Source organism: Streptomyces sp. ActVer, assembly GCF_027270795.1.
Taxonomy (GTDB): domain Bacteria; phylum Actinomycetota; class Actinomycetes; order Streptomycetales; family Streptomycetaceae; genus Streptomyces; species Streptomyces umbrinus_A.
This window is the reverse complement of sequence record NZ_JAPWHT010000005.1, coordinates 1-53,154: the sequence shown is the minus strand read 5'-3', so window position 1 is coordinate 53,154 and position 53,154 is coordinate 1. Positions and strand designations below refer to the sequence as shown.

Sequence of the window (53,154 nt, the reverse complement as noted above, 5' to 3'; positions counted from 1 at the left end):
CAGCGCGCTGCGCGGCTCGCCGTCCGGGCGGGCCATGCTCGCGGTGCGCTCGGCACCCGCGGCCGCGATGGCCTCCGGCGTGTCTGTCGTCCGTACCAAGCTGGTGCTGTTCACCCTGTCGGCCGGGCTCGCGGGCTTCGGCGGCGTGATGTACGCGTCCTACAACACCCGTGTCACCGCTACCGACTTCACCGCGATGACGGGGCTGATCTGGCTCGCGGTGGTCGTCGCGGCGGGTCTGCGTCGCCCGCAGTTCGCCGTCGTCGCCGGGCTCGTCTACGCCCTCGTACCGCACCTCGTCTCCGACTACGTCACCGAGTCCGTCCACCTCCCCGTGATCCTCTTCGGCCTGGCGGGCCTGGCACTGGCGAACGACCCGGACGGGTACTGCGCGGCGGTGTCCGTGCGGGTGCATCGGAGGCGGTTGGTGCGTGGGGGGCCGGCTGGGGCCGGGGCGGGGTCAAAGGCAGATGCGATGGCCGGGGCTGGGGCGGAGTCGCGGTCGGCGAGTGGTGTGACGGGCGCCGAGCCTGCATCGGGAACTGGCGTGGCGGGAGGTCCGGTCGAGGCGCGGAGCGGCGACGGGGCGGGGGTTTCCGGGGCGCCGAGTGGGAGCCCGGCCGACGCCTCCGAGGCGTCCCGCGGGAATCTGGCCGACGCGTCCCAAGCCCCGAGCGAGGGTCCGGTCGGCGTCGCCCAAGCCGGTGCCTCGCCGACCGCATCCTCCTCCCCCGCCGAACCGCCCGCCCTCGAACTCCGCGCCGTCCGTGCCGGATACGACGGCGCGCCCGTCCTGCACGGGGTGGACCTCGCCGTACACCCCGGCGAGATCGTCGCGCTCCTCGGCCCGAACGGGGCGGGGAAATCGACGACCTGCCGTGTCGCGGCGGGCCTGTTCGGTCCGCTCGGCGGCCAGGTGTACGTGGCCGGGCGCGACGCCACCCGCGAGGGAGCCGTACGCCGGTCGCGCGCCGGGGTGGTCCTGGCACCGGAGGGGCGGGGCATCTTCCCGGCGCTCACCATCGAGGAGAACCTCGCCCTGTACCTGAGGGAGAAGGACCAGCGCGAAGCCGTGTACGAGCGGTTCCCCGGCCTCGCCGGACGACGTGGCGTGCCCGCAGGATCCCTCTCCGGAGGCGAACAGCAGATGCTCGCCCTCGCCCCGCTCCTCCAACGCCCCCCGAAGGTCCTGATCGCGGACGAACCGTCCCTCGGCCTCGCCCCGCGCATCGTCGAGGAGGTGTTCCGCCTCCTCACCGAACTCCGCGACACAGGAACGGCGTTGCTCCTGGTCGAGGAGAAGGCGACCGAGGCGCTGGGAGTCGCGGACACGGTCGCGTACCTCGCGCAGGGGCGGGTGACGTGGTGCGGTCCTCGGGCATCCGTGGAGACGGCCCGGCTGACGGAGGCGTATCTGGGCCTGGCGGCCACGCCCGAACCCGATACCGGTCCCGACCCCACCCCCGATACCGATCCAGGCCCCACGTCCCCCATGAACCCGACCATCCCGTCCCAGACCCGGGGAGGGGTCCGGCCATGAGCAGCACCCCCGCGCTCTCCGTACCGTCCGAACCCACCACACCCCCCGCCCTCCAGGCCACCGGCATCGGCGTCCGCTTCGGCGGCATCCGGGCGCTCGCCGATGTGAGCCTCACTCTCCGTCCCGGGGAGATCTGCGGGCTCATCGGCCCCAACGGTGCCGGAAAGACGACCCTCTTCGACGTGCTCTCCGGCATCCGGCGCCCCGACGAGGGCCGCGTCCACCTCGACGGAACGGACGTCACCCGCCGCTCCCCCGTGTGGCGCGCCCGCCACGGAATGCGCCGTACCTTCCAGCGCCAGCAGCTGTTCGGCCAGCTCACCGTGGCCGCCAACCTGGTGGTGGCCCAGGAGTGGCGCGGCGGCGGAGGCGGACTCGCGGCCGATCTGCTGGCGTCCCCGACACGACGTACGTACGAGCGGGACCGCCGGGCCCGGGCGGCCGCCGTCCTGCGCACCTGCGGGCTCGACGGCCTCGGGGAGAGCTACGCCGGCGCCCTGCCGGTGGGCCGGGCCCGCATGGTCGAACTGGCGCGGGCGGTCGCGGACCCGCCCAGGGTGCTGCTGCTGGACGAGCCCGCGTCCGGGATGACGGCCGACGAACGTCGTCATCTGTCGTCCGTCATCCGCCGGCTCTCCGAGGAGGAGGGCTGTGCCGTCCTCCTCGTCGAGCACAACGTCGCCTTCGTCATGGAACTGTCCGCCCGCATCGTCGTACTCGACCTGGGCCGCCTCCTCGCCGAGGGCACCCCCGCGGAGGTCCACGCCGACCGGCGGGTGCGGGACGCGTACCTGGGCACGACCGCGGACTGACGACTCACACCAACTGGTACCCCCGCATGTTCGAGAGGAGCAGATAGCAGTCCTGGAGGGACCCTGACGTGTCGCCGAGGGAGCGGTAGATGCCCCACTTGGGGCGCACGCGGTCGGCCAGAAACGTGTCCACGCCCGTGCGCGACGCGTCTACGACCGTCGTCGAGCCGTTCTTCAGGATCCAGCGGACCGAACCGGCCGGGCCGTTGCCGACCTTGATCTGGAAGTCGACGTCGATCCATTTGTTGTGCAGCGGTTCGAGGTTCGTACGCCCGACGAGGATGTCGCTTTCGAAGAGCTTGAGCTCGATGGTCTGCACGCCGTTCACCCGCCGGAGCGACTGCACGACGATCGGCGAGCTGCCGGTGCCGGGCTGCTTCATCTGCATGATGTGGGTGAAGGTGGTGGTCGCCTTCAGGGAGCTGGGGATGTACATCGAGTACGTCACCCGCCAGGTCTGGCCCTCGGTCCACTTGAGGTAGTTGCTGCCGGAGCCGTTGCGCAGGCCGGTGACCTCGTGCCGTTGGCGGTCCGTCGACGTGTCGCGGTCGACGGTGTGCATGTTGAAGCGCCAGTTGTCGCCCGTGGCGTAGATGTGCGGGGAGGCCGCGGGGTGCGAGTCCGCGCGGTCGTCCTCCAGGGTCTCGAAAGCGCCGAGCCCGTCGGTGCGCGCCGACGGGGACCACTTCAGCTGCCAGGACGCGGCGGGTGCCGCGAGAGCGGGTGAACCGACGGCCGCGGCGGCCACGCCGCCCAGTGCCGCGCCGAACAGGTTCCTACGTGTGGGGGTCATGGGTCCCTCATCCTCGTCGTCGGGTTCATATACGTGCACCCCGTTCACCAACATGCAAAGAGTCCTCGGCATGACAGGACGCGGTCAATGGTTCGGACCTGTGAACCCGGGTAGGTTTCCGGCCAATCTCCCATTCGCTCGGCGCAGGCACGGGACCGAAAAGACCGAAAAACAGCACAGGAATGCGCGACGGCCCGTGATCGTTGACGATGGGAGTACCACCCGACGACTGAAGGATCGAGAGCTCGTGAGCAAGGTCCCCCCGATCATCCTGAACAACGGCGTCGAGATGCCCCAGCTGGGCTTCGGGGTCTGGCAGGTGCCGGACGACGAGGCGGAGCGGGCCGTCGCCACCGCGCTGGAGGCCGGGTACCGCAGCATCGACACCGCGGCGATCTACGGCAACGAAAAGGGCACCGGCAGGGGTCTCGCCGCCTCCGGCGTCGCCCGCAAGGATCTCTTCGTCACCACCAAGCTCTGGAACGCCGACCAGGGATACGACTCGACACTGCGCGCCTTCGACGCGTCCTTGGAGAAGCTCGGCCTCGACTACGTCGACCTGTACCTCATCCACTGGCCGATGCCGGCCAAGGAGAAGTACATCGACACGTACAAGGCCTTCGAGAAGCTCTACGCGGACGGCCGCGCCAAGTCGATCGGTGTCTCCAACTTCCTTCCGGAGTACCTGGAGAAGCTGATCGACGCGACGTCCGTCATTCCGGCCGTCAACCAGATCGAGCTGCACCCGCACCTCCAGCAACACGCGTCCCGCGAGTACCACGCGCAGCAGGGCATCGCCACCGAGGCCTGGTCCCCGCTCGGTTCGGGCAAGGGCCTGCTGGAGGTCCCGGCGATCGTGGCCATCGCCCAGAAGCACAACCGCACGCCGGCCCAGATCGTCCTGCGCTGGCACGTCCAGCTCGGGAACGTGGTGATCCCCAAGTCCGTGACCCCGTCCCGGATCAAGGAGAACATCGACGTCTTCGACTTCTCCCTCGACACCGAGGACATCGCCGCGATCAGCGCGCTCAACGAGGACCGCCGGGTCGGCTCGAACCCGGCGAACGTCAACGACTGACCGTACGGTCGCACGAAACGGTCGCACGACCCGCGGCACCGGAAGCCGTCGCCCGACTCGCTCGGGCGGCGGCTTCGTCATGTGTTCGGTGTGTTCGGGGCCGACACGGTGTCGTGGATGCGGCGGGCGGGTGAGACAAGGCGCGGCATCCTCGCCGATGCGAGGGGGATCGGTCAGGCTCGCCCGAGTACCCGTTCAGCGAGCACACATATGTCCCCGTCGATGTCCCCCTACACGTCGGATGCACGTCGCCCCGCCGCGTGACGTCCCCAAGGCCCAGAAGGGTCCTCCCACAGTGCGCACTCGAACACTGACCCTCGCCGCCGCAGCCGCCGGCACCGCGCTGATCGCCGCCGCGACCCTCCCGGCAGGCGCCGCCCCCGTACAGGCTCCGGAGGGTAGGGTCACCGCCGCCGGCCTCCTCGCCGAGATGACCTCCTGCTCGCAGATCTCGAACGGCAAGTACAGTCTCGACGTGGGCGCGCCGGCCACCGTCCCCGTGTGCGGCATGAACGGCGCGGTCTTCTGGAAGGCCGACATGGACATCGACTGCGACGGCCAGGTCACCACCGAGTGCAACAAGCGCACCGATCCGTGGTTCCAGGACCAGACGGCCTTCCACCAGTCCAACGGCAGACCGCTGAACTCCGAGGAACTCCCGTACGTCGTGGTGCCCGGCCCCAGCGGCATCTGGAACTACACGAGCTCCGGCATCAGGGGCGGCAGCGTGGCTGCGGTGATCCACGGCGACAAGGTCCAGTACGCGGTCGTCGGTGACACCGGCCCCACGAAGATCATCGGCGAAGCCTCGTACGCCACGGCTCGCGCCCTCGGCATCAATCCCGACCCGGCGACCGGCGGCGCGGCCTCCGGAGTGACGTACATCGTCTTCACCGACTCCCGGGTCTCCCCCATCGAGGACCAGGAGGCAACGGCGGCTCTCGGCGAGGCGCTGGCGGAGCAGTTCCTGAAGAACACCCAGGAATCAAACAACTGAGAACCGACGAACCGGCGGACTGACGAATCGCCAAGCGTACGAACCGGCGAGCTGACGGAGGCCGGTCCGGCCCGCGGATCCTGCCGCGGGCCGGACCGGCCTCTCATGTCCCCCGACTCGGACCGGCTCAGCGCGGCTGCTCAGACCGGCTGGCCGATCGGCCGTACGACGACGGTGTTCACGTCCACCCCGGTCGGCTGCCGGATCGCCCAGACGACCGACTCCGCGAGCTGGTCCGAGGTGAGCAGATGCCCGGGCGGCAGGCTGCCGTAGTTGTCCCAGAACGGTGTCTCCACCCGGCCGGGCGAGATCAGGGTCACGCCCACGCCGTACTCGGTGACCTGCCGCCGGGTGTTCTCGGCGAGGCCGGTCACGGCCCACTTCGTCGCTCCGTAGATGTTGCCGGGCCCGTGGATGTGGCCCGCGACGCTGCCGACGAGCACGATCCGCCCCCGCGTCTCCTTCAACTGGTCGATCGACGCCCGGATGAGCAGCGCGGGACCGAGCACATTGGTCAGCACCATGCCCCGCCACTCGGCCGGATCGCCCTCGGCGACGGTGTCGTGCGTGGCGTACCCGGCGTTGGCGACGACGGTGTCGAGCCGTCCGAACTGCTTCACCGTCGCCTCGACGGCAGCCTGGACGTGGTCGTAGTCCGCCGCCGTCACCCCTGATCGTCAACAGCCCCTCGGGGTCGCCGAGTTGTTCGGCGAACCCGCGCAGCCGCTCCTCCCCGCGCCCCGTCACCGTCACCCGGTGCCCGGCGTCGAGCAGTTGCCGCGCCACCGCCGCGCCGATCCCGCTGCCGCCGCCCGTGATCAGCGCCACTGGTGAGTCAGTCATGAGTTCCCCCAAGCCGTGTCCGTGTCGTGTCCGTCACGAAGTGCCCGGAGTCCATCACTTGGAGAGCACTCGATGTCAACTAGGCCTTCACCCCGACATACACGGTCATCGCGGCAAGCACGAACACATCGGGCCGGTGATACACGCTCGCCTTGTCGTCCGCGTCGAGAAGCCGGTCGAGCAGAGCGAGATCATCGGGCTCAAGGCCCTCCGCGAGCCCGGTCCTGCGGTGGCCGAGGCCGGTCGCGACGAAGGCGCGCCCCTCCTCCGACAGAGGCGCGGGCAGATCGAGCAGGAACGTACGGGTCGCCGCATGCCGCAGGCCGACGGCCGTCAGCAGGCCGGCCCAGTCCTCGGTCTCCTCGGCGGCCCCCGGCAGCTCACGCCGCATCCGCGTGAACCACTCCTGCTCGACCGCGTCCAGCCGGGACTGCAGACCGGGCCGGCCGATGCCGATGTCGCGCGGAAGGTAGCGCGAGGGCAGGCCGCCCTCCAGCAGGGCGAGGACCCCGCCGGGCGCGAGCCGCTCGGCGAATCCGGCGAGGGTGGCCCGCTGGTCGCCGACGTGGTGCAGGGACCGGCTGGCCCAGAGAAGATCGGCCGGGTACTCCAAGTCGCCGAGCCCGTCGCCGAGTTCGGCCTCCAGTGTGCTGAAGCGGTCGGCGATCCCGAGGCGGGCGGCACGGGCGCGGGCCGCATCCAGGAGGGGCCCGGCACCGTCCACGGCGACGACCCGTGCCTTGGGGAACGTGTCGGCGAGCAGACAGGAGATGACACCGGGACCGCTGCCCGCGTCCACGATCATCTCGGGGTCCGGCTGCCGCTCCCGCAGCCAGCCGGCCGCCTCCGCGTAGAGCGGCGTGAACAGCTCGGCCTCCTGCTCCAGCATCGGAAGCATCTCGGCGAAGTCGATGTGGGTGTGCGTGTGAGCGTGACCGTGGCCGTGTTCGTGACCGTGTTCATCGTGCTGTCCGTGCTGTCCGTGGTCGTGTGCCATGGTTCCAAGCCTCTCGTCCGGGATACGGACAGCGTGCTACCACCTCCCCAGAACAGCTACTCGCCTTGCGGAAACAGCAAAGAGTCCCCCGCGCCCCAAAAGGGGGCGCGGGGAACTGCGCGACCAGCCGAACTCAGCCCGCAGGCGAACAACCAGCCGAGCCGACCAGCCGCACCGAGCGGAGCGTCACAGTGCCGGATACGCGTTCTTCATGAGCTCCTGGAACTGCGCCGAGAACCAGCGACCGGACAGCGGCGCGTTCGGCAGCGCGCCCGACATGTTGTTGTTGTTCCGCGGATTCCCGGTGTACGTCGGGTCGCACATCCGGTCGAAACCCTTGCCCTCGTCATTGGGTATGGCGGTGCTCGACCCGTCCGACTCACCCGGCGGCTTCATCCACACGTACGCGTCGATGCCGGTTGCCGGTGAGGCCTGCGGCCGTTCGCCGAGACCGGCGCCCGACTGGTTGCACCAGTTGCCGAGGTGGATGCGCCGGTCGTAACGGCCCCCGTCGACGTAGGTGTCGACGTTGGTCGTCGCCCCGGGACCGGTGGGCCTGGCCGTGCCGCCCCAGCCGTTGCGGGAGGTGTCGATCAGCATGCCGATCCCGGACGGGAAGCCGATCGAGACCAGTTGGTTGCGCATGGCCTGCGCGTACGACTGCTCGTCGGTGTACCGGTTCCAGTCGATCCACTTCGACGTACGGACCGACGCGCCGTTGACGGAGTCGTTGATCGTGAAGTGGTTCTCCTTGAGGGCGCTGTAGTTGGCGGTGTTCACGATGAAGCCTTGCACATCGGCGACGGTCGCTCCCTCGGCGGTGGCGGCCTCCTTGAACAGGGCGGCGGAGGGTGCGAAGTTGTCGTCCCAGCCGAGCCAGCCGTGGTGTCCGGCGTCCACGTAGTTGTAGACGTTGGGCGCGTCGCCGAGCTTGTTCAGCGCGTAGCCGACGCCCTTCACGTAGTTGCCGTTCGCCTTCATCGTGTCGCAGTTGGCGGTGGCGGTGACGCGCGGCGAGACGTTCGTGACGAGGTTCGGCAGCGAGTCGATCTCGACGGTCGTGACAATCCGCAGACCGGCGTACTTGCTGTCGGCGAGGATCGCCGCGATCGGGTCGATGTACTGGGTCTTGTACTTGTCGATCTCCGTCGGGCCGAGTTCGCCGTTGGAGGCCAGGGCCGCGCAGTCACGGCCCGGCAGGTTGTAGATGACCAGTTGGACGACCAGTTCGTCGGAGCCCTTCTGCGCCAGCGCCGCGTCCAGGTGGGCGCGCAGGCCCATGCCGCCGTTCACGCCGTTGATGGCGGCGATCCGGTCGAGCCATACGCCGGTCGGCTGGTTGGCGATCCGGCTGCCCCCGGTTTCCGCGGTGGCCTTCGCCTTCCACTCCGGGTTCACGTACACCTTGGCGCCCGCGTACGGGTTGTCGACCTTGGCGCCAGGGCCCGGCGGGTCCGTGGGTCCGGGACCGCTGCCACCGTCGTCGACGTTGCAGGTCACGCCGTCCAGGGTGAACGTGGTGGGCAGCGCGTTGGTGCCGCTGTAGGTGCCGTTGAAGCCGAAGCTGACCGAACTCCCGGTCCCCAGGGTGCCGTTGTAGCTCTCGTTGGCCGCGGTGACGGCGGTGCCGCTCTGGCTGAGATTCGCGTTCCAGCCGCTGGTGACCTTCTGGTTTCCGGCGTACGACCACTTCACGGCCCAACTCGACTTGGCCGCGCTGTTGTTGGTGACGGTGACCGCGGCGGTGAAGCCGGAGTCCCACTGGTTCTGCACCTTGTAGTCGACGGTGCAGGGAATGGCGGCCACGCCGACATCCGGGGGTATCGCCGCGACGGCGGCGCCCGCGGTGCCGGCGACCAGCGCCATCGCCGCGAGGATTGCTGTTCTGGTACGGCTCATGTGCGGGGTGTCCTATCCGTCTAGGGAGCGCGTACGTCCGCGCAGCCCGATGCCGTACGACGGCGTGGGAATGCCGTCGTCATGAGGGATGAGGGTGAGCTCGGAGCACTCCACCGGGCAGGCGGGCGCGACTCCCGAAGCCGTGCAGCGACCTACGTGTATGCGGTGTCCATGACAGAGATCCGCGGCGCCGGCCACTAAAGGAGATGAACGCGGGGGGTGTCGCATGAGCGACTCCTTGCAGCTCTGACACGTCGTGACGGACGTGTCGACTGATGGAACCGCTCCCACTGGTGCCGAAGAAGGTAGCGCCAAGTGTTGGTAAAGGACAGAGGAGTTGCACTCTTGATCTATCGAATCATTTCGACTCTTCAAGCACCTTGACCCCTTCGACCCTCATCCCCACTATGGGAGCGCTCCCACTGGTTCAAGGCTTGTTGCCCCTCCCTCCCATCTCCGAGCCGCATGGAGAGGAACCAGAACATGGCACCCAGACGCAGACGCCGCCCCGCGCGGCGGATGTGGACCGCCGTGGTGGCGGCCCTCGCCCTTCCGTTGACCACACTGGCGACCGGCGCAACCCCCGCTCAGGCGGCGGCCGTCCAGTGCAGCGTCGACTACAAGACGAACGACTGGGGCTCCGGCTTCACCGCCGAGCTCACCCTCACCAACCGCGGCACCGAGGCGATCAGCGGCTGGGCCCTGACGTACGACTACGCGGGCAACCAGCAGCTCAGCAACGGCTGGAGCGGTACGTGGTCACAGTCCGGCAGGACGGTCACCGCGAGGAACGCGTCCTGGAACGGGACGATCGCGGTGGGTGCCGCGGCGACGACCGGCGCCCAGTTCACGTACAGCGGCACCAACGCCGCGCCCACGTCCTTCGCGATCAACGGCACGGCCTGCACCGGCGCCCACCAGCCGCCGATCACCGTGCTGACCAGTCCCACCGCGGGCGCCGTGTACTCCCAGGGCACCGCGGTCCCGCTCGCCGCGACCGCCGCGGCCGCGGACAACGCGACGATCAGCAAGGTCGAGTTCTACGACAACACGACGCTGCTGGGCACCGACACGAGCTCGCCCTACTCACTTTCGGCCTCCGGCTTGACCGTGGGCAGTCATTCGCTGCTCGCGAAGGCGTACGACAGCCTGGGCGCGTCGGCGGAGTCCACACCGGTCGGCATCACGGTCGCCTCGGGTCCCGCCGTGGTGGTCTCGCCGGCCCAACTCGGCGTCCAGCAGGGCAGGACGGGCACGTACGACGTGAAGCTCTCGACCCAGCCGTCGGCGAACGTGACCGTGGCGACCGCTCGGGCGAGCGGCAACACGGGCCTGTCCGTCACCGGCGGGGCGTCGCTCACCTTCACGCCGTCGAACTGGAACACCGCCCAGAAGGTGACCGTCACGGCCGCCGCCTCGGGCACCGGTTCGGCGACCTTCGAGTCGACGGCCACCGGGCACGCGAAGGGCGCGGTCACCGTCACGCAGCTCGCCGCGTCGAAGGAGTACGACGCCCGCTTCCTGCAGCTCTACGGGAAGATCACCAACCCGGCGAACGGCTACTTCTCCCCCGAGGGCATCCCGTACCACTCGGTGGAGACGCTGATCGTCGAGGCGCCCGACCAGGGCCATGAGACGACGTCGGAGGCGTACAGCTATCTGCTGTGGCTCCAGGCCATGTACGGCAAGGTGACGGGCGACTGGTCCAGGTTCAACGGAGCCTGGGAGATCATGGAGAAGTTCATGATCCCCACGAAGGCCGACCAGCCGACGAACTCGTTCTACAACGCCTCGAAGCCCGCGACCTACGCGCCCGAGCACGACACCCCGAACGAGTATCCGGCGCAGCTCGACACCGGTGTCTCGGTCGGCCCGGACCCGATCGCCGCCGAGCTGAAGAGCGCGTACGGCACGGACGACATCTACGGCATGCACTGGCTGCAGGACGTCGACAACGTCTACGGGTACGGCAATTCGCCCGGCAAGTGCGAGGCGGGTCCGACGGACACCGGTCCCTCGTACATCAACACCTTCCAGCGCGGATCGCAGGAGTCGGTGTGGGAGACCGTGCCGCAGCCGACGTGCGACGCCTTCAAGTACGGCGGTACGAACGGGTACTTGGACCTGTTCACCAAGGATGCCTCGTACGCCAAGCAGTGGAAGTTCACCAACGCCCCCGACGCCGACGCGCGTGCCGTGCAGGCCGCGTACTGGGCCGACATCTGGGCCAAGCAGCAGGGCAACGGCTCCGCCGTCACGGCGACCGTCGGCAAGGCGGCGAAGATGGGCGACTATCTGCGCTACTCCATGTACGACAAGTACTTCAAGAAAATCGGCAACTGCGTGGGACCGTCGACCTGCCCGGCCGGCACCGGCAAGGACGCCTCGCACTACCTCCTGAACTGGTACTACGCGTGGGGCGGCGCCACCGACGCCTCGGCGGGCTGGGCCTGGCGCATCGGCTCCAGCCACACCCACAGTGGCTACCAGAACCCGCTCGCCGCGTACGCGCTCAGCTCGTACGCCGATCTGAAGCCCAAGTCGGCGACAGGGCAGGCGGATTGGGCCAAGTCCCTCGGCCGGCAGCTGGAGTTCTACCGCTGGCTGCAGTCCAGTGAGGGGGCCATCGCGGGCGGCGCGACCAACAGCTGGCAGGGGCGCTACGCGACGCCACCTTCCGGTACGCCGACCTTCTACGGCATGTTCTACGACGAGCAGCCCGTCTATCACGACCCGCCGTCCAACCAGTGGTTCGGCTTCCAGGCGTGGTCGATGGAGCGGGTCGCCGAGTACTACCAGCAGACGGGTGACGCGGACGCCAAGGTCGTCCTCGACAAGTGGGTCGACTGGGCGCTGTCCAAGACCACGGTCAACCCCGACGGCTCCTTCCGCATCCCCAACACTCTCCAGTGGTCGGGCAAGCCCGACACCTGGAACGCGTCAAGCCCCGGTGGGAACACGGGACTTCACGTCACCGTCGCCGACTACACGGACGACGTCGGCGTGGCGGCCGCGTACGCCAAGACCCTGACGTACTACGCCGACCGCTCCGGTGACACGGAGGCCGGAACCACGGCCAAGGCACTGCTCGACGGCATGTGGAAGAACAACCAGGACGCGCTGGGCATCGCGGTCCCGGAGACCCGCGCCGACTACAACCGCTTCGACGACGGCGTGTACGTCCCGAGTGGCTGGACCGGAAAGATGCCGAACGGCGACACGATCAACTCGTCGTCGACCTTCGACTCGATCCGCTCGTTCTACGAGGACGATCCGGCCTGGTCGAAGATCGAGGCGTATCTGGCGGGCGGGGCCGCGCCCTCGTTCACGTATCACCGGTTCTGGGCCCAGGCGGATATTGCTCTCGCGATGGGCTCGTACGCGGAGCTCCTCGAATAGCCCCGTTGCCGCTCCGCGTGGCGCTCCGCGGGATGGGCGGTACGAAGGCTGCGGGCCTGATGTGGCTGGTCACGCAGTTCCCCGCGCCCCTGAGGGGCGCGGGGCGCCCAGACCTTCGCGTGCGCCGGGCCGGACGGTCCCCCACCCCACCGGGGGCCGTCCGTTCCACTCGCGCCTTTCGCGTCTTCGTCCCCCCACGCAAGTCCCCCCACGCAAGGAGAGGGTCACCGTGCGAAGAACCCCCGTCCTCACCGCCGTGCTCGGGCTGGCGGCCGGGCTGCTTGCGGGTGTGCCGCCCGCGCTCGCCGCGCAGCCCGTCGAGAAGGCCGTGCCTTCGGCGTCCATCGCCGCCGACACGTACACCTGGAAGAACGCGCGCATCGACGGCGGCGGGTTCGTCCCCGGCATCGTCTTCAACCGGTCCGAGAAGAACCTCGCGTACGCCCGGACCGACATCGGCGGCGCCTACCGCTGGCAGGAGTCGTCGAAGAGCTGGACCCCGCTGCTCGACTCGGTGGGCTGGGACCGCTGGGGCCACACCGGCGTCGTGAGCCTGGCCTCGGACGCGGTGGCTCCGAGCAAGGTGTACGCGGCCGTCGGGACGTACACGAACAGCTGGGACCCCGGGAACGGGGCCGTGCTCAGGTCCTCCGACCGGGGCGCGACCTGGCAGAAGGCCGATCTGCCGTTCAAGCTGGGCGGCAACATGCCCGGGCGCGGCATGGGCGAACGGCTCGCTGTCGACCCCCACAAGAACAGTGTGCTGTATCTGGGCGCCCCGAGCGGCAAGGGGCTGTGGCGGTCCACGGACTCGGGCGCCTCCTGGTCGCAGGTGACGAACTTCCCCAACGTCGGCAACTACGTGCAGGATCCGACCGACACGAGCGGGTACGCCTCCGACAACCAGGGCATCGCCTGGGTGACCTTCGACGAGTCGACCGGCACGGGCACGAACGCCACCGGGACCATCTACGTCGGTGTCGCCGACAAGGACAACGCCGTCTACCGCTCCACCGACGCGGGCGCGACCTGGTCCCGTCTCGCCGGACAGCCCACGGGATACCTGGCCCACAAGGGGGTCCTGGACGCGGCGAACGGCTACCTCTACCTGGCCTACAGCGACAAGGGCGGCCCCTACGACGGCGGCAAGGGGCAGCTGTGGCGGTACGCGACGGCTACCGGCACCTGGACCAACATCAGCCCGGTCGCGGAGGCCGACACCTACTACGGCTTCAGCGGGCTGACGGTCGACCGGCAGAAGCCGGGAACGGTCATGGCGACGGCGTACAGCTCCTGGTGGCCCGACACACAGATCTTCCGTTCCACGGACAGCGGCGGCACCTGGACAAAGGCCTGGGACTACACCTCGTACCCCAACCGCTCGAACCGCTACACGATGGACGTCTCGTCCTCGCCGTGGCTGAGCTGGGGCGCCAATCCGTCGCCGCCCGAGCAGGCGCCCAAACTCGGCTGGATGACCGAGGCGTTGGAGATCGATCCGTTCAACTCGGCCCGGATGATGTACGGGACGGGCGCGACGGTCTACGGCACCGAGAACCTGGGCCAGTGGGACAGCGGCGGCCAGTTCACCATCAAGCCGATGGTCCAGGGCCTGGAGGAGACGGCCGTGAACGACCTGGCCGCTCCCCCGTCCGGCGGGGCCCAACTGCTCAGCGCGCTGGGCGACATCGGCGGCTTCCGGCACACGGACCTCACCAAGGTCCCCTCGATGATGTTCACCTCGCCGAACTTCACCACGACGACGAGCCTCGACTTCGCGGAGTCCAGCCCGGGCACGGTGGTGCGGGCCGGCAATCTCGACTCGGGTCCGCATGTGGCGTTCTCGACGGACAACGGCGCCAACTGGTTCGCGGGGACCGACCCTTCGGGCGTGAGCGGCGGCGGCACGGTCGCGGCAGCGTCCGACGGCAGCCGTTTCGTGTGGAGTCCGGAGGGCGCGGGCGTCCACTACGCGACGGGCTTCGGCACCTCGTGGTCGGCGTCGACCGGCATCCCGGCCGGCGCGATCGTCGAGTCGGACCGGGTCGACCCGAAGACCTTCTACGGCTTCAAGTCCGGCAGGTTCTACGTCAGTTCGGACGGCGGCGTCTCCTTCACGGCATCGTCCGCGACCGGGCTGCCGAGCGGCGACAGCGTACGGTTCAAGGCGCTGCCGGGTATGAAGGGTGACGTGTGGCTGGCGGGCGGCGCGAGCGACGGCGCGTACGGGCTGTGGCACTCCACGGACGGCGGCGCGACCTTCACCAGGCTGTCGGGCGTCGAGCAGGCCGACACGATCGGCTTCGGCAAGGCGGCGGCCGGCGCTTCCTATCAGACCCTCTACACGAGCGCGAAGATCGGCGGCGTACGCGGCATCTTCCGCTCCACGGACAAGGGCACGACCTGGACCCGCATCAACGACGACGCACACCAGTGGGGTTGGACGGGCGCGGCCATCACCGGTGATCCGCGCGTCTACGGGCGCGTGTACGTGTCGACGAACGGCCGGGGCGTCATCTACGGCGACTCCTCGGACGCGGACGGCGGAGGCGGGGGCGGCGGCACGGACCCGACACCGACCGGCGCCTGCGCGGTGACCTACAAGATCACGAACCAGTGGTCGGGCGGCTTCCAGGCGGACGTCCAACTCAACAACACCGGCTCAACCACCTGGAACGGCTGGGCACTCGGCTGGTCCTTCCCCAACGGCCAGACCATCACGCAGGCATGGAACACCGAACACACCCAGTCCGGAGCAGCGGTCACGATGAAGAACCTGGGCTGGAACGCGAATGTCGCGCCCGGTTCGTCGGTGAGCTTCGGCTTCACGGGGAACTGGTCGGGGACGAACGGGAAACCGACGGCATTCAAGCTCGGCGACCAGTCCTGCACGGTGAACTGACGCACCGGGTGGGACAACTGGAAGGCGGCAGAGCCCTCCTGGGGTCACCGGACCCTGTCGGCGGCCGCCTTCCAGATGGCCGTGAGTCGTCGCAGCTGGAGCTTGTCACTGGTGGGCAGCGACTGGGCGTAGGAACGTCGCAGGGTCAGGACGGTGGCGGGGATGTGGAGTTCGGCGCCGCAGTCGCCGTCCGCCACGGCGACGGCGATCTCCCGTTCACGCAGGGCGGTGGTGGCGCCCTTCGCGCGGTAGACGCCCTTGAGCTGCTCGTAGGCCGTGTCGGGGGACGCGTAGGAGTATCCCTCTCCGCGCATGCATGTCCGCCAGTCGTTCATGGCGCTGCGGTACTTCGGGGACTTCTCCACGCGGGAACTGAGCTCGCTGTTGAGATTCTGCGGAAAGTAGGAGATGGACACCCAGTCGTCGAGGCTTCCGTAAAGAGACGTACGGCTTTCCGCCTCGCAGCCACGTGCCGAGAAGGTGATGTTCCGACCGCCCCCGAACCTCATCTCACGAAAGTCCGTGGCGCCGCCCCGGAGAGCCTTCATGTACGCGTCGGCCTTCTTCTTCGACAGACCGGCCAGATAAGCGTCGTTGGTCGCGGCGCCGGCCGATTCCTTTTCGGAGGCGTACTGAGAGGCGAGGCCATAGCCCCTGCTGCGTCGCTCCTTCATGTTCAGGGAGCGTTCCTCATCGGATTCGGACGTCGGGTCCGCCGCATCGGCGCGGTAGCGGAATCCCCTCGATGCCATGCAGGCCGATATGAGCTCCGATTCCGCGTTCGCGAGATCGACGGTGGTCCGGGTGAAGGTCCCGGAACGGGTGAGGAGGTCGAGTTCGGCGCTGGTGAGTTCAGCGCTGTTCACATCACTGTCGGTGGTGGATGTCCCGCAGGCGGTCAGCGCGAGAACGCCCGCCACGGCGCAGGCGAGCGGGGCAAGTCGCATGGTGCCCGGACCCTCTCGGTCGTTGGGTGGGAAGGCTGAGCAAGAGGCGCGGTGTCCGCGGACGGTTGCCCGCGGACACCTTGGAACGGCTGGGTTCCTTGAGCGCCTGTTACGGCACAGGGCCGCCGCACGCCGAGCTCGTACCGCCGGAAGCGGTTCCCCAACTGTTCGAGGAGACAGCGTTGTTGAACGTGGAGTTGAAGTTTCCGCCCGAACCGCGCAGGACCATGCCCGCGGAGCCCGAGTAGGACTTCCCGGTCCAGACGATGGCTTCGCAGCTGTTTCCGTTGTTGTAGTCCGAGGACGCGCAGTTGTCCCAGTTGTCGTTGGGACAGTCGCCGCGGCCGAAGACGGACCAGTCGGCGTTTCGACCGGAAAGTTCGCCCGGATTTCCCGACGGCGAGTAGTTGGCATTCGGCCAGAAGCAGAAGTTTCCACCACCGCATCCGGCCGGCGCCGCGGCAATCTTCACCGATTTGAGTGCCACCGCACCGGATACCGAATTCTGGCTCCCGGAACTGTTCGCCGAACTGGCCGCCGAGGTACCGGCCATGCCACCCAGCAGGAGTACCACTCCTGCGATCATGGCCAATATACGCCTCATCATTCCCCCTAACTGTTCGAGTAGGTCTCCTTCACTATTGCCAGCACCCGTCCCACCTGGCCATGCTGTGTCGCCAGGAGGAAAAAGCCGTGGCTGCAGGGGGGAACGGCATGCTCCGAATTCACTTCACGGACGCCGACCTGGCGACAACCCGGATGGCCACGGCACCTGACGAACTCTGGGAGGTGGCCGCGAGCCTGCACCGCTTCCAGACCCGCGCGGGCCGTTGGGCGTACGCCGAGTGGTACCGGACCACCCACACCCGACTACGTGAGCGGCAACTCGATCGCACCGTGCGCGAGGTGCTTCTGCCGCTGTTTCCCAGAGCCCGGTACTTCCCTGACTTCCTGACACCCAGCCGGCCGAACTGTGCCAGCCAGGGGCTGGACGCCGGACTCGACGCCATCATGTCCACACCGGCCGGCCGAGTGAGCCACGAACTGGCCCTGTTGGACCAGACAGTCGGAGCACCGGCGTGGGTGAGACGGCTGACCGGCACGCAGGAGCGCCGCGACCTCGTGGCCACGATCCGCGCCTACCACGACGTCGCCGTGCGCCCGTTCGCCGACCGGATCCATGCCCATCTGGAGGCCAAGCGGTCGTCGTCCTGCCGCCACCTGCTCGATGGGGGTGTCCAGAGGATGCTGGCCGGGCTCGGGCCCACCATGCGCTGGGAGCCGCCGGTCCTCCACGTCCGCTACGCGGCAGACCGGGACCTTCATCTCGGCGGCCGGGGCATACGGCTCGTACCGTCCTACTTCTGCTGGGACAACCCTGTCAGCCTGGCCGACCCCCAGCTACCGCCCGTGCTGTTCTACCCCTTGCTGCACGAACCGGCCGCGGCGACTCTCGCCACCCCGCTGACCGCACTGCTCGGGCGCACCCGGGCGACCGTACTGCGCGTCGCGGCGTCGGGAGCGGGGGCCACCACCGGAGAGATCGCCCGCGCGGCGGGGATCTCCCCGTCCTCCGTCAGCAAACACGCCGGGGTGCTGCGCGGCGCGGGTCTGCTGATCAGCAGCCGACACGGCGGGAACGTTCTGCATACCCTCACCCCGGCCGGTGCGTCCATGCTCCGCGCCGACGCCCGAGCCTCGACAGCCGCTCCAAGGTCCGCTGCCACTGCCACTGCCGCTGCCGCTGCCGCTGCCGCACGCTGAGCGAAGGTCGCGGTGCTGCGGCTGCGGCTGCGCAGGACGCACGCAGCCGCTCTTGCCCTCCCCTCAGACGCAGGTGTTCTCCCGGTTCACGGGGTGTAGACCGTCGGCCTGGGGGCCGTAGGCATGCCGTTGCCGATGAAGAAGCTCGGGTGGGGCGGCTGGTTGTAGGCGGTGTTCTGCCAGGCGATGCCCGTGCGGGCTCCGGAATCGTCCGTCGGGATGGCTGCAACCCTCTGAACTGGCATGACGAGCGGTGACGAGAAGTGACGAGGCGAGACGACACGTTCCAATTGAATCTCCCCGGCCGCTCCCCATGAGCCCTCTCTCCCCAGATCCTCCCCAGAAAATGTCGCGGAGACGGGCCGTCACCAGCCCGTCTCCACTACCTCAGCACGTCGCCGAGGTGCCCCGGCTCGTACTCGCCCCCCGACCGGGCGGCCTCCTCGCGCCTTATGTCTTCCATGGTGATGACGCAGTCGGCGCAGGCGCGGACTTCCTTCTCGCCGTCCCCGCAGGGATGAACTACGCCGACGACCGCCGTAGGCACCTCACCCTTTCCCGGGTGCCGGAAGCAGACGCCTTCGCTCCAGCGGTAAAGGTCGAGGATCTGCTGGCGTTCCATGTGTCGTCTCCTGCGGCCGGTGCGGGGTTGAGGTGTGGGGGTGTGGCCCTGGTTCCCACCCTGTGCAACGAATAGCGCCTTGAGCTGGTGGTTCACTCGATCGAGTGAACATGCGTTCGAATCTAGGACACTACAGCGAGCCCTGCGGCATATGCCATAGCGCCGCGAGGCTCGGACCAATCTTGATCGACTGGCGACCATTTGGGTACTGACACAAGATCATCTGGGCAACAGCGTTTGACGGGTGTCCCGCCGCCGCACTCCCCGACCCGACTGGGTCATCGACCGCCGAAGACTCCTCGGCCACCGAATCGCGGACCTGCGACGACAAGCGGAACTCTCACAGGAGCAGCTGGCCAACCTCGCCGGCATGGAACGCCGCAGCATCCAGCGCTACGAGAACGCCCAACGGGACCCGCAGTTCTCGGATCTGCTGCTCATTGCGCACGCGCTGAGAGTGCATGTTTCGGACCTCCTCCACAGTGAGCAGCCGCACGGCGGGGGCTAGGGCGCGCGACTGAATCACAGTCAATAGCACACCCAGTAGCCCAGGGAAGGTGCCGAGTGCATATATCTGTGTGCAACTTTTGCACCCCGCGTGAATGTCTAACCGCAGGTCAGGCGTTGGCCAAACGTTCCTGCCGGTTACCCGACAATCCGACCGCACGACTCCGGGTGGTGACGGGGTGTCAGCGTTCGGCTATGCCACGGGCGGCGTGTTCCTCGTGGGTCCGGTAGGCGCGCCACAGTCGTTCGGATTCCCCGCATCGGCCGCGGTCGACGTCGCGGCAGTGCTCGCATCCGTTGGCGTGGGTGACGTAGCGGCTGTAGGCCTGCTGGAGCGGGCTGAGCTTGGCGACGGAGGCTATGACCGGCGGGCGGGTTACGGGCTCGGGCTCGGGGTCTCTACGATCTGCCATGTCGACGCTCCGGTAGCTGTGTCGGCCACGCCCCCGGGCCGCGGTGCAGCGGTCGCGGGGGTTCTTCGTTACGCCATTGGACCTTACTACCCCATACCACCCCCGGGGGTAGCTATGGCAGGTCACGGGTGCCGGGCTAGCGTCCGAACGTGATCATCGACCGGGAAGGGCCCGTTCCTCCGTACCTGCAGATCGTCGCCGACCTTCGGCGGAAGATCGAGGACGGCACGATTCCCCCAGGTCGCCGCATTCCCTCCACCGTCGAGATGGAGCAGGAGTACAACGTCGCCCGCGACACCCTCCGCAAGGCGACCAAGGTGTTGAAGGATGAGGGCCTCGTCGAGTCCGTTCAGGGCATGGGCCTGTACGTCGTTGACCCCGGCAAGCGGACACCCGTAGAGGGCTGACCGCTGTCAGAGGCTCGCCATAGACTTGCCGCATGATCCCCCCACCCCCAACTCCTGGTTCCCTACGGCCTGCTGCCGTGGTGAATGAGGAGATTCGCGCGCTTATGGCGGAGACGGGGACGTGGCTGTGGGGGCCGACCCGGGTGCGGTACGAGCAGTTGCGGGACGAGTGGGTGGAAGCCGTCCGGGCCGAAGTCGTCGAGGCGGCATGACGCGCCGAAGCCCCGCACGGCGGCGGGGCTTCGGCTATCTGTGAGCGGGGCGACAGGGGCCGCTCTTGAGGCTTGCGGAGCCCGCCAGCACTGCGGCCCGTGGGCCGGGGCTGGTCATCCCTTCCCCTGCGCGTCGCCCCTATGTGGGAGCTCCTGCGGCGATACGCCTACATGGAGTGTAGCGACCCCGCACCCTGGCCAGTCATGCACGGGACGCCCCTACGGGTGAGGGTACGGTGACACGGCGACGCCCCGCCTGCTTGCTTCAGGCGGGGCGTCGTGTTGCTCGCGGTCAGGCGTTGGGGATCTCGTCGGCGGTGACGGTCTCGAAGTGCCACCATCGGCCGCCCTCCCACTGCATGACCCTCGCGGTGTCCGAACCAGCTTGGAGAGCCGCCCGCACGTGCGCGAACGCCTTGGCCTCACTGGTGTGCTCGACCTCGGCGAGTTGGGTTCCGTTCTGGGTGAGGATCACGCGCCACGGCTTGCGGGGTCGCTGACTCATTCGTCCTCCACGTTCCACCAGGCGTTGACGTTGTTGGAGACGTGGACGTCGAGAACGTCGTCGGCCCACGCCTCCCGCTCCTTCTCGCTCATCGTGTCCCAGCCGTCGGGGAGCGGGACGATGTCCTCGTCGCTGAGGCCGCCCATTGCGACGCCGATCTTCAGGACCTTCGCCATGTCAGGTCTCCTCCTTCAGGATGCGGTCGATGGTGGTGCGGGCGATGCCGGTCAGGACGTGGATTCGGTGCTTACTGATCCCGGCGGCGCGGGCTCGGCGGACCATGTCGTCGCGGCCGTCCATGGTCGCCCGGAAGTCGGTCAGCTCCTTCTCGGAGGCGGCCCGTCCATCGCTCATCATGCATCGAACGCTACATGTAGCACACGCTACAATCAAGGGGTGGCGAGTGCTCCCGGACGAGCGACGTAAGATCCCCCGGTGACCATCGACATCCCCGACACCCTGATCGCGCTGGAGACGACCGCCTGGGAGGAAATCCGGGCCGGACGACTCACCGTGAAGACCGCAGCAGCCGTACATCAGGGCGTCGTCGCGTTCGCGGAGGCCAGCGGAGAGGCGCGGCTCGCCGTCGAGGAGCGGCTGAAGCGGATCGTGCGGCACGGCGAGACGGGCTGACAGCAGCAGGCCCCGCGCGGGCATCACTCCGGCGGGGCCTCAGCAGCAACAACCCGACTGGCTAGTCAGTGTGTTGACCTCAGTCTACGAGCCGCCACCGACAACGCGGGGGCGCGTCGACAGGCGGTACTCGCCCTCGACGAACTCGGCGGTCACTGGCGTTTCGCCGCCGCGGCATTCCAGACAGTCGACCAGCGACCAGTTCGCCGACAGCCGCGTGCCCTCACTGGAGCCGCACTCTGCGGCAGCCTCGCGGCCACGGGAGCCCTCGCGACTGCCCAGGAAATGCGTCAAGCCATCTGCCGCAGCAGGGATGAAGCCCTGCGCGCGAGCCACTCCGTCATGCAGGGCCGGGTCGAATGCGGGGCGATCCATGCCCGCCAGGATGGCAGAGCGCTACGTCTCGTCGGGCCGGGTCGTCAACGTCTCGCCGGTCTCCTCGTCGACGAGGGTGACCCGGGCGCCGGGCAGGTCGCCCCAGCTCCCCACCCAGACGGGCAGCATGTCCTCCGCCGTCGCCTGCTTCGCCCACCAGCCGTGCATCACCGGCCGGGTACCGGAGTGGAGCGTGAGGTGAAACCGCTGATCGTCCACAGGCTCAGTCTGCCCGACCGCTGGCGATGACCCGCATGCGCAGCCCGGACTCCTCGGCCGCCGCCTGCAGCACCGACAGGGTCTCCGACATCGGCACCGGCGGGCGTTTCGGACGGGCTGCGATGACGGCCATGGCGTGGTCGCGGCACTGGTCCAGCCAGCGGTAGCCCAGCCCCGGGACGGTGATGATGCGCGTCGTCCACGCCGGGTTGCCGCACGCCGAACACTGCACTGGGTCGAGCCCGATGCGGTCCCACAGCTCCGGCGGGCGCGGCCGGGGCGGTGGCGCCGGCTTCAGGTCGGCAGGGTCGACGCCGAGGAACGCCAGCAGCTGTACGTCGTCCATGCCGCCTCCCGGATCCCCGATGTGCTGGTGGAGATCCTAAGCCATAGAATCGAACACGTGAACGACCAGCCCGCCACTCGACTCGACATGCTGCGCTTCCTCGAACGCGTCCAGGAACGCGACCTCCGGCGCACCCGGCAATGGATCGCGGTCGAAGAGCAGCGGCAGGTGGAAGTCGAGCGCGGCCAGCAGCGGAAGCCGCCCCCGCCCGACTGGCTGATCGAGCAAGGGCTCAACGGCGGTGTGCCCGTGTACGTCCACGTCGGCGGCTGCCACATGGCCGGCAAGCGCAGCCGGGGAGTGACGCGGGAGCAGGCCCGGTATGCGCTCGCGCAAGGGGTCGACGCGTGCACGCACTGCCGGGCCGATACGGCGCTCGGGGTGCTCGACGGGTGAGTCCGGCCGCTTGGCCTCCCGTGGGGAGCCGGGAGGAGCGGCGGGCCCCGCCGAGCTCGCAGCTACTGGCGGGACCCGTACCAAGCACCCTGCACCACAAACCGGCCACCACGGAAGGCGTCGGCCGGAACTAACCCCAGACGAGCGAACTGTCTCAGGCGTGACGTGCGAGAGCCCACCCCCGGTGATATCGGGGGCGGGCTCTCTAGAGCGCCCAGGTCAAGACGCGTCTCCCGCTGCCCGGTTGGCGCCGGGCGGCTATCTCCAGGATGGCAGAGCAGGGCGGCGAAAACTCATCACAGCCCGATGTCCTCGCTGGCGGCATCGGTCCACTTGTCGGCTTCGCGGATGTACCCCCAGAAGGCGGGGCTGTTGTCGGCGTGCCCTGATTGGGCTCGGATCTTCTCCTCGCGCTTGCCTGCCCGGCGGCTGGTGGTGATGAACCCGGCTCGCATCGAGTGGCCGGTGAGTCGGACGGCGACCCCGGCGCGTTCGGCGTTGCGGGCGATGATCTCGCGGACGGCTTCCGGGGAGAGTGCGTGGTCGCCGAGCTGGCCCCAGACGGTGATGGGCAGGAAGGCGGGCCCGTTGGTGATGCCTGCGGCGGCGCGCCAGGTGAGCCACGCGCGGACGGGGCAGGTGTCGACGTTCTTGCCGTAGCTGACGACGACGTCTCGGGGCGGGCGCCCTTTGACGGCGGGGACGTGGACTTCGAGCCCTTGGCTGACGTGGACGATGGTCTCGGCGCGGAGTTCGGCGACTTCGGCGGAGCGTCCGGCGATACCGAAGGCCATGAGCCAGAGGGCGCGGTCGCGGAGTCCGGCGAGTCCGTCGGCGACTGCGGCGTTCATCTGCCGCAGCTGCTCGGGAGTGACGGCAGCGGCCTTGCCTCGACCTCGCGCCATGCGCTCGGGGTCGTTCTTCAGCGGCTTGAGCGCCTGCCGGGCGGCGACGGTCGCGGCCTTGGGGACTTCAACGCCGAGCCCGCGCGCAGTGACGGTGACTCCGGTGATCCGTCGGTCGATGGAGGTGGGCGCGGCTAGCTTGATGGTGTCCAGCCAGACGACGAAGCCGACGAGGGTGCCCTTGGTGACGTTGGTCGACGCGAGCGGGTGGCCGGTCTGTTCGCCGAGCCAGCCGTGGAACTCTTCCCAGAGCGCCCAGTCGTTGGCGTAGCCGCGTTTCGTGTTGTGGGGGCGGATGGCGTCGAGGTGCTTCTCGGCTGCCTCTTCCATGGCGTGGAGGACGGCGAGCGTCGCAGCGTCGTAGACGGCGGGGGTGGCGTCCGGCTGACGCGGGACAAGCGCGTCGGTGCTCTCACTGCTCATCGTTCAGCCGCCCTTCGGCATGAGGCCAGGGGCGTCATGCGTTGGACGTTCCAACGTGAGGCAGTCAGGACGCGTCGCCCGTTATGGCACGTGTCCAGGAACAGGCCCATCTTGTTGTCGTCGACGAACCCGCAGCGGGTCTGACCATCGGACGGCCGATAGCAGAAGACGTGCTCGCCGACGGTCGGCACGTAGCCGGTCGAAGTGGGATCGCCAGGCAGCGAAGCCATGAACTCCTCAGCGCTCATCGGTCTCCTGCCGTCTGGGTCATGGGGCGGGCCATGTCAGTCCGTTCATGTCGTCGCAGTCGCCGTTGTGGTCGGGGTCGAGTGCGCAGAAGATCTCTCCTGCGACGGGGTGCGTGTCCATGCCGTCGCAGGTGGGCCCGGTCGGGTAGTGACGCTCCTTCCGAGCGTCGGCGTCCCGTTCGGCTTTCTCGCGTGCTCGACGGGACTCCCAGCCTTGATGGGCGGCGTCGGACCGGCGGCGGCGAGCTTCGGGTGTGGAGCGGCGTTCTTTGCGAATCCGTTCCTTCTCGGTGCGGTGTCTAGCAGCGGCAGCGGCGAGCTGCTCGAACATGCCGCCGACGACGTCGTAGACGTTGGTCGGGTCGGGGGCGTTCATCGCTGCGTCTCCGTCCTCTGGTGCGAGACTCCCGTGTCCGGCTCGCCGCAAAGTTCTTCAGGCGGGACCTGCCCGGGCTCAATCATCCACGTGCCCGGTACGCGCATACGCCGCTCGTCCCACACGTCGATCTCCATCTCCGGCTCCAGTGGGCCGTAAGGCGCGGTCATGCACTCGCCGCCATTCGTGCGCGCTCGTACCGCCGTCGGGCGACAATGAACGCCTCGTCGCTGCCGCCCCGGTCGGGGTGTGCGGCGGCCATCGCGGCCTTCAGTTCGGTGACCGACTGCGGCTTCGGACGGGTGGGAATCTCCGGCTCGGTCAGATGTAGTCGGCGGAGCGTGTAGCCGTGGTAGATCTCCCCGTCGGCTTCGATCTTCTGGCGGTCGACGTAGCCATCACGGTGGCCCCCGGTGGAGTACGTGAAGTAGATCCGCTTGGCGGTCTTCTTGGTGATCTGGTGGCGGAGGATCTGGTAGTTGCCGCATGGGCCGTCATCCCAGTTCGCGTCCCAGAGTTCATACAGGTACTCAGCGTGTTCCAGGTCAGCCACGGTCAGCCTCCTCGTCGATGCGCTCGTGCTCGCTGGATAGGCAGAGCACGCAGAACTTCGTATGCGGGCCGGAATGCTTCACGCGCTCAACTCGCTGCGGCCCCTCGTCGGCTTCGGGCAGGCACGCGGAGCACGGGGCGTGCGTCCACGTGGTGCGCTCCTCGTTCACGAAGAACGCGTCCGGGTCGAGACCGGAGCCCTCGCAGCGCTCGCAGTCCGGATCGGGCTCGCGATGCGACTGCGGGTCGGCTTCGGCGAGTGCTTCTGTCGGGTCATCAGGCATGGTTAATTGTACCGGTTTTTCGCCCGCGATATGGCATGTTATCGAGAGTCGCGCTTTCGACTTGGTGCACCAAAGAACCGTCGACGACACCTCTTCCGAGAGCGAACGCCACACTTACGATCTCTGCATGAGCACCGAGAACCTGACCGTGCTGGCCGCCGCCATCCTCGCTGCGGTCGTTGCCATCGCTGTGCCGTGGTTGGCGTTCCGGTACGCGCTGCGCCAAGAGCACGCGCGCTGGCTGCGCGAACAGCGCTCGATGCTCTATGCCGACATGCTCGTCGAGGCCCTTGCCGAGCAGCAGTGGTGCCGATACGTCATGTCTTCCCGGGAGACCCAGTCCATCGCCCCTTACGACGACCTTCGGCTGCCACCCCTTGAACGTGCACGCCTTGGCGCCCGCGGGACCTCAATCGGCAGCCGCGAGGTCAATCAACTGTTCAACGAAGTAGGGGCCGTGGTCGGTCGCTTGCACATGGCCTACAGCCTGGACCAGATCGACCGGGACGCAGCCCAACTGCAGCTACGCATGCAGGGCGGCGCAGCCTTCGATCGACTCGAAGCGGCGATTCGCCAAGAGCTTGACGCGGACCGACCGCCGGCGCGCCTGGGCCGGCGCATCCCGAGATGACCATTCGGCCTCGGATTAGCACCTGAGGGAACGTTATGCGCTAGGTCTCGCCAGCCACCCACGACGACGAAGTGCCCCACCCTCCCGAAGGGGAGCGGGGCGCTCAGCGTCTGGGACCACGCGCGGCACGGCGGCGGTAACACCGTTGCACCCCATGTGCTCTACGGTGTCCCGACGAGCACAGCCTTGGGGGTATTCATGCGCGTCCGCGCAACAGTCACAGCCGTCCTGATCATCGCCGCCTTGACCGCCTGCAGTAGCGGCGACGGCAAGGAAGACTCCGGCACCAAGCCCGACGTGGCCACCACACCCAGTCAGACCAAAGGGAAGGTCGACTGCGGCGACGAGTCACTCAGTCAGGCCGATTGGGCGGAGCATTGCTCCGGAGAGTCTGGCACCGGAGGCGACGGGACCGAGGGTCAGACGACGGGCCTGAAGTTCGGCGAGTCGTACACCTGGCCCGACGGCCTGAAGGCCACCGTCGTCGAGGCGAAGGTTTTCACCGACTACGACCCGGACTTCGAGTCCGCCGAGCCGGGAGAAACTGACTTCCGGGTGAAGTTGCAGCTGGAGAACGGCAGCAAGGCGGCGGTTCCGCTCGACGACCTGTCGCTCATCATCGAGGGCACGACGAACGGCGGTCAGGCCGCGTCCACATCCTTCGAGAACGGGTCAGAGCCGCTCGAGGGGCGTCTCGCAGCGGGCCGCACGGTGACGAAGACGGACGACAACGTCCTCGAGACGAAGTACGGCAAGAAGATCGTCGTCACCGTGCAGCGAAGCAGTGAGAACTTCGACCTGGAGTTCCCCGAGTTCGAGGGGCAGATCACGGGCTGACCACGGCAGGCGGGCCCGGCGCTACGTCCAGGTGCCCGGCTCCCCGCCCGCAGTGCACAGATGCCAGTCGCCCGCAGAGTCGAGGACAACGTCGCCGGTCGCCCACGTGTCCGCAACAGGGGCGCCCGCGCTGTTCTTGAACCCGGCGAGCCGGATGCTCGTCAGCCCGTTCTTGCCGCCGACCGCGGCCACTCCGGTTGCCGGGTCCAGTTTGTGCACGGTGGCGCCGTACAGGGCCGTCACGATCTCGACGGGGCCCGCTACCTGAACGTTCTGCGCGTCCGCGCTGAGCCGGAAGTACGCCCTCTGGTCTCCGTTGAAGCCGGTCCCGGACCAGTTGGAGACGATCAGGTCGGCGCCGGTGGCCTCCAGGTCGAGGGCGGATCCGCCGCGCCGGAAGCGGTAGCCCTTGCTGGTGTCGGACACGGTGAGGTCGCCGTTGGCGACGTGCGCGTCTCCGTCGATCTGGAGGCCGCCCAGCCATGCGGTGCCTTGTTCGATGGCGGTGACGCGGGTCAGGCAGTCCTGGACGAATCCGTCGAGGTCGGTGACGGCGGTATTAAGGACGCCCAGGTTGGCGGTGGTGGCGAACTTGGTGTCCGCCCAACTGCGGTCGCCGTGCGGGTCCGTGGCGCCGGCGTGCGTGGTGATGGCGGACGTCGCGGTGCCTGCGGTTTCGGCGCCGATGTCCGCGGGGGCGATCGCGTCGGATCCGCCGGTGGCGTGGGACGTCTTGTGGGCGGTCGGCGTGCGGGAGTTCGTGGTCGTGGGGTCGGTGGAGCGCAAGGCAATGTCGGCGCCGGCTCCTGCCGCTCCGAGTGCGGGCTGCGGCCCGGTGTCTCCGGTGTCGCCCTTCGGACCCTGGGCTCCCGTAGCCCCCGTCGGTCCAGTCGGCCCGACTTCGCCTTGTTCCCCTTGTACGCCCGCGGCTCCGCCTGGCCCGGTGACGCCCGTAGCGCCGGTCGCTCCCTGCGGGCCGACGGGGCCTGTCGGTCCCGGTACGGCAACGTAGTCGGGGGTGTCCGGGTCGAGCTCCTGAAGCTCGGCCAGGTCCACCTCGTCGGGCGCGCCAGCGAGGGTGAAGTAGAAATCGCGGGGCTGGCCGCCGCTGGGGTTGATGATGGCGTGCCACAGCCAGCCGGCCGGGTTCGATCCGGCCGCGCTGTTGTCGAGGAGTTCGACGCCCTCGGTCTCACCGACGGCGAGCCGCCCCTGGTCGTCGAGCTGGTAGGTGCCGCCGCCGGTGAACTGAACGGGTGTGCCGTCGATGACGATGGCGGGCACGTTCGGTGAGAGCCGCACAGTGCCGGAGGCGGCGCCCCCGCCCGCCGGGCTCGTGACGGTGAGGCGGACGAGCTTGGTGGGGGTGCCGTCAGGGAAGGGCATGCCGCACTCCAGTTCTCATACGTCGATGTGGCGGATGTAGCGGGCGGCCCGTTCCGACATCGGCTCCGCGGCAGGCGGCTCCAGGCTCGCCTTCTTGATGTGCGTCACCAGCGACCGCACCCGGTGGAGTAGCCAACTGATGGCCTCGTCCTGGTCGGTGATGCGTTCCCGCTGCTTGTCCGCGTCCTCTTCCTGCCGCTGGACACGCTTCTCCAAGCGCTCGATGGCCTTGCCCTGCTGCTCGGTGACTGCCGTGAAGTCGTCGCGGCGCTCCTGACGCTTCGTGCGACGGGCCGAGCGCGCCGACACGACGCCGCCGACTGCCGCCACCGCGGCCATGCCTGCCTGGACCCAGGTCTCCACCGTCATGCGTTACTCACTCTCTTCACGCCGGGCGGCTCACGCCATCCGGCCACAACCAGCACCGGGACGGCGATTACGCCCCACACCACGGCGGCAACCCAGCCTCTCGGGAAGTCGCCTGCCAGCCACGTTGCCAGGTAGGAGACCATCCACGGCAGCACGATGAGCGGGAGGGCCAGGAAGCCGGGCCAGTCGAAGCCCTGCGGCAGCCATGCCGACACGACCGCTACGAGTCCGGTGATCACCCACAGCCAGCCCCACACGTGCAGCGACCACAACTCAAGGAGCGGCTCAAGGCCTCGCTGGTCGGGTTGCGGAGACACGACTTGCGCATAGCCGTACAGGGCCCACACCGTTCCGTAGGACAGGAGGATGGCACCGCGACGACCGAGCTGGCGGCCCAGTCGCCGGACGGCACGGCGCGGCATTCAGGCTGCCTTGACGGGGCTGGCCGTCTCGATCGGCAGCTCCGGAACCGGTGCGGTGACCTCCTTGTGGATGACCAGCGCCACCACTGCCTCGACTACGAACATCCACAGCGCCTGCGTCTCGGCAGGCATCTCCAGGCCGAAGGCGAGGAACAGCGCGATGCCACCCTGCGCGAGGTTCACGATGGCCGCGCCGGCTGCTCCGGTCTTGAGGACGAAGGCGTTGATGACGGCCACGACGAAGGAGAGGAACGCCATGAGGGCGCCCTGCTCTGCGTCGGAGATGTTGAAGCCGTAGGCGGCGGACAGCTTCAGGGCCACGGCGATTGTGGCGAGGATGTAGACCGGTTCCCGGCCGAATACCTTCATGACGGTTGCCTTTCAGGCGGGTTGTGCGAGTTGGCGGCAGCCGATGACGGTGCCGGTGGAGTTGCGGACTTCGCGGTACGGGACGAGGAGGTCGTCGCGTTTCGCGGCGAGGCCGAGGGCGACGGGCAGGGAGACGATGTAGGAGACGCCGTACATGCGGGGCGGGAGATCTTGGGCGTGCCCGTACTCGACGAGTTCGACGGGGATGCCGTCGCGGTGTTCGGAGGTGAGCGGCACCATGCCGAGGCGTGCGGGGGTCTGCTCGGGGCTGATGATGCGGAGCAGGCCGGGGTCGAGGTCGTCGATGCCGTCGGGGCGGTCGTCGGCGTACAGCCGGATCGGGTGCGGGGTCAGGTTGAGGATCACGCCGGACTCCGCGCTGCCTGCTCCTTGAGCCAGCGCCGCACGACCTGATTGTGGCGGGCGTCGGCGAGAGCGTTGTGTTCGCCGGACTCCTGCTTGGGCAGGTCGTCCCAGGCGAGGCCGAGGCGTGCCCGCTCCTGCTGGATGTCCCGGGTGAACATGGGGACACCCTCGGGTAGGTCGATCATGCGGCCCCAGAGTTGGGCCAAGCAGACGTGGTCGTAGGCCCCGTAATTCGCCCACAGCTCTACGCCCGGCCCCGCCTTGAGGATGAAGTCCGCAACCTCGTTGGCGATTCGACCTCGGGGCTTCACGCGATGGTCGGCGTAGTGGAAGAGCCACCGCTTCGGCATGTGGATTCGCTGGTCTCCGTGCCCCTTCGGCAAGCTCGGAACGACGTTCTCCATCAGCCACTTGTCCTTGCGGATCTTCCGCACGGGCATGTCCCGGTTCACCGCGTAGTACTCGCGGCCGTCGTCGCAGACCATGCCAATGGAGATCAGCTCGATGGTGTGGCCGTCCTCCAGGAACTCCAGGTCGTAGTCGATGCCCGTCACGCGATCACCGCGAATCCGTGCCTCTTGCCGAGGCGTTCCAGCGATGCCCGTCCGGGGATGCCGTCGGCGGCCGTGCTGGTGTACCCGCCTCCGGCGGCCGAGCGCTGCCACTTGGCGTAGGCGTCGACTGTGGTGGTGCCGTAGTGGCCGTCCGAGTAGGTCTTGGCCAGCAGTCCAGCGTCGACGAGCGCGGCCTCGACGGTGCGCACCCCGGCATAGGTGACCGGGGCCCCCGCTGCCGTCGGGTTCGATTGGGCGGCGGCGATGAGCTTCGACAGGTCGACGACCGGCTTGACGGGCACCGGGAGCGGCTTCGGGGCGGTGACGGTCTTCCCGAGGCGGCCGTCGATGCGGGCCCGCATGCTGTCCATCGTGAAGCCCAGCGGGTCGACCTTCCCTGGCTGCCACTCCTTGTGACCGATGACGGAGCGCTCCGTCCACCCGTGATGGCGGCAGATCGCTGCGGACACCCGCTCGATGGCCAGCAGCTGCGCCTCCGGCCAGGGGTCCTTGCCGTTGCCGAGGTTGATGCACTCGAAGCCGTAGAAGTGCCGGTTGCCGTCGACGGTGGCCTCGTTGTCCGCGGGCAGGGTCTTCTCGTCCATGACGGCGCGCAGCACGTCGTCGTCGCCGAGCCCTGCGTGGTTGGCGCGGCCGTAGCCGACGAGGTGGACGACGCCCTGCTTGTCGATGACGCCGTGACAGAGGGGCCCGGGCAGGCCGGAGTAGCCGTCGCGGCAGATCTTCACCGAGGCGTCGGTGCCGGAGGTGACGGTGTGGTGGATCATCACGCCGTAGACGGGACCCCACGGGCCCTTCGAGTTGCGGTTGCGCGTCTCCCAGTTGCCGACCTCGACGACGGTGAGACCTTCAGCTCTGAGGATCTGCGCGAACTTGGATGCGGTGGGCGGTGTGGCCATGGTCAGGCCTCCTGGGCGGGGTGGATGGAGAGTTTGAACTCGGCGAAGGTCAGTCGTCGGGCTCGGGTGTCGCCGTTGTAGACCTGCAGGGCGATCGGCGTGCCGGGGTGCACAAGCATCTGGTGCGTGTAGGTGGCTCGTTGGGTGCCGGGGGTGGGTGCGCGTTCGTCGGTGGCGGTTGCGTCCCAGCCGGTTGTGAGCTTGAGCGGGTCGCGGACGAAGCGGGCGCCGTATTGGCGGTAGGTGCCGGATTCCCAGCGGACCATTGCGGTGAGGATGCCGAGGCCGTCGACGGCGGGCCAGATGAGGCCGGCCCGGTCGTCGGTGCGCCAGTCGGTGATCGGCTTCCCGATGGGTTGGGCGACTTGGTGCATGCGGTGTTCGTCCCAGGACTCGGCTGTGCCGAAGGGGAAGCGGACGGTGTGGTAGCCGTCGGCTGGGATCGTCTGTGGCTGGTCGAGGTGGAGGGAGCAGTAGGGGATGGTCACGGGGTGGCCCTTTCACCGGGGTTGCGGGTTCGGGTTCACACCGAAACCGCACGCACCTTTGAATCATAGGCCAAAGCCTGCACTTCACCTATGAATCCAAGGCATACGGTACTCTGCGGCTCGGGGAGGTCTACCGGTCCTTGCCCTCCCTGATCGCGGCGGGCCTCTTCTGGCAAGGGGCAGGCCCGCCGCCACCCTTGCCGCCACCCCTGCCGAGGAGCACCGATGCCCCCACCGATCGAAACCCGGGCCGCCGCCAACATGCGGCGCCTCCGCGAAGCCCGCGACATGACCCAGATCGAACTCGGTGAGCGCGCCGCCAAGCTCGGACACACCATGAATGAGCAGCGGATCTGCGGCCTGGAAGCCGGACGCCGGCGCATGAACGTCGCCGATCTTTCGGTCGTCGCCGCAGTCTTCGACGTCACCTGCGAACAACTGCTCTCCCCCGACCCGGACGCCCTCTTCGGGACTCCCCCAGCCGTGAGCTACGCGGTGACGGTCGACGGCGGAATGACTCAGGTCGTGACAGCGGACCGCACTGAGGTCGACCCGGACGGCTGGCTCAACTTCCATCTGCGCGGCGAGCGGGTTTTCTTCGCCCCCGCCAGCCGCGTCCTCTGCGTGCAAGTCGCGGGCGGCTCAGGCAACAGCAAGGAGGGCGGGTCGTGACCGACCGGACGTCCACCGACGCCGAGCCCGCGGACCTGCCGATGGAGCTCAACGTGATCCGGCTGGAGACCGCACTCCATCTGATCCGGTTCTCGCTGGATAGGTTCATTCGGGCGGGCTTCAAGCCGTCTCCCGAGTATTTGCGGGATCTCCTCGACCGGATCACGGACGATCCCGGCGACCCGTGCGACCGCGATCAGCAGTACGCGCGGGCAGAGGCAGCCGAGGCGACCGTCGCCCGTGTGCGCGCAGAGTCGGCCCGCATTCGGGCCACCACCCGCACGTGGGAGCCCGTCGCCGACCTCATCGACGCAGCCCTCGCCGGGCCGGTCCGGGAACAGCGGGAGCGCCCTGTTCACCCGGACGGCACCCCGTACCGCTACCACGAGATCGTCGCCGAAGGCTGGGGCCACTGCGACGGCTGCCGCATGTGGTCGACGGCCACCCCTGAGCGGCCTCACGAATGCTCCGAGGCGTACATAAAGGGACCCGTCATCGCCACGGCCCGCATTGCGCTGGACGTGACGCCCGGCGGCAGCGTCACCATCGACGGCAAGGAGATCAGCGATGACGCACGATGACGCGACATCTCAGAGGGTGGCCCTGGTGACGCAGGCCTGCATGGAGGCATCGGAGACGATCGCGCCCATCCTGGACTCCGCCGAGGGCGTCAAGGCCAACATGGTCGGGCGTGGCTGGAGCGAGGTGAACGCCGAGCAGGTGGCGACCACTTATGTGCAGGGCATGCTGAAGCGGGTCATCGAGGTGGCGACGTGAGCCGCCCTCCGAAGAAGCTCTCGCTCGACGCCTGCCGGACGAACCCGGCCCCGGTGACGGCCGCCGAGTACGACGTCACGCCCGGCCTGCACGAGTGGATTGAAGGCGAGATCAAGCGGCGGGAAGAGGCGGCGCAGGACGCCACCGAGGGGCCGTGGTCTGCCGAGCACCCGGAGGGGCGCTGGGGTGACGATCCCGAGGCTCGGCTGATCGGACGCGGCAAAACCCTCGGCACCCTGAGCAACGACTACAACGGGCACCTCAACGCCGACCACATCGAGCTCAACGGCCCCGACGTAGTCCTACGCCGCTGCGCCTCCGACCGGAAGATCCTCGCCGCGCTCCCGTACACGACGAGAGTCATCAACCCGGGGTACGGCGCACAGTCGGCCGGGTTCGGGTGCGAGACCTGCCATGACTGGGACGGTGTCCCCGAAGGGCGCGGGAACTGCGCCACCATCCTCGCCCTCGCCGAAGGCTACGGACTCGAACCGGCAGACGAGGCGGACGTGGAGGCCATCCGTGGCTGAGCAGCTTGAGCGCGTCACAGGCTTCGTCGACCCGAAGACGGGCCACAGCTTTGCAACTGGGCCGATCGCCGAAGTCGGCCGCAAAAACGGACAGCTCTACTTCGTCATGCAGCAGCACCCCGACCGGGAAGGCCGAGCCATGGATCTCCATGCGTGGATCACCGGACAGGTCGCCCTCACTGAACGACTGCTGGACGAGAAAGAATGGCCGCCCAGTCAAGCCGAGGGCGTCCGGCTTCGTTGCGAGTCGGACCGCCGCATCCTGGCGATCCATCAGGCTGTCAGTGACGGCTACTCGCAGCCCTTCTGTGACGGCTGCGGTACGGCAGGGATCTGCGACGACCCGGTCACCGAGAACATCAATGACTGCCCCATCCTGCTCGCCATCGGTCACGCGCACGGCCTCACCCCGGAGATCCTTGCGACTCTTCACCGGCCGCAGGCGCCCGAGCGTCCCCGCGCCGAGCCGAGCGTCATGGGCAGGGCTGCGGCCGAAGTGTGGGGAGAGCAGATCCTCGCCAGCCTGCGCGACGTACCCGCCGCACTACGCGGACCCAACTGGAAGGCAGGCGACGCGTGAGCGACAGCCCTCAACCCCTGCCGGACGCTGACCTGTTGGCCTGGTCGGTGGTGCTGGAGTATCGGGCACAGCAGCAGCGCGACAGGATCGCGATCTTGCTGCTGCCGTTCCCGCCTTGCCCCACCTGCGGGGAGACCGTCCTGAGCGTGGAATCGTCGCGTTCGTTCCAGCGGGACCTCGACAGCCAGCGGCTCATCATGCGGCCGTGCGAGCACGTCTACGCGGTCACCGATGACGACATTCAACGCGTCCAAGGCCACGCGGGCGACATGCTGTCGGCGATGAGGGCAGTCGATAACGGCTGGGGAGGTGAGCGCGCCTGGACCACCGCCGAAGTCGCCCAACAGGCCGAGGCCCGCATCGGAAAGCCCGCGCCAGTTGGCTCCGATCCCGGAGTGGATCGGCAGGCTGTGGTCGTCCTCTCCGCTCTCCATCGCAGCGCTGAGTCTGATGTGTCCCGTGTCAGCGCCCTATACGAGCGGTGGGTCAAGGCCGGACCGCCGCCGCTCGGGACGTCCTTGTCCCGCTGGTGGGATCGGCGGCTCATCGAACTGCACGACGCCATCAATCCGACCGAGGAGAAGCCCCGATGACCATTGCTGTGGATTTTGACGGCGTGATCCATAGGTACGGCAACGGCTGGCACGACGGCACGATCTACGACGACCCGATGCCGGGCGCCCTCGACGGCCTCAACGAGTTGATGCGGCGCGACGCCGTGTTCATCCACACCAGCCGCGACCCGCAATCCGTCGCCCTATGGATCGTCGAGAAGCTCGGCATCACCGCCACCTGGGAGATGGAAGGCGCCCGACCCCACGAGTTCTGGAACGAACGGGGCCGCGTCCTCGTCACCAACCGGAAGCTGCCCGCGCAGGTGTACATCGACGACCGCGGGCTGCGCTTCGAGAGCTGGGAGCAGACCCTGGCCGCGCTGGATACGCCGTGACTGACCCCGTACTCGAACGCCTCAAGGGTGAGGGCAGCGTCATCGACATCTACGCCGTCGGTGCCCTCTCCGACCTCTCGTTCTTCGTCCACTCCATCGATCGGCCCGCCGCGCGCCGCAAGTTGCGGTACGCCGCAAAGGGCATGCTCGACCGCGCTCGCCGCCGGGAATGGCGTGCGCTGCGCAGCTACTTCAACGGCTACCTCGCCGAGCATCCGACCCTCGGGTCGCGAGCGGGGCATGGCTGGACGCGCGGTAGGGCGGCGCGCGACCTTGCCCGGCATTTGATCCTGGAGGAGCGACTCAAGGAGGTCACCCGCCTGATCGACGGATTGAAGAAGCCGTGATCCGTCGCGTCGGGCACACGGCTCTGCTGCTCGTGCTCGCTGTAGGCGCTTGCGTGATGGTCGTCTTTTTCAACGACCGGGATCCGCAGGTGGCGGTGTGCGCGCTGGCCGCGTGGTGCTGCTTCCTCGTCGGCATCTGGAAGGCGCCACGACCATGACCGAGCCCGACGCCTACGACCGCTTGCTCGCCATCCTGGACGGTGTGCGGGAACGGGCAACCAACTCCCGCCAGGAAGACTTCAGGCTCACCGGCCGCTGGAACCCCGAGTCGCAGCGGGTCGCCTACCTCTTCGGTAAGGCGTACTGGTGGGACGCGGATGCCGACGGGCGGCTCGCCCTGCGGCGCGCAGACTGGATGTGAGTCTGGCGGAGGCCCTGGGTTCAACCCAACCCGGGAGCACGGGGTTCGCGCGGGCCTCCGTGGACCACCCGATGATCTGCCGGGCGGCGCTCCATCCACGAACAGCCTACTGGGCCCGCCCGACGCGCACGGTGAGCTGCTGCCCGTAGGCGGCCCGGTACTGGTCCGGCGTGAACGCCCGGCCGTCCGCCAGGAACACCGGATCCACCCGCGCCCCGCCCGCCGCCTCCACGTCGGCAACCAGGACCCAGCCCACGACGATGCCCGCAGGAGGGATGTTCGTCGTATCCATGTCGACCGGGGCCGCCACCTGGACGCGAAGACCATCCAGAGCGGGCAGCATTCCGAGGATCCCGCCCGAGCCCGCGTAGTCCCTCATGGGCGTCACGCCGCCTCGAAGAGGATCCACGCGACCGTCGACGTGTCCGCGTTCGACGACGAGGTGATGGTAAAGCTCGTGCCATTGATCTTTGTCGCGGAGAGGTGACCGAGAGTCCCGCCTCCAGCCTGCCGGAAAGACGCGACGCGAGTGTTGGCCGTGACAGAGGTGTTGGTCACTGTCACGGTCCCGGCCACCAGGGTCGCGACACCCATGCGGGCGTTCGTGCCCTCCTTGATGGCGATGCCGCCGCCCGCGCTGCCCATCTGGAAGGCATTGGCCGCATTCGACCAGGACGTCCAGCCACCGTTGGTCTGCCCGGCGTCCACGACCGTGTAGCCGGTGAACGTGGCGTTGCCTGCCGCGCCCCACGGCTGCGCGAACGCGTCGACGGGCGTGTCGGTGGCGCCCGTGCGCTCGCCGATATTCACGCCACGGCGCAAGATCACATTGCCGCCGCCATCCGACCAGCCTGCGGTGTTGGCGTGGAGGAACCCAGTGGACACGGACACGTAGGCGGAACCCTCGAAGCGGGCACCGTACTGGGGCGAATTGGTGGATGCGCCCCCGTCGTCCACGCCCGGATAGCAGATGATTCCGTCGATAACGACAGGAACCGTGGCATCGATCACCGCCAGGCCCGCATAGCCGCCCCCGCCGGCGCCTCCGTTGCGGCCGTCGCGGCGCACGTTGAGGCCGGTGATGAGGATTGGGGTGTTGCCGGTGGCGTCGATCAGCACACCATGCTGGCCGTTGCGGTCCGTTGAGCAGCCGGTCATCTGCATGCCGCCAGAACCCTGCCAGTCACCCCAAGCGCCGGTGAAGTGGTAGCCGTGCGATCCGTTCCATTCGGTGCGGCACGACTGGAGTTGGGTGTTGGTGCAGTTGGTGAGGACGATGCCTTGCGCGTAGCAGCCGATGACCTGCACGTCGTCCAGGGTCAAGTCGGTGTTGCCCTGGAACAGGATGCCGTTGGCGTGACAGTTGTCGATCATCACGTGGTGGAGGCGCCAGCTGTACGGGAAGACACCGTCAGTGCGGTCGGCGGTGGTCATGCCGTTGTTGGGCATCTGCCGGATGCACACGTTGTCGAAGACGACGTTCTGCACGTTGCCCTTGGCGAAGAAGCCATCGATCGTCGTGCCGGTGAGCTGGGAGCCGTCGAACATCAAATTGATGATGCGCTGCTCGCCGGAGATGTCTGGGTGGTCGCCGTCGTCCTCGCCGATGACCTGGACGACGGAGGTGCCGGTGAAGGGGGTGGCGGGCTGGATGAAGCAGGGGTATTCCGCGCCGGTCATGCCGGGCCCGATCATGAGGTTGGCGTGTGTGCCGAGCAGGGTGACGCCGTTTTTCAGGTCCAGTGTGGCGGTGGTCTTGTAGACGCCGCGCGGGAAGTAGACGATGCCGCCGGGCGGGCAGGCGTCGATCGCAGCCTGGATTGGCAGCGTATCGTCCGTGGTTCCGTCACCTTCGGCGCCGAATGTCGGGTCGGTGACGATCAGCCAGTCCAGCTGCTTGGGTAGTTGCGCTGCCGGGACCAGGCCCGTGCCGTCCAGTTGCGCCCAGCCGCCGGGCTCCCCTCCCTGCCCCATGAAGTCGGCGAGCACTCCGCCGGTGTCGATGGCGGCCATGGCGTACCGCTTGGCGTAGCCGAAGTCGACGTACAGGGACGTCACTCCATCCGGCCCCATGAAGGCGACGGCACCGTCGGCGTCCGCGGTCACCGATGTGATCGGCGTGCCGGTCAGGGTCGTGAGGTCGGTGAGCTGGGTGCCGCCGGTGAGCGCCGTCCAGACGGTGCCCACAGCTGCAGGCCGGACGAGGAGCTGATTGCCGACGCGCTCCATGGCGTAGTCCGCTGGACTGCCGCCGAAAAGGGACCTGGCCACAGGAGTTCTCTCTTTCTGCTTCTGCTCAGGCGAGCCAGTAGGAGCCGTCGATCGTCAAGACGTCGTTGGCGCGGATGTTGAACGGCCGGTTGGTCAGCAGGTTCAGCGAGTTGGGGGTGTCGAGCACGCTGTTGCCCTCGGAGGTGGGGTAGCGCAGGCGGGCGATCTTCCCGGTGCCGTCGGTCGTCGGGAACGTCATGCCGATGCCGACCGCGCTACCCTCGTCGTTGCCCGAGGTGAAGTTCCAGATGAACAAGGAGCGGTGGGTGGCCACGGCGGGCAGGCCGGGTGGCAAGGTGACCTGGATCGGCTCCGTGTACTCGGGCGGATTGCCGGTCGGCTGCAGCTGGATCGTGACGTCGACCCGCTTCCCGATGCACTGGTAGCGGCCGACGTTCAGGCTGCCAGAACCCCAGTTGATGATCGTCCCGGCCGAGTTCCACACCGGCGTGTACGTGGAGTCGTCGACACCGACGCTGGCCAGCCACCGCCAGTCCGCGCCGTCGCCGACGTACACCTTGCCGTCCTCGACGAGCAACTGATTCTTGATGCTCGGCGGGCGCGCGCCGGGGATGCTCGGAATGACAGGGCGGCCGGTTAGGTAGCGGCGGTCGATCACGTTCGCCGCGGTGACGACGGAGGAGCTGGCCGCGACGGTGCACTGCGCAAGCGGGATCTCCCACACGCCACCCTCTTCCTGAGTGAGGGCCGGAGGGGTGGTTCCGCCGGTTTTGTAGACGGCGGTCACGGAATTCGCTGACATGCTGGCGCGGAGGACGACGAGGTCGATACGCGCCGTTCCGCCGGCGTTCGGCGGTACGTCGAGTGCCCGGGGGGTGTCGGAGTTGTAGTAGAACCCGTTGACGAACGCATTGCCGACATTCATAAGGACGGTGTCGGTGCCAGAGCCGCTGACCTTCAGTGAGATGTCGGACGCCTGGAGACAGTGCGCACCGTCGAGGCCCCACCGGCGCGCCATGCGGGACCAGTCGAGTTCATTGCTGATGGCGCTGCCGTCGAACGGCCCAGAGAACTCAGCCATGTCAGGCCGCCTTCCGTGTCTTGAGGCGCCCGATGTCCCGTTTGACCTGGGCGATGTACGAGTAGATGCGGGCGACTGTGCCCGTGCCTGTGGAGTCGCCGCCGACTGTGGCCTTCACTGAGGTGTCGCTGGCTGTGGAGGTGAGGGTCACTTCGCGGACGACCTCCGAGTACCAGGCGCCGCCGCGCAGTTGGGCGGCCACGGTGTCGCCGACCGTGTAGTCGCGGCCGTAGCGCAGCCTCGGAATGTCGATCGGCGACATGGACAGCGAGCCCTGGCCAGCCCCGTTGGCGAGGGCTTCGGCTCCGGCCTGGTCCATCTGCGCTACGAGGTCGACAGAGGCGGTGTCGACGGACGTCTGGTCGACGAACTGCTCGATGACCAGGCCGGGGAAGAGTGGGTCGGCTTGGTCGTAGGTCTTACAGACGCGTGGGCTGGTGCCGCCTCCGGCGACGACGATGGCGCGGGTGCAGGTGGGCGGGGTGGTCGAGTAGGAGGCATCGGTGAGGTTGCCCCGGCCGAAGCTGAAGCGCGCGAGGCCGGACAGGTCGGCCGGCTCGTACACCTGGAACTGCAGGTTGCCGCCGACCTGGATGACGCGAAAACCGAGCGAGGCCGCGGCGCCGATGTCCTGCAGGACGGTGAGCAGGTTGTCGAACTGGTTGACCTCCCGCACCAGGGCGGGCCCGTGGAGCCCGTTCGCGGCGAGCGTGATGAGCGGATTCTTGCGTGAGACCAGTGCGCCGGGTCCGGCGTTGAGGTTGACGAGGTTGCGCATGCCGGTCTCGACCGCAGCCACGTCGATCTTGTAGACGGAGTCTGTCTGTGATCCGATCGCCGCTGTCGGGTTGGGCCAGCACGAATACCGGGTGAGTACTTCGGTGTCGTCGAGGCCGCCGACCGTGAGCTTGCCGCCGCCCGAGTCGGATGCGCTCCTCGTCCAGTCGACGGTGCGGATCGGCCCTGACAGGACGGTGTCGCCCGACGCGGTCTTGATGATGAGCCCGTTGCCCTCAACGAGCAGGGCAGCGTTGTCGGAGTCGGCGGCGATGTCCATGCTGAACGCGCCGACCGCCCGGAACCTCGGGATGACGCTCAGGCTGGTGTAGTCGTCGACCCTGCCGATGCGTTCCAGGGTGCTGTTGCGGACGTAGACCCGCAGTGCCGTCGATGCCATAGCCGCCACTCCCCTACGACGCCAGGTAGCGGGGCTGGTAGGTCATGCGGACCGAGGTCGCCGACGTGGATCCGGCGACGGTCAGATCGAGGTGATTGATGCCCGCCTCAAGGGGCCACAGTTCGGAGTCGTCCGACAGGTCCGGCCACAGGTTCGTCACGCCGTTGAGGACCGCGGTCTGCCTGCGCTCGCGGGTGTCGATGACGATGACGTCGCCGCCCACGATGGTGTGGGTGAGGACGAGTTCCTTCACGATGGTGTCGCCGCTGAGCGGATCGGTGATCGTGTTGGTGAGGCTGACGCTGGTGGCCGGCCCGGTGATGGTCCATACCGGGTAGGCGACGTCGTCGCCGTCGTTGTCGACGGTGACCTCGCCGAGCACTTGCGAGTCGCCGACGACGAGCGGCAGGATCGGGAAGAACGTGCCGCCCGCCGCAGCCCTCCACTCTTGGCTGACTTCAGCGCCGATCCAGTACGGGGACGGGCAGCCAAATGTGATGGCGTTGATGCACCAGCGCTCCCCCGCGGCGTCACGGGATTCGTCACCTTCGAGGCCGCCGGCGTAGTAGGCGCGGATGCTGCGGGCCGCGCCGTCCGGCTGCGTCAGGGTGAGGGTGCCGACGCCGCGCTTCGGGTTGAGGGAGCGGATGAAGGAGCGTCGGCGGGCAAGGTAGGCGGCCCGGGAGTCGTGCATCCAGAAGGCGAGCGGGAGGACGATCTCTTTGCCCTGGGCTCGGACGTCGCGGAGTTCGTAGCCGTCGATGCCGGGGCTTTCGTCGGTGGTGAACTGGTAGCTAGGCATGTCGAGGCCCTTGGCGCCGGGCTGTAGCAGCCAGCCGTTCTCCCAGTCCGACAGCATCGTGACCGCGCCGTAGGGGTCGGTGAACGCTACGGCTGGCATCTGGTTGATGAGCGTCGGCCACGGCGGCCCGGTGGGCGGCTCGGGTGTGATGTCGGTCGGGGGGACGAGGATGGGCATGTCAGCCTCCGACCAGGACAGGGCGGTTGAGCATGTCGTCGATGGCGAGGGCGTCGAGGATGCTCTTGCGGGTGGCGACCTCGCGGACTGCGGCGTTGTAGTGCAGGTGCCGGTCGCCGCCGTTGTTGACGGTGGACTGGTTCTGGATGCGGGCCACGGTCGCGGAGGCGCTGGCACGCACGGCGTTGGCCATGCGGGCGGCGGCGGCCTGAGCGCGTGGCACGGTGTCCGAGACGCCCTTGACGAAGCCGAGGCCGGTGAACCGGCCCAGGCCGCGGAGGATCTGTGACGGGCTCTTGATCCTCAGCTCGACCTTGATGGTCTTCTGCACCGCCTTGGCGATCTTCGCCATCTGCGCTTCGATCAGCTTCTGCGTCGAGGCGAGACCGGTCAGATAGCCCTTGCCGGAGTTCGCACCGGCGTCGTACATGGCGTCCGCAGCATCGAGGCCGAACTGGCTGGTCGCCTTGGTGATGGCGTCCTGCGCAAGGTTGATGTCCTTGAACTGGCCGGGTGTCGCATTGACGAGGGCTTGCGCGTAGGCGGCACCGGAGTCCGGCCCGGCGGCGATGATCTGCTGCAGGAGCGTCTTGGACAGGCCGCGCTGGTTGAGGGTCTGCAGGTTCTTCCCGAACGTCTTCAACTGACCGAGGCGCACGTTCAGCCCGGCCAGGATGCCGCCCGCGTCGAAGGTGTTGCCGCCGTTGGGCAGGCCGGTGAGGGAGGTGAACTGGGCGGCCTGGTTGGTGGCGTCGGCGGCGAACGTCTTCGCTGCCGTGATCTTCGCTGCGATGTCGTCACGCTGCTTGGACAGGGCCTGCAGCGCCTTGTTCTGGGCGTTGACCTGCTTGATCAGCTTGTCATCGAGGGTCGTCTTCACGCCCTTGAAAGCGTTCTTCAGGGCGGTCGCGACCTTCTTCATCGACGCGTCGATCGCAGCGGCCGTGCCGGTCAGCGACTTCAGGAAGTCGCCGCCCACCGATGCGGCGATAGGCCCGGTGTCGATGCGCTTGCCGCCGACACGGATGATGCCACCGGAGGCGTAACCCCCAGACCAGCCGCCGCGGTTGACGCGGACCGATCCGACGATGCCGCCGCCCGCATACCCGCCGGGCCGGTTGTAGGCCTTCGACAGGGAGCCGTACCGGCTGAGCGCGTACCGCATCGACGCGTAAATGTTGGCCATCGGGTCGACCGAGACGCCGTACAGCTTCGGCCCGGTGTTCTTGTACTTCCCGGCGTAGGCCGCGAACGTCCCCTTGATCACCTGCATGAGGCCGACGCTGGGCGTGCCGTTCTTCCAGTTGATGTCCGACCGGTTGACGGCCTTGGGGTTGCCGCCACTCTCCTGGTTCATGCGGCGCAGTGTCGTGTTGGCCAGCGACAGCGACTGATGCACCTGCCCGAGGGCCTGCTGGACAACGCCGCGCCACCGCTGGACGCCAGTGCCGCCATCAGCGCCACCGGTCAGGTACTTCATCGGGTCGACGCTCTTGCCGCTGACCCGGGCCTCAAGGTGCAGGTGCGGGCCGGTGACGTTGCCGGTCGCCCCGACGGATCCGATGCGCCCGCCCTGCTTGATGGAGGCGCCGGCCTTGGCGACCATCGACGACATGTGCGCGTACAGCGACGCGAGGCCGCCGCCATGGGAGACGGTGACGTGCTTGCCGTAGGGGCCGCCGGACTGGACGGACTTGACGGTTCCGCCGTCGACGGAGACGACCCTCGTGCCGGTCTTGGCGGGGAAGTCCAAGCCGGTGTGACGGCCGGAGGACCACATGAGGCCCTTGACGCCGAAGCGGGTGCCGTAAGGGGCGTTGACGGGCTTCATCCACTGCCCGGACGCGGGCGGGATGTCCTTGCCGCGAATCCAGTCGATGGTCTTGTCGATGAGCCCGATCGGCGCCTGCCCGATCATGCCCTTGTAGGTGTTCTTGTTGCTGCCGAGGGCCTTGCGGATGCCCGATTTGATGGGCTTGAACGCGGACTCGGCGAGGTCGGCGAGCCCGCCGCGGGCTACGTCGGCGCCCTTCTTGAGGACGCTGCCGACGCCGGAGGCGATGCTGGATCCGACGTCGGACAGTCCGCCGAAGATACCGCCGTCCGCGAAGCCGCGGAACTGGGACAGGGAACGCCCCTGCATGGCGGCCTGGTTCACGGCGTGGAGGCGGGCTCGCTCATACGGGTCGCGCATGGCCTCGGAGACGTAGACGCCTTCGCCGCGGCGCATGGGAACGAGTTGGTCGTCGCCCTGCCGGAAGGTACTCCAGCCGGGGAGGATGCCGCCGCGGGCGAAGCCCTTCGGCATCGACATCTTCTTGAGGTCCGGAACGCCCGGGATCTTGGCTGCGGTGGCGTTCCACACCCGCACGACGCCGTTGTTGTAGACCGTCTCGATCCAGAACTTGATCGGCGCCTTGACGAGGTTCTGGATGCCCTTCCAGATGCCGCCGATGCCGTCCCGGATGCTGCGGAACATGTCCTTGAGCCGGTCGCCGAACGCGGAGACGCCCTCGCGGACGGCCTTCCAGGCGCCGGAGGCGATGGACCGGACGCGGCCCCAGAAGTCGGACCAGATACGGACCGCGCCGTCCTTCAGTCCGCGGAACAGGTTGACGATCCCGTCCTTGATCGCGGTGACGATCTCCTTCAAGCGCCGCCACAGGCGCGCGAACCAGTCGATGGTGCCGCGCACAATGTCGGGAATGATCGAATGCCCGAGGAGGATGTCGAACAGGGCCTTGAACTTGTCGACGACCCATTTCACGGCCGCAGTGCAGGCGTCGGTGAACGCGGTGAACCAGCCGATCACGGTGCTGATGATCGGCACCAGGAAGCCGATCGCCCCGGCCAGAACGCCCGTGAACAGTTCGGCCAGCATCACGATCAGCGGCAGCAGTGGGGTGATGACCTGCAAGGCCAGCGTCAGCAGCGACACTGCGAGTTCGGCGAGCGGAGGCAGGAGCGGCATCAGCGCCGTCATGATCGGCGGGAACAGCGGGGCCAGCTGGCCGACGAACAGACCGAACGCCTGCACAATCGGAACGAGCGCCCCGACAACCGGCAGCAGGCCCGTCACCAAGGCACCGACGAGGATCGTCAGGCTTTGCCCGATCGCCGGCAGGAAGGGCGCCAGCGCGGTGACGATCAAGCCGAGCAGCTGGCCGATCGGCTGCAGCAGTGGCATCACGGCCTGCACCAGGCCGACGATGATGGCGCCGACGTCCGTCACGATCGGCAGCAGCGCGTCGATGATCGGGCCGAGCGCCTCCCCCAGCGTGGCGAACAGTTCGCCGATGACCGGCCCGAGCTTCTCCGCGAGCTGCGTGATCACGGGGGCGATCGCAGCGAGCAACGGCAGCACCGCCTGCAGGGCCGCACCCAGCGCCCCAGCCAGCAGCTTGGCTACCGCGTTGGCTGCTTTAAAAATTTCGGTCAGTGCCGCCTGGACCTCGGGCAGTTCGATGACCCGGCGGATCTCCTTCAGTGCGGCGCCGATGACGCCGAAGAAGTCGCCTCCCGCCGCTGAGGCTGCCTTGAAGATCCCTGCGAAGGTTCCGCCGAGGTCCCCCAACACTTCGCCGAACTTGAGGGCGACGTCCAGCGCGGTGTTGATGGACTCCTCGAGGTTGCCGTTCTCCAGCCCCTTCGCCAGCTTCTCCATGGCTCGGTCCATGGCCGAAGCGGCGCCGCGGGTGATGCGGTCGAACGCCGGCTGAGCTGCGATGGAGAGTTGGGCGAAGCCGGTGACCAGCTGGCCAGGAACCTTGTTGAGGTTGCCGAGGCTGGAGCGGATGCCGTCGAAGACCTTCCCGAGCTGGCCGGTCTTCTGCAGGTTGGACACGGCGGTGAGGGCGTTGAGGCCCATTGTGTTGAGCTCGCCGGCCGCGCCGACCAGGCCGGTGCGCACTGTCGGCAGGATCTGCCCGCCCACCTGCTGTAGACGCGTACCGAGACCCTGGAAGAGCCTGTCCTGGACGTCGAGGCGCATGTCGCGCCAGGCGGGCGCCATCTGCTGCAGGATGCCGACGAACTGGCGGGCATTCGGGGAGAGCTTGGACAGCGCCGTGTCGACCTTGCTGGTCTGTACGGCAACGTTCTGGTGCGCGTCGGCGACCTGCCGCGCCGCATCCGCTACCGCGCGGTGCGCGTCCTGGACGGCACGCTCCTGCGCGGCAACCTGCTCGCCGGCCTGCCGGATCTTCTCCTGGGCCTGGACGACAACCTCGGAGCCGTCGACGCCAGCCGCGTTGGCCGCCTTGGTGTCGGCGGCGAGCCGCTGCTGCTGCCGCGACTGCTCCTCGGCGGCAGCCCGCGCGCGTTCCAGGGCGAGGTCCGCCTGCCGGATTTGTAGCTGGGTGGCGGTGGGGTCGGTGCGGACGGTGGCGAGGTCGATTTCGGCCTGCTCGACGTCGAGTGCGGCCTGCTTCTGGTCGAGGTAGCCCTGCTTGAGGGCCGCGTTCATGTCCTGCAGGTCTCGGGTGGCCTGCCTTCGAGCGACGGACAGTTCGGCCTGGGTCTGGCGTTCGGCACGCTGTGCCTGGGCGAGCTGGCGCTGGGCGTCGCTGACGCCGCGATGGGCGTTGGCGAGCTGCCGCTGCGCCGACTCGACGCCCTTGGTGGCGGTGGCCGCGGTCTTGGCCTCCGCGCCCGTGTCGGCGAACGCCGCCTTGATGGCATCTCCGACACCCTTGGTGCCGATCTTGATGGCGGCGAATCCGCCGAGGAGAGTAGCGAGCGCAGGCGCGGCTGTTGCTGCCAGGGGGCCGAGCTGAGCAATGGCCGACCCGAGGGACGCGATCGAGGGCAGGGCAAGAATGGCCGCAGCCGCGAGCTTGGCTATGCGCCCCGACAGCAGCCCGACCCCGCCACTGCTTCCCCCGCTGCTGGACCCGAGGTTGCTCAGGCCGAGGGTGAGGGCCGAGAGGCCGATCGTGCGGACGCGCACGTTGGCGGTGCGGGTGCGCGCCACGAAGTTCAGCGCCGTGTTCGCCGCGGCCGTGTCGGCGCGCGCCTGGACGGTCATCTGCCGACGCCGCGTCAGGTTGGCGATGTCGTCCGCGGCAACCCGGGTGTCTACGTCGACACCGATCCGCATCCGACGGCGCTGGATCAGGTTGCGGATCTCCTGGGCCGCGACGCGGGTGTCCACAGAGGCGCGGATGTTGACGACGCGGTCCGCGCACAGCTTGTCGAGCTGCTTCTTCGCCGTGCTGTAGGCGGCCTGCTGGACCTTGGGCAGGATGTCGACGGTCCGCTGGCCGAGGATGCCCTGCAGTTTCTGCTTGGCGCCTGCTTCGTCGAGGTCGACGGTGACCTTGAGGGTGCGGTCGGCGGTGAGTTTGACGATGGCTGCGGTGGCGGCCTTGTCGTCGAGCTGGGCGGTGATCTTTACGGTGCGGTCCGCAGTCAGCTTGGCAAGTCCGGCGACGGCCGCCTTGTCGTCCAGGTCCGCCGTGAGCTTGACGGTGCGGTTCTTGCCGAGCTCGCCAAGCTTCGTCTTCGCTGCCGCCGTGTCGAGGTCGACGCGGACCTTGACGACGGGCTTCATCTTCCGGACCGCAGAATCAATCTTGCCGGTGATGATCGTCCCGGCCAGGTCGCCAGCGAGAACAGCTGGCTGGCGGATGGCCTTGGGAAGTTCGATGCGGAGCAGGTCGCCGAAGCGCGACGTGTCGGGCGTCAGTGATACGCGGGTGCGTCCGACGACGGTGGCCTCGGTCATCCTGCCCCTCCCCTCCTACTGCGCGGTTTCGAGTTCGCGGATCCTGCTCTGCCACAGTTCGATCTCCGCCTGATCGGACTGTGCTGCGCCGGGCGAGAAGGAGTTGAGGTATTCCTCGCTGCGCCTCTTCGCTTCCGTCTCTGCTTCGTCGTCGGCGTCGTGGGCTTCGAGCCGGGGCGACTGGACGGGCTGCATCTCTGGTGGCTGGCCTTTGAGGTGGGCCGTCCACAAGATCCGCACGAGCATCAGCAGCACGTTGTACTGGGCTGCTGCCAGGAACGTCGCCGAGTTCCAGCGGCGTCCCTCGGTGTCCCCGGCTTCTGCCGATTTGGTGGCCGAGTCCTCGGGCAGGGCGTCGACCAGGTCGCGGAGTTCGGCCCAGTTCATTGACCCTTCGCCCCAGGACATGGCCCAGAACTCCTTTAGGCGGCGGCCGGGGTAGTAGCGCTGGATGTCGGCTCGGAGGCTCCCGGAGTGCTCGCGGAGGAGGTCGAGGAGCCGGAGCCTTCCCCCTCCGTCGTCCCGGCCTCGTCGGACAACTCCTCGACGATCTCCTTGAGTTCGCCGACGGTGAGCTTGCCGACCTTGACGAGCCGGTCGAAGCTCTCCGGGGGGAGGGCGAGTTCGCGGAGCAGGCCGATGTTGGCGTCGCCGCCCTTCTCCTGGACTTCCTCGATGACTTCGACGGGCCAGTCGTCCTGGGTGGGCAGCGTGCAGACCTCCTCGACGCCCTCGGCGTTCTCGAAGTAGATGTCGACGAACTGGGTCTTGGCTGCGGACGCGCGCTGTGCGCGCATGGTCTGCAGGCGGATGACCTTGCGGTTGGGCTTGGACATGAGCTGTTCCTTCGTGGGCGAGGGCGGGGCGGGGGCGTGTCAGGTGGCCTGTCGTGCCGCCCCCGCCCAGGAGATGAGCGCGACAGGCCACCAGTCGGGGGTCAGGCGGGCAGGGTGACGTCCGTGATCATGTGCTGGACGGACTGGGCGCCGCCGGGCGCGGCCAAGGCCGTGAAGGTCATGCCGAAGTTGGAGGAGTCTTCGGCGGAGTGCTTGATGGCCTCACGGTCGGAGACCCCGCAGCGGGCGATCATGATGCGGTGTCGCTTCCCCGACATGATCACGTCGAGGCCGAGGGCGATCTCCACCGTGTCCGCGAGGGAGCCCGAGCCGAAGGAGATGAACTGCTTCGTCGCCGGGGGCCCGACAGCCGCCGCGGTCGAGTCCATGTTGGCGAGAGCGACCTGGTAGTACAGCGACAGCAACTCGGCGGTCGTCTGGCGGAACACGAGCTTGAACGTCTGGGTGCGCTTGCGCGCCAGGTCGATCACCGGGGCGTCCTCGCCCCACGCGTCGAGCTGAGTGCGCTCCTCTTCCAGCGCCTCCTCCAGGCCGTCCGGGGTCACGAACCCCAGATCGGTGAAGTCGCTACCCCAGGCCACCTCGGGCCCGACCGGGAAAGTGCTCCCGACCTCACCCATGTAGGCCTTGCCGGCTGTGCCGACGATGATGGTGGATGCGTCGCCCACGATGGGCCTCCTAGCTGGTCACACGGGGTGGGCAGACGCTCATCCCCAGAGTCATGCCGATGCGGGTGACGCCCGTGTTCGGCTCTTCCGGTCGGTCTTGCGGGCCGGTCTCCTGGCTGATGCCGGTGACGATCCCGTCGGCGGTGGCCTGGCCGGGGAGTAGCTCCCATTCGGCGCACACCCTGAGGGCGAGTTGCATGGCGGCGTCCACGTCGGCGGCTGGTGCGTAGCAGTCGACGGAGAAGCGGGGGTTGTCCCTGGATGCCGGGTCGGACCAGCCGCGCGCGTCGGCGACGCCGCCGATGCGCAGCACCCGCACGACCGGCAGTGCTGCGGTGAATGCGGCGCCCTCGGGTAGCTCCGATGTCACGAGGACGCCGTCGAGGGCGGCCGACAGAAGATCGATGGCGATCTTCTTGCCGTCGGGGAGGACAACCGGGGTCGCCATGGGCTACGCCTGCGCGCCTGCGGTCGTCGCGGCGACGAAGTCGCGCAACTCCTGCTTGGTCGAGGCGTCGGCCTTGCCCTGCTCCAGGCCGAGCTGGACGGCGTAGGCGCGCCACTCGTCGACCTTGGCCGAGTCGGCGGGCGGCCCCTGCTCAGGCTCGGCGGTCGGGGTGGTGGGCTCGTCGTTGTGCTCGACGTCGCCGACCTGTGCGGCGAAGCCCTTCCAGCGGTGCACCTCGTCGGCGGGTACGTCGATGACGTCCCCGGGCTTCTTGCCGTCGCGCCAGAACGTCAGTCGCATCTTCACGGTGTCGCCGTCGGCCATCAGATCTGCTCCCAGTCTTCAGCGAGCACGTCGCTCACGGTCGGGGCCCACGGCACGAAGCTGCCGTCGGCGGTGTGCAGCATCAGGTAGGGGCGGAACCGGCAGACGGTGCCCTCCTCGATGCCAGTCGCCTCAGCGGTGTTGGCGTTGATCGGGATGCCGTCGGGATAGCCCGCCTGACGCACGACGAACTGGCCGCCCGCGTTCCAGCCTTCGCGGGCAATCCGCCCGCCTCCCTTGAGCGCCCGGAGCGCGTCGCTGAAGTCCACTAGTGGTCGCCTCCTGCGGCGTCGAGTGCGTGCGAAAGCGTGTAGTGGGGGCGGTGGATGGAGCGGCCGTTGCGGTCGGTCTGCCGGGTGCCGTGCTCGACGAAGTAGGCGTAGTCGACGGCTGCGTCGACGTGATTCGTGCCGTCGTCGTCCACCTCTTCAAGCCGGTGAATCGACTCCTGATAGGCGCCCGTGAGGACCGGGGCGGTCGCCTTGCCGACCACGACGACCCGGTCCATGCGGGCCTTCATGTCGTCCTGCACCTCGTCGGTCAGGGGCAGTTCGAACTGGATCGCCTCTTCGTCGATGTCGACGTCGATGTCCACGAAGGTGGCCATCAGCCAGCCACCTCCTTCAGGTCGACGACCTGACCGGACAGCGGGCCGGACAGTTCCGGCAGTGCCGGAACCCCGTCCACCTCCCAGGTACGGCCCCGCCATGAGACGCGCATCCACTCCGTGACCACCGGGGCTCGGGGCGGCATGAACAGGCGGGCCGTGGTGACCGTCTGATCCGAAGCCGACGTTGTCTCCGTCGAGCCGGTGAAGTCGACCGTCACCCGCCGCACGACCGTCGGTACGGCGTTGGGCCAGTCGCGCACCTGCTTGTTGTAGGCGCCCGCCACAAGTGGCGCGGCCAGCAAAGTCACTGTCTGCTTTCCGATCTGGCCCGGCATCAGTCCCACGTCCAGACGAAGCCCTGGAAGTGGCCTGAGGTGAGCAGGACGTCAGCGACAGAGTCCGCGATCCGTGGCGTGGCCCCCGCGCCCTGACCGACCGTGCGCCGCGTGAACGACCGCTGTCCGGTTGTCATCGACTGCAGATCGTTCTGTGCGCCGGTCTCGTCGTCGCGGTCGATCAGCCACTGCACCTGCTGTACGCAGGCGTCCGACAAGGTCTGCTTCACAGCGGCATCGGTCTTGTCGTAGGCGAGCCCGTACAGCGCCCTGTCGATCGCCGTGGACGCCCGGGTGAGCAGGCGCACGGCATTCTCCGGCGCAGGCTCAGGGGCGAGCCACGCCTCCAGTTCACTGACGGTCGCATACGGCATCGGCTACTCCGCCACCTGCGAGTCGCCCTGCGCGTCCTCGACAACCTGGACGTGCTCCTGGCACTCCTTCTTCGTGGCCGTCGCAGCCTCCTCCTCGGGCATGCCGAGAGAGACCGCATAGGCTCGCCAGTCCGCGACGGGCGAGTTGGCGTTCGGCCGCTTCGCGTCACCATCGGGCTCGGCAGGCGCCGAAGACTCCTCCAGCTCCGGCGCCTCACCGTCGACCGGTACGAGGTGGCCGCGGGCGACCTGCTTGGCCATCTCGTCGGACAGCGGCTCGTCGAGGTGCAGGCGCAGCCCGCCCGCACCCTGATACTCGCGGCCCGCCATCAGAACGCCTTCGGCAGCTTGAAGACGGTGATCGTGCCGGTCGTGCCGGACGCGAAGTCGACGTACAGCTTGCTGCCCTGCTGCTGAAAGCGGGCGGAGGTGAACGGGCCGAGGAACTCGACGCCGGTCGTGGCGGCGGCCGTTGTGGCGGAATCGCCCTGGCCACCCATCCAGGCCTGGGTGCCGGTGCCGGCCTTGACGGTGACGACCTTGGTCGTGCCCGCCGTGTTGGTGACCCGGATCAGCGTGCGCTCGGGGTCGGCGGAGTTGATGACGACGCCGTTGGTGACGAGTGTGGCGTCGATGGTCGTTCCGGCCACGTCGGTGAGGTGGCCGTTGGGAACGAGCGGGGTGTAGGCGACTGCTGTGCGAGGCATGGGAGGGCTCCCGGGGTCTGGGTCAGATGCGGCGACGAGGATCACGCGGGGACGGCACGTACTACGCCGGGTCGATGAAGGCGATCGCGATGCCCGTCGGCCGCAGGAGCTTCGCGCCGTACACGTGCAGGCCACGGATGGCGTCGGCGATCGTGGTCTGCAGGCGCAGTGCCTCGGTTTCGAGGATCTGCTCGGCGTAGGTGATGGCCCCGGGGTAGCCGGCCTGGATGACCTGGACGTCGCCGGTCGGGACCGGGACGTTGTTGGATTCGAGGATGTCGAATCCGGCGGCACGGCCGACCAGGCCGTTGCGCAGGCCCTCGCTGGTGCCGGACGCGTCGACCTTGACGAACCGGTCGTCGTTCAGCATGGAGCCGATGAACTCCGGGGAGCCGACGACGTAGCGGCCTTCCTTCGGCACGTTCGACCTGTTGAGCTTGGTGCGCAGCGGGACGAGGACCTTGGAGTAGGCGTCGGTCGGCGCGGTGAAGGTGTTGATGGGGGCGCCGGTGGTGCCGAGGGTGTTCGCCGAGGCGACGCCGGTGTAGAGGCTGGCGACGTAGGCGTCAGCCTTGTCGCGGAGGCCGTAGGCCGCGTTCTGCGCCATCTGCGTCATCGGGTTGGTCAGTGCCTGCGCCTTGTCGACGTCGTCGATCTTGAAGGCGAAGAACTTGCCCTGATCGATGATCAGGTCGGTTCCGGCGGTCTCGATGTCCTCGTAGGTGACCGTGGTGCCGGGCGTGTAGTCCTGGATCGTCGGGTCGCCGATGGTCGTGATGTGGACGCTCTGACCCTGCGTGCGGATCTCGCCTTCGTAGTTGCGGTTGACCAGCTCGGGCTGCGCGTAGACCAGCGAGTTCCGAAGCGCATCCAGAAGGAGAGCGCTCCAGATCTCGGGCTTGAAGTTGTTGATGGACAACGGAGGCTCCTAGTGGCCTGTCAGCCGCCCAGGTGGGCTTTGAGGCGCCCTTCCTTCACGGCCTTAGCGATCTCTTCGGGTGTCATCCGCGCCACGTCCGCTGCACCCAACTGCCGCTTGCCGCCCGGGGCCCCGTCCATCGGTGCGCCACCTGCGGGGGTGGGCTCCGGCTGCTGCTGCGGCACCTTGGCCGCGAGCTTCGCGTTGGCGTCGACTGCCGCCTTCACGGCCTTGCCTACGGCCTCGTCGAAGTCGGCCGCTGAAGGGTCGAGCTTGGCGATGGCGTTGGCGAAGCTGCGTGAGTCGAGCAGTGCGTCGGGGTCGCCGCCGTGCTTCCCGGCCGTCTTGTAGACGGCGAGCTCGACCTGCGTCTGGCGGGCGCGATCGTCGGACGCCTTGGTCCGGGTCTGCTCCTCGGCCAGCTGCTTGGCGAGCTCTTCGGGTGTGGGCGGCTTCCTCTCGTCGGTCTCCAGCCCGAACGCTGCGGCGACCTTCTTCATGAAGGCCGTCTGGTCGTCCTGGGCTTTCTGCTTGTCCTCGGCGCGCTTCTGCTTCTGTTCGTCGACCTCGTTGCGGAGGTTTTCGATCGCTCGCATGGCGCGGTCGGGGTCGAAGTCTCCGTCGAACGTGGGCGCCTTGGCCTTGGGTTCGTCGGCGGGCTTCGGCGCGGAGGCCGGTTCGGAGGGCTTGGCGGGCGTTGCGGGTGCGGCCGGCTCTGGCGGAGTCGGTGCGGGTGCCGCGGGCTCGGGCGGGGTGGCCGGCTGGG

At 68.3% G+C, this 53,154-nt stretch carries 68 protein-coding genes and 2 pseudogenes (1 of these 70 only partly in view); 23 read left to right on the top strand and 47 right to left on the bottom strand.

Annotated features, from left to right (window positions below):
- Window positions 1–1,540: the 3' portion of an ATP-binding cassette domain-containing protein gene (locus O3Q52_RS01925; RefSeq protein WP_269647017.1), read on the top strand. The gene continues 1,478 nt to the left of window position 1, outside the view; the window shows 1,540 of its 3,018 coding nt (coding positions 1,479–3,018); its start codon lies beyond the left edge, outside the window; the stop codon is at window positions 1,538–1,540.
- Window positions 1,537–2,352, top strand: coding sequence for an ABC transporter ATP-binding protein (locus O3Q52_RS01920; protein ID WP_269647016.1), 816 nt, complete (start codon window positions 1,537–1,539; stop codon window positions 2,350–2,352). The genes O3Q52_RS01925 and O3Q52_RS01920 overlap by 4 nt, the downstream gene beginning before the upstream one ends.
- 4 nt (window positions 2,353–2,356) lie before the next feature.
- Here the strand turns inward: O3Q52_RS01920 and O3Q52_RS01915 are convergent, their stop codons facing one another.
- Entirely contained in the window at window positions 2,357–3,145 is a 789-nt protein-coding gene (locus O3Q52_RS01915) for a Tat pathway signal sequence domain protein (RefSeq protein WP_269647015.1), read from the bottom strand.
- Window positions 3,146–3,434: 289 nt separating this feature from the next.
- On the opposite strand from O3Q52_RS01915, the gene O3Q52_RS01910 reads away from it, so the two are divergent.
- Together O3Q52_RS01910 and O3Q52_RS01905 are read left to right on the top strand one after the other, a co-directional pair.
- On the top strand, window positions 3,435–4,223 hold the full coding sequence (locus O3Q52_RS01910; protein WP_269647026.1) for an aldo/keto reductase: 789 nt from the start codon (window positions 3,435–3,437) through the stop codon (window positions 4,221–4,223).
- A 295-nt stretch (window positions 4,224–4,518) separates the two neighbouring features.
- Window positions 4,519–5,220, top strand: a complete 702-nt coding sequence (locus tag O3Q52_RS01905; RefSeq protein WP_269647014.1) for a glycoside hydrolase family 75 protein — start codon at window positions 4,519–4,521, stop codon at window positions 5,218–5,220.
- Between the two features lie 140 nt (window positions 5,221–5,360).
- Here O3Q52_RS01905 and O3Q52_RS01900 read toward each other — a convergent pair.
- From O3Q52_RS01900 to O3Q52_RS01890, 3 genes and pseudogenes are all read right to left on the bottom strand, one after another.
- A pseudogene (locus O3Q52_RS01900) lies at window positions 5,361–6,063 on the bottom strand (SDR family oxidoreductase).
- A gap of 79 nt (window positions 6,064–6,142) precedes the next feature.
- Window positions 6,143–7,060, bottom strand: coding sequence for a trans-aconitate 2-methyltransferase (locus O3Q52_RS01895; protein ID WP_269647013.1), 918 nt, complete (start codon window positions 7,058–7,060; stop codon window positions 6,143–6,145).
- A gap of 186 nt (window positions 7,061–7,246) precedes the next feature.
- Window positions 7,247–8,959 (bottom strand): glycoside hydrolase family 6 protein, encoded by a 1,713-nt coding sequence (locus O3Q52_RS01890; RefSeq protein WP_269647012.1) that lies wholly within the window; start codon window positions 8,957–8,959, stop codon window positions 7,247–7,249.
- A 483-nt stretch (window positions 8,960–9,442) separates the two neighbouring features.
- Between O3Q52_RS01890 and O3Q52_RS01885 the strand changes: the two genes are divergently transcribed.
- Window positions 9,443–12,358: a glycoside hydrolase family 48 protein gene (locus O3Q52_RS01885; protein WP_269647011.1), complete on the top strand. Its 2,916-nt coding sequence runs from the start codon at window positions 9,443–9,445 to the stop codon at window positions 12,356–12,358.
- A gap of 229 nt (window positions 12,359–12,587) precedes the next feature.
- On the top strand, window positions 12,588–15,260 hold the full coding sequence (locus O3Q52_RS01880; protein ID WP_269647010.1) for a cellulose binding domain-containing protein: 2,673 nt from the start codon (window positions 12,588–12,590) through the stop codon (window positions 15,258–15,260).
- Between the two features lie 44 nt (window positions 15,261–15,304).
- On the opposite strand, the gene O3Q52_RS01875 is transcribed toward O3Q52_RS01880, so the two are convergent.
- Entirely contained in the window at window positions 15,305–16,207 is a 903-nt protein-coding gene (locus O3Q52_RS01875; protein WP_269647009.1) for a hypothetical protein, read from the bottom strand.
- A gap of 109 nt (window positions 16,208–16,316) precedes the next feature.
- Complete coding sequence (locus O3Q52_RS01870; protein ID WP_266753202.1) at window positions 16,317–16,793, bottom strand: peptidase inhibitor family I36 protein; 477 nt, start codon at window positions 16,791–16,793, stop codon at window positions 16,317–16,319.
- 128 nt (window positions 16,794–16,921) lie between these two features.
- On the opposite strand from O3Q52_RS01870, the gene O3Q52_RS01865 reads away from it, so the two are divergent.
- Window positions 16,922–17,971, top strand: a complete 1,050-nt coding sequence (locus O3Q52_RS01865; RefSeq protein WP_269647008.1) for a helix-turn-helix transcriptional regulator — start codon at window positions 16,922–16,924, stop codon at window positions 17,969–17,971.
- A gap of 86 nt (window positions 17,972–18,057) precedes the next feature.
- On the opposite strand, the pseudogene O3Q52_RS01860 reads toward O3Q52_RS01865, so the two are convergent.
- Both O3Q52_RS01860 and O3Q52_RS01855 read right to left on the bottom strand, forming a co-directional pair.
- Window positions 18,058–18,180 (bottom strand): annotated as a pseudogene (locus O3Q52_RS01860) (hypothetical protein); the annotation flags it as partial.
- Window positions 18,181–18,353: 173 nt separating this feature from the next.
- The gene (locus O3Q52_RS01855) at window positions 18,354–18,593 is read right to left on the bottom strand and encodes a hypothetical protein (protein ID WP_269647007.1); all 240 of its coding nucleotides are present in this window, start codon (window positions 18,591–18,593) and stop codon (window positions 18,354–18,356) included.
- Window positions 18,594–18,837: 244 nt separating this feature from the next.
- Here O3Q52_RS01855 and O3Q52_RS01850 point away from each other — a divergent pair, with 244 nt between their 5' ends.
- Window positions 18,838–19,101, top strand: coding sequence for a helix-turn-helix transcriptional regulator (locus tag O3Q52_RS01850; protein ID WP_269647005.1), 264 nt, complete (start codon window positions 18,838–18,840; stop codon window positions 19,099–19,101).
- 181 nt (window positions 19,102–19,282) lie between these two features.
- Here the strand turns inward: O3Q52_RS01850 and O3Q52_RS01845 are convergent, their stop codons facing one another.
- Window positions 19,283–19,513 carry a hypothetical protein gene (locus O3Q52_RS01845; RefSeq protein WP_269647004.1) on the bottom strand — a complete coding sequence of 77 codons (231 nt, stop codon included), beginning with the start codon at window positions 19,511–19,513 and terminating at the stop codon, window positions 19,283–19,285.
- A 149-nt stretch (window positions 19,514–19,662) separates the two neighbouring features.
- Between O3Q52_RS01845 and O3Q52_RS01840 the strand changes: the two genes are divergently transcribed.
- Entirely contained in the window at window positions 19,663–19,920 is a 258-nt protein-coding gene (locus O3Q52_RS01840) for a GntR family transcriptional regulator (protein ID WP_269647003.1), read from the top strand.
- Between the two features lie 504 nt (window positions 19,921–20,424).
- On the opposite strand, the gene O3Q52_RS01830 is transcribed toward O3Q52_RS01840, so the two are convergent.
- Genes O3Q52_RS01830 through O3Q52_RS01820 form a run of 3 tightly spaced genes read right to left on the bottom strand, consistent with a single transcriptional unit; the run spans window position 20,425 to window position 20,994 of the window.
- The gene (locus tag O3Q52_RS01830) at window positions 20,425–20,637 is read right to left on the bottom strand and encodes a hypothetical protein (protein ID WP_269647001.1); all 213 of its coding nucleotides are present in this window, start codon (window positions 20,635–20,637) and stop codon (window positions 20,425–20,427) included.
- Window positions 20,634–20,813, bottom strand: coding sequence for a hypothetical protein (locus O3Q52_RS01825; RefSeq protein WP_269647000.1), 180 nt, complete (start codon window positions 20,811–20,813; stop codon window positions 20,634–20,636). The genes O3Q52_RS01830 and O3Q52_RS01825 overlap by 4 nt, the downstream gene beginning before the upstream one ends.
- Before the next feature lies 1 nt (window position 20,814).
- Window positions 20,815–20,994 carry a DUF6003 family protein gene (locus O3Q52_RS01820; protein WP_269646999.1) on the bottom strand — a complete coding sequence of 60 codons (180 nt, stop codon included), beginning with the start codon at window positions 20,992–20,994 and terminating at the stop codon, window positions 20,815–20,817.
- A 78-nt stretch (window positions 20,995–21,072) separates the two neighbouring features.
- On the opposite strand from O3Q52_RS01820, the gene O3Q52_RS01815 reads away from it, so the two are divergent.
- A complete protein-coding gene (locus tag O3Q52_RS01815; protein WP_269646998.1) occupies window positions 21,073–21,270 on the top strand; it encodes a hypothetical protein in 198 nt (65 codons plus the stop codon).
- 84 nt (window positions 21,271–21,354) lie between these two features.
- On the opposite strand, the gene O3Q52_RS01810 is transcribed toward O3Q52_RS01815, so the two are convergent.
- From O3Q52_RS01810 to O3Q52_RS01800, 3 genes are read right to left on the bottom strand one after another with little or no spacing between them, the layout of a single operon-like run.
- The gene (locus O3Q52_RS01810) at window positions 21,355–21,645 is read right to left on the bottom strand and encodes a hypothetical protein (protein ID WP_269646997.1); all 291 of its coding nucleotides are present in this window, start codon (window positions 21,643–21,645) and stop codon (window positions 21,355–21,357) included.
- Window positions 21,646–21,666: 21 nt separating this feature from the next.
- Window positions 21,667–21,864 carry a hypothetical protein gene (locus O3Q52_RS01805; RefSeq protein ID WP_269646996.1) on the bottom strand — a complete coding sequence of 66 codons (198 nt, stop codon included), beginning with the start codon at window positions 21,862–21,864 and terminating at the stop codon, window positions 21,667–21,669.
- A 4-nt stretch (window positions 21,865–21,868) separates the two neighbouring features.
- Window positions 21,869–22,210 carry a hypothetical protein gene (locus tag O3Q52_RS01800; RefSeq protein WP_269646995.1) on the bottom strand — a complete coding sequence of 114 codons (342 nt, stop codon included), beginning with the start codon at window positions 22,208–22,210 and terminating at the stop codon, window positions 21,869–21,871.
- A gap of 57 nt (window positions 22,211–22,267) precedes the next feature.
- On the opposite strand from O3Q52_RS01800, the gene O3Q52_RS01795 reads away from it, so the two are divergent.
- Complete coding sequence (locus O3Q52_RS01795; protein ID WP_269646994.1) at window positions 22,268–22,606, top strand: DUF6233 domain-containing protein; 339 nt, start codon at window positions 22,268–22,270, stop codon at window positions 22,604–22,606.
- A 296-nt stretch (window positions 22,607–22,902) separates the two neighbouring features.
- On the opposite strand, the gene O3Q52_RS01790 is transcribed toward O3Q52_RS01795, so the two are convergent.
- From O3Q52_RS01790 to O3Q52_RS01770, 5 genes are all read right to left on the bottom strand, one after another.
- Complete coding sequence (locus O3Q52_RS01790; RefSeq protein ID WP_269646993.1) at window positions 22,903–23,934, bottom strand: tyrosine-type recombinase/integrase; 1,032 nt, start codon at window positions 23,932–23,934, stop codon at window positions 22,903–22,905.
- Window positions 23,931–24,182 carry a hypothetical protein gene (locus tag O3Q52_RS01785; RefSeq protein ID WP_269646992.1) on the bottom strand — a complete coding sequence of 84 codons (252 nt, stop codon included), beginning with the start codon at window positions 24,180–24,182 and terminating at the stop codon, window positions 23,931–23,933. The genes O3Q52_RS01790 and O3Q52_RS01785 overlap by 4 nt, the downstream gene beginning before the upstream one ends.
- A gap of 19 nt (window positions 24,183–24,201) precedes the next feature.
- A complete protein-coding gene (locus O3Q52_RS01780; RefSeq protein ID WP_269646991.1) occupies window positions 24,202–24,558 on the bottom strand; it encodes a hypothetical protein in 357 nt (118 codons plus the stop codon).
- A gap of 166 nt (window positions 24,559–24,724) precedes the next feature.
- Entirely contained in the window at window positions 24,725–25,111 is a 387-nt protein-coding gene (locus tag O3Q52_RS01775) for a hypothetical protein (protein WP_269646990.1), read from the bottom strand.
- Window positions 25,104–25,508: a hypothetical protein gene (locus O3Q52_RS01770; RefSeq protein WP_269646989.1), complete on the bottom strand. Its 405-nt coding sequence runs from the start codon at window positions 25,506–25,508 to the stop codon at window positions 25,104–25,106. The genes O3Q52_RS01775 and O3Q52_RS01770 overlap by 8 nt, the downstream gene beginning before the upstream one ends.
- A 13-nt stretch (window positions 25,509–25,521) precedes the next feature.
- On the opposite strand from O3Q52_RS01770, the gene O3Q52_RS01765 reads away from it, so the two are divergent.
- Entirely contained in the window at window positions 25,522–26,025 is a 504-nt protein-coding gene (locus O3Q52_RS01765) for a hypothetical protein (RefSeq protein WP_269646988.1), read from the top strand.
- 243 nt (window positions 26,026–26,268) lie between these two features.
- On the top strand, window positions 26,269–26,862 hold the full coding sequence (locus O3Q52_RS01760; RefSeq protein WP_269646987.1) for a hypothetical protein: 594 nt from the start codon (window positions 26,269–26,271) through the stop codon (window positions 26,860–26,862).
- Window positions 26,863–26,883: 21 nt separating this feature from the next.
- Here O3Q52_RS01760 and O3Q52_RS01755 read toward each other — a convergent pair whose 3' ends face one another.
- The 8 genes from O3Q52_RS01755 to O3Q52_RS01720 are packed head-to-tail and all read right to left on the bottom strand — an operon-like array spanning window position 26,884 to window position 31,736.
- On the bottom strand, window positions 26,884–28,248 hold the full coding sequence (locus O3Q52_RS01755; protein ID WP_269646986.1) for a hypothetical protein: 1,365 nt from the start codon (window positions 28,246–28,248) through the stop codon (window positions 26,884–26,886).
- A 15-nt stretch (window positions 28,249–28,263) separates the two neighbouring features.
- Window positions 28,264–28,617, bottom strand: coding sequence for a hypothetical protein (locus tag O3Q52_RS01750; protein ID WP_269646985.1), 354 nt, complete (start codon window positions 28,615–28,617; stop codon window positions 28,264–28,266).
- Window positions 28,614–29,039 (bottom strand): hypothetical protein, encoded by a 426-nt coding sequence (locus tag O3Q52_RS01745; RefSeq protein ID WP_269646984.1) that lies wholly within the window; start codon window positions 29,037–29,039, stop codon window positions 28,614–28,616. The genes O3Q52_RS01750 and O3Q52_RS01745 overlap by 4 nt, the downstream gene beginning before the upstream one ends.
- The gene (locus tag O3Q52_RS01740; protein WP_269646983.1) at window positions 29,040–29,408 is read right to left on the bottom strand and encodes a hypothetical protein; all 369 of its coding nucleotides are present in this window, start codon (window positions 29,406–29,408) and stop codon (window positions 29,040–29,042) included.
- 12 nt (window positions 29,409–29,420) lie between these two features.
- Window positions 29,421–29,774 (bottom strand): hypothetical protein, encoded by a 354-nt coding sequence (locus tag O3Q52_RS01735; RefSeq protein WP_269646982.1) that lies wholly within the window; start codon window positions 29,772–29,774, stop codon window positions 29,421–29,423.
- Complete coding sequence (locus tag O3Q52_RS01730; protein WP_269646981.1) at window positions 29,771–30,328, bottom strand: 3'-5' exoribonuclease; 558 nt, start codon at window positions 30,326–30,328, stop codon at window positions 29,771–29,773. Before O3Q52_RS01730 ends, O3Q52_RS01735 begins: the two co-directional genes overlap by 4 nt.
- A complete protein-coding gene (locus O3Q52_RS01725; protein ID WP_269646980.1) occupies window positions 30,325–31,248 on the bottom strand; it encodes an N-acetylmuramoyl-L-alanine amidase in 924 nt (307 codons plus the stop codon). The genes O3Q52_RS01730 and O3Q52_RS01725 overlap by 4 nt, the downstream gene beginning before the upstream one ends.
- 2 nt (window positions 31,249–31,250) lie before the next feature.
- Complete coding sequence (locus tag O3Q52_RS01720) at window positions 31,251–31,736, bottom strand: hypothetical protein (RefSeq protein ID WP_269646979.1); 486 nt, start codon at window positions 31,734–31,736, stop codon at window positions 31,251–31,253.
- Between the two features lie 225 nt (window positions 31,737–31,961).
- Here O3Q52_RS01720 and O3Q52_RS01715 point away from each other — a divergent pair, with 225 nt between their 5' ends.
- Genes O3Q52_RS01715 through O3Q52_RS01670 form a run of 10 tightly spaced genes read left to right on the top strand, consistent with a single transcriptional unit; the run spans window position 31,962 to window position 35,952 of the window.
- Window positions 31,962–32,408, top strand: coding sequence for a helix-turn-helix domain-containing protein (locus O3Q52_RS01715; protein ID WP_269646978.1), 447 nt, complete (start codon window positions 31,962–31,964; stop codon window positions 32,406–32,408).
- Entirely contained in the window at window positions 32,405–32,989 is a 585-nt protein-coding gene (locus tag O3Q52_RS01710) for a hypothetical protein (RefSeq protein ID WP_269646977.1), read from the top strand. Before O3Q52_RS01715 ends, O3Q52_RS01710 begins: the two co-directional genes overlap by 4 nt.
- A complete protein-coding gene (locus tag O3Q52_RS01705) occupies window positions 32,976–33,185 on the top strand; it encodes a hypothetical protein (RefSeq protein ID WP_269646976.1) in 210 nt (69 codons plus the stop codon). Before O3Q52_RS01710 ends, O3Q52_RS01705 begins: the two co-directional genes overlap by 14 nt.
- Complete coding sequence (locus O3Q52_RS01700; protein WP_269646975.1) at window positions 33,182–33,715, top strand: DUF6221 family protein; 534 nt, start codon at window positions 33,182–33,184, stop codon at window positions 33,713–33,715. Before O3Q52_RS01705 ends, O3Q52_RS01700 begins: the two co-directional genes overlap by 4 nt.
- Window positions 33,708–34,295 (top strand): hypothetical protein, encoded by a 588-nt coding sequence (locus O3Q52_RS01695; RefSeq protein WP_269646974.1) that lies wholly within the window; start codon window positions 33,708–33,710, stop codon window positions 34,293–34,295. Before O3Q52_RS01700 ends, O3Q52_RS01695 begins: the two co-directional genes overlap by 8 nt.
- The gene (locus tag O3Q52_RS01690; protein ID WP_269646973.1) at window positions 34,292–34,888 is read left to right on the top strand and encodes a hypothetical protein; all 597 of its coding nucleotides are present in this window, start codon (window positions 34,292–34,294) and stop codon (window positions 34,886–34,888) included. Before O3Q52_RS01695 ends, O3Q52_RS01690 begins: the two co-directional genes overlap by 4 nt.
- Window positions 34,885–35,244, top strand: a complete 360-nt coding sequence (locus O3Q52_RS01685; protein ID WP_269646972.1) for a hypothetical protein — start codon at window positions 34,885–34,887, stop codon at window positions 35,242–35,244. The genes O3Q52_RS01690 and O3Q52_RS01685 overlap by 4 nt, the downstream gene beginning before the upstream one ends.
- Window positions 35,241–35,591: a hypothetical protein gene (locus tag O3Q52_RS01680; protein ID WP_269646971.1), complete on the top strand. Its 351-nt coding sequence runs from the start codon at window positions 35,241–35,243 to the stop codon at window positions 35,589–35,591. Before O3Q52_RS01685 ends, O3Q52_RS01680 begins: the two co-directional genes overlap by 4 nt.
- Window positions 35,588–35,749, top strand: a complete 162-nt coding sequence (locus O3Q52_RS01675) for a hypothetical protein (RefSeq protein ID WP_269646970.1) — start codon at window positions 35,588–35,590, stop codon at window positions 35,747–35,749. The genes O3Q52_RS01680 and O3Q52_RS01675 overlap by 4 nt, the downstream gene beginning before the upstream one ends.
- Window positions 35,746–35,952: a hypothetical protein gene (locus O3Q52_RS01670; RefSeq protein WP_269646969.1), complete on the top strand. Its 207-nt coding sequence runs from the start codon at window positions 35,746–35,748 to the stop codon at window positions 35,950–35,952. Before O3Q52_RS01675 ends, O3Q52_RS01670 begins: the two co-directional genes overlap by 4 nt.
- Window positions 35,953–36,058: 106 nt before the next feature.
- Here the strand turns inward: O3Q52_RS01670 and O3Q52_RS01665 are convergent, their stop codons facing one another.
- The 19 genes from O3Q52_RS01665 to O3Q52_RS01575 form a co-directional block, all read right to left on the bottom strand.
- A complete protein-coding gene (locus O3Q52_RS01665) occupies window positions 36,059–36,331 on the bottom strand; it encodes a hypothetical protein (RefSeq protein ID WP_269646968.1) in 273 nt (90 codons plus the stop codon).
- A 5-nt stretch (window positions 36,332–36,336) separates the two neighbouring features.
- The gene (locus O3Q52_RS01660; protein ID WP_269646967.1) at window positions 36,337–38,181 is read right to left on the bottom strand and encodes a right-handed parallel beta-helix repeat-containing protein; all 1,845 of its coding nucleotides are present in this window, start codon (window positions 38,179–38,181) and stop codon (window positions 36,337–36,339) included.
- 67 nt (window positions 38,182–38,248) lie between these two features.
- Complete coding sequence (locus O3Q52_RS01655; protein ID WP_269646966.1) at window positions 38,249–39,265, bottom strand: hypothetical protein; 1,017 nt, start codon at window positions 39,263–39,265, stop codon at window positions 38,249–38,251.
- Between the two features lies 1 nt (window position 39,266).
- Window positions 39,267–40,442, bottom strand: a complete 1,176-nt coding sequence (locus tag O3Q52_RS01650; RefSeq protein WP_269646965.1) for a siphovirus ReqiPepy6 Gp37-like family protein — start codon at window positions 40,440–40,442, stop codon at window positions 39,267–39,269.
- A gap of 13 nt (window positions 40,443–40,455) precedes the next feature.
- Window positions 40,456–41,421 carry a phage tail domain-containing protein gene (locus O3Q52_RS01645; RefSeq protein ID WP_269646964.1) on the bottom strand — a complete coding sequence of 322 codons (966 nt, stop codon included), beginning with the start codon at window positions 41,419–41,421 and terminating at the stop codon, window positions 40,456–40,458.
- Window position 41,422: 1 nt separating this feature from the next.
- A complete protein-coding gene (locus O3Q52_RS01640; protein WP_269646963.1) occupies window positions 41,423–47,146 on the bottom strand; it encodes a peptidoglycan DD-metalloendopeptidase family protein in 5,724 nt (1,907 codons plus the stop codon).
- A gap of 15 nt (window positions 47,147–47,161) precedes the next feature.
- Complete coding sequence (locus O3Q52_RS01635) at window positions 47,162–47,554, bottom strand: hypothetical protein (protein WP_269646962.1); 393 nt, start codon at window positions 47,552–47,554, stop codon at window positions 47,162–47,164.
- 14 nt (window positions 47,555–47,568) lie between these two features.
- Window positions 47,569–47,982 (bottom strand): hypothetical protein, encoded by a 414-nt coding sequence (locus tag O3Q52_RS01630; RefSeq protein WP_269646961.1) that lies wholly within the window; start codon window positions 47,980–47,982, stop codon window positions 47,569–47,571.
- A 101-nt stretch (window positions 47,983–48,083) separates the two neighbouring features.
- Window positions 48,084–48,671 carry a phage tail protein gene (locus tag O3Q52_RS01625; RefSeq protein WP_269646960.1) on the bottom strand — a complete coding sequence of 196 codons (588 nt, stop codon included), beginning with the start codon at window positions 48,669–48,671 and terminating at the stop codon, window positions 48,084–48,086.
- Window positions 48,672–48,681: 10 nt separating this feature from the next.
- Window positions 48,682–49,119, bottom strand: coding sequence for a hypothetical protein (locus O3Q52_RS01620; RefSeq protein WP_269646959.1), 438 nt, complete (start codon window positions 49,117–49,119; stop codon window positions 48,682–48,684).
- Between the two features lie 3 nt (window positions 49,120–49,122).
- Window positions 49,123–49,443: a hypothetical protein gene (locus O3Q52_RS01615; RefSeq protein ID WP_269646958.1), complete on the bottom strand. Its 321-nt coding sequence runs from the start codon at window positions 49,441–49,443 to the stop codon at window positions 49,123–49,125.
- Entirely contained in the window at window positions 49,443–49,712 is a 270-nt protein-coding gene (locus tag O3Q52_RS01610) for a DUF2829 domain-containing protein (protein WP_269646957.1), read from the bottom strand. The genes O3Q52_RS01615 and O3Q52_RS01610 overlap by 1 nt, the downstream gene beginning before the upstream one ends.
- Window positions 49,712–50,050: an HK97 gp10 family phage protein gene (locus O3Q52_RS01605; RefSeq protein WP_269646956.1), complete on the bottom strand. Its 339-nt coding sequence runs from the start codon at window positions 50,048–50,050 to the stop codon at window positions 49,712–49,714. Before O3Q52_RS01605 ends, O3Q52_RS01610 begins: the two co-directional genes overlap by 1 nt.
- A complete protein-coding gene (locus O3Q52_RS01600; protein ID WP_269646955.1) occupies window positions 50,050–50,388 on the bottom strand; it encodes a hypothetical protein in 339 nt (112 codons plus the stop codon). Before O3Q52_RS01600 ends, O3Q52_RS01605 begins: the two co-directional genes overlap by 1 nt.
- Complete coding sequence (locus O3Q52_RS01595) at window positions 50,388–50,762, bottom strand: hypothetical protein (RefSeq protein ID WP_269646954.1); 375 nt, start codon at window positions 50,760–50,762, stop codon at window positions 50,388–50,390. Before O3Q52_RS01595 ends, O3Q52_RS01600 begins: the two co-directional genes overlap by 1 nt.
- A gap of 3 nt (window positions 50,763–50,765) precedes the next feature.
- On the bottom strand, window positions 50,766–51,092 hold the full coding sequence (locus O3Q52_RS01590) for a hypothetical protein (RefSeq protein ID WP_269646953.1): 327 nt from the start codon (window positions 51,090–51,092) through the stop codon (window positions 50,766–50,768).
- A complete protein-coding gene (locus O3Q52_RS01585) occupies window positions 51,092–51,469 on the bottom strand; it encodes a hypothetical protein (protein WP_269646952.1) in 378 nt (125 codons plus the stop codon). The genes O3Q52_RS01590 and O3Q52_RS01585 overlap by 1 nt, the downstream gene beginning before the upstream one ends.
- Before the next feature lie 61 nt (window positions 51,470–51,530).
- Window positions 51,531–52,388, bottom strand: coding sequence for a phage capsid protein (locus O3Q52_RS01580; RefSeq protein ID WP_269646951.1), 858 nt, complete (start codon window positions 52,386–52,388; stop codon window positions 51,531–51,533).
- 20 nt (window positions 52,389–52,408) lie between these two features.
- Window positions 52,409–53,154: hypothetical protein (locus O3Q52_RS01575; RefSeq protein ID WP_269646950.1), on the bottom strand; the 746-nt coding region annotated here is incomplete at its 5' end.

Coding starts and splice junctions, on each gene's coding strand:
- O3Q52_RS01920 (WP_269647016.1), top strand. CDS start 1,537: ATGAGCAGCACCCCCGCGCTCTCCGTACCGTCCGAACCCACCACACCC.
- O3Q52_RS01915 (WP_269647015.1), bottom strand. CDS start 3,145: ATGACCCCCACACGTAGGAACCTGTTCGGCGCGGCACTGGGCGGCGTG.
- O3Q52_RS01910 (WP_269647026.1), top strand. CDS start 3,435: ATGCCCCAGCTGGGCTTCGGGGTCTGGCAGGTGCCGGACGACGAGGCG.
- O3Q52_RS01895 (WP_269647013.1), bottom strand. CDS start 7,060: ATGGCACACGACCACGGACAGCACGGACAGCACGATGAACACGGTCAC.
- O3Q52_RS01890 (WP_269647012.1), bottom strand. CDS start 8,959: ATGAGCCGTACCAGAACAGCAATCCTCGCGGCGATGGCGCTGGTCGCC.
- O3Q52_RS01885 (WP_269647011.1), top strand. CDS start 9,443: ATGGCACCCAGACGCAGACGCCGCCCCGCGCGGCGGATGTGGACCGCC.
- O3Q52_RS01875 (WP_269647009.1), bottom strand. CDS start 16,207: ATGCGACTTGCCCCGCTCGCCTGCGCCGTGGCGGGCGTTCTCGCGCTG.
- O3Q52_RS01870 (WP_266753202.1), bottom strand. CDS start 16,793: ATGATCGCAGGAGTGGTACTCCTGCTGGGTGGCATGGCCGGTACCTCG.
- O3Q52_RS01865 (WP_269647008.1), top strand. CDS start 16,922: ATGCTCCGAATTCACTTCACGGACGCCGACCTGGCGACAACCCGGATG.
- O3Q52_RS01855 (WP_269647007.1), bottom strand. CDS start 18,593: ATGGAACGCCAGCAGATCCTCGACCTTTACCGCTGGAGCGAAGGCGTC.
- O3Q52_RS01845 (WP_269647004.1), bottom strand. CDS start 19,513: ATGGCAGATCGTAGAGACCCCGAGCCCGAGCCCGTAACCCGCCCGCCG.
- O3Q52_RS01830 (WP_269647001.1), bottom strand. CDS start 20,637: ATGAGTCAGCGACCCCGCAAGCCGTGGCGCGTGATCCTCACCCAGAAC.
- O3Q52_RS01825 (WP_269647000.1), bottom strand. CDS start 20,813: ATGGCGAAGGTCCTGAAGATCGGCGTCGCAATGGGCGGCCTCAGCGAC.
- O3Q52_RS01820 (WP_269646999.1), bottom strand. CDS start 20,994: ATGATGAGCGATGGACGGGCCGCCTCCGAGAAGGAGCTGACCGACTTC.
- O3Q52_RS01810 (WP_269646997.1), bottom strand. CDS start 21,645: ATGGATCGCCCCGCATTCGACCCGGCCCTGCATGACGGAGTGGCTCGC.
- O3Q52_RS01800 (WP_269646995.1), bottom strand. CDS start 22,210: ATGGACGACGTACAGCTGCTGGCGTTCCTCGGCGTCGACCCTGCCGAC.
- O3Q52_RS01790 (WP_269646993.1), bottom strand. CDS start 23,934: ATGAGCAGTGAGAGCACCGACGCGCTTGTCCCGCGTCAGCCGGACGCC.
- O3Q52_RS01785 (WP_269646992.1), bottom strand. CDS start 24,182: ATGAGCGCTGAGGAGTTCATGGCTTCGCTGCCTGGCGATCCCACTTCG.
- O3Q52_RS01780 (WP_269646991.1), bottom strand. CDS start 24,558: ATGAACGCCCCCGACCCGACCAACGTCTACGACGTCGTCGGCGGCATG.
- O3Q52_RS01765 (WP_269646988.1), top strand. CDS start 25,522: ATGAGCACCGAGAACCTGACCGTGCTGGCCGCCGCCATCCTCGCTGCG.
- O3Q52_RS01755 (WP_269646986.1), bottom strand. CDS start 28,248: ATGCCCTTCCCTGACGGCACCCCCACCAAGCTCGTCCGCCTCACCGTC.
- O3Q52_RS01750 (WP_269646985.1), bottom strand. CDS start 28,617: ATGACGGTGGAGACCTGGGTCCAGGCAGGCATGGCCGCGGTGGCGGCA.
- O3Q52_RS01745 (WP_269646984.1), bottom strand. CDS start 29,039: ATGCCGCGCCGTGCCGTCCGGCGACTGGGCCGCCAGCTCGGTCGTCGC.
- O3Q52_RS01740 (WP_269646983.1), bottom strand. CDS start 29,408: ATGAAGGTATTCGGCCGGGAACCGGTCTACATCCTCGCCACAATCGCC.
- O3Q52_RS01725 (WP_269646980.1), bottom strand. CDS start 31,248: ATGGCCACACCGCCCACCGCATCCAAGTTCGCGCAGATCCTCAGAGCT.
- O3Q52_RS01715 (WP_269646978.1), top strand. CDS start 31,962: ATGCCCCCACCGATCGAAACCCGGGCCGCCGCCAACATGCGGCGCCTC.
- O3Q52_RS01705 (WP_269646976.1), top strand. CDS start 32,976: ATGACGCACGATGACGCGACATCTCAGAGGGTGGCCCTGGTGACGCAG.
- O3Q52_RS01685 (WP_269646972.1), top strand. CDS start 34,885: ATGACCATTGCTGTGGATTTTGACGGCGTGATCCATAGGTACGGCAAC.
- O3Q52_RS01670 (WP_269646969.1), top strand. CDS start 35,746: ATGACCGAGCCCGACGCCTACGACCGCTTGCTCGCCATCCTGGACGGT.
- O3Q52_RS01665 (WP_269646968.1), bottom strand. CDS start 36,331: ATGAGGGACTACGCGGGCTCGGGCGGGATCCTCGGAATGCTGCCCGCT.
- O3Q52_RS01660 (WP_269646967.1), bottom strand. CDS start 38,181: ATGGAGCGCGTCGGCAATCAGCTCCTCGTCCGGCCTGCAGCTGTGGGC.
- O3Q52_RS01655 (WP_269646966.1), bottom strand. CDS start 39,265: ATGGCTGAGTTCTCTGGGCCGTTCGACGGCAGCGCCATCAGCAATGAA.
- O3Q52_RS01650 (WP_269646965.1), bottom strand. CDS start 40,442: ATGGCATCGACGGCACTGCGGGTCTACGTCCGCAACAGCACCCTGGAA.
- O3Q52_RS01645 (WP_269646964.1), bottom strand. CDS start 41,421: ATGCCCATCCTCGTCCCCCCGACCGACATCACACCCGAGCCGCCCACC.
- O3Q52_RS01640 (WP_269646963.1), bottom strand. CDS start 47,146: ATGACCGAGGCCACCGTCGTCGGACGCACCCGCGTATCACTGACGCCC.
- O3Q52_RS01635 (WP_269646962.1), bottom strand. CDS start 47,554: ATGTCCTGGGGCGAAGGGTCAATGAACTGGGCCGAACTCCGCGACCTG.
- O3Q52_RS01630 (WP_269646961.1), bottom strand. CDS start 47,982: ATGTCCAAGCCCAACCGCAAGGTCATCCGCCTGCAGACCATGCGCGCA.
- O3Q52_RS01620 (WP_269646959.1), bottom strand. CDS start 49,119: ATGGCGACCCCGGTTGTCCTCCCCGACGGCAAGAAGATCGCCATCGAT.
- O3Q52_RS01615 (WP_269646958.1), bottom strand. CDS start 49,443: ATGGCCGACGGCGACACCGTGAAGATGCGACTGACGTTCTGGCGCGAC.
- O3Q52_RS01605 (WP_269646956.1), bottom strand. CDS start 50,050: ATGGCCACCTTCGTGGACATCGACGTCGACATCGACGAAGAGGCGATC.
- O3Q52_RS01600 (WP_269646955.1), bottom strand. CDS start 50,388: ATGCCGGGCCAGATCGGAAAGCAGACAGTGACTTTGCTGGCCGCGCCA.
- O3Q52_RS01595 (WP_269646954.1), bottom strand. CDS start 50,762: ATGCCGTATGCGACCGTCAGTGAACTGGAGGCGTGGCTCGCCCCTGAG.
- O3Q52_RS01590 (WP_269646953.1), bottom strand. CDS start 51,092: ATGGCGGGCCGCGAGTATCAGGGTGCGGGCGGGCTGCGCCTGCACCTC.
- O3Q52_RS01585 (WP_269646952.1), bottom strand. CDS start 51,469: ATGCCTCGCACAGCAGTCGCCTACACCCCGCTCGTTCCCAACGGCCAC.